This is a genomic window from Rhizobium sp. Root274 (assembly GCF_001429245.1).
Classification (GTDB): Bacteria; Pseudomonadota; Alphaproteobacteria; order Rhizobiales; family Rhizobiaceae; genus Allorhizobium.
Genome location: NZ_LMJE01000007.1, coordinates 672,418 through 728,892, shown reverse-complemented (window position 1 = coordinate 728,892; position 56,475 = coordinate 672,418). Strand labels below are relative to the sequence as shown.

Below are 56,475 nucleotides of genomic sequence, written 5' to 3'. Positions count from 1 at the left end.
GCCGGCGCTCCAGAGCGGAGCCGGTATCGGCCCGGTCGGCGGCGTCGCGAGCGAGGCTGTCTTCAAGCCTCAGCACCTTGTGCTCTTCTTGTGCCAAGCGGATTTCGGCGTCCTTGGCGCGTTTGACGAGCAGCTTGTTCTCGCGGCGCAGGTCCTCGCGTTCATCGCGCATGAACTGGATACGCGTCTTCAGCGTGTCGATTTCGGTGTCGCGGCTCATGGCTTCGATGCGCATGTGATCGATGTCGCTCACCAGCCGGCCGATCCGATGTGCGCGGTCTTCGAGCTCGACATCCTTGGCGGCGGTCGCGATTTCGACCCGTCGCAGCGTTTCGCGGACGGTCGCGACGTCGAGGTCAGCGCGGCGGAGGCCGGAGCGCAAATCGGCGGCTTCCGTGCTCATTTCGTTGATCTGGGTGTGCAGATCCTGGTTTTCGGCGACCAGGCGACCAGCCTCCGCTGCAAGCGTCTCGTTCTGCAGCCGAAGCGCGATTGCCTTTTCGCGCTCACGGGTGAGCTCGTGCTGGGTCTTGGCGTTTTCAGCGGCGTAGAGCGCGCGCACCATGTCCTTCTGGGCACGGATTTCCTGAGGGCTCAGCGGCATCGTCGCCTTCAGACGGTTCTCCGTATAATGGACGACGCGGCGATGGATCGCGGGCGCCAGCAGCATCGCCAGGAGCGCCGCGGCCATAAATCCCATTCCGAACAGTAGGGTATATTCAATCACGGCAGGGCCACAGCGTTTGCATGAGCGTTAGGACATATTTAATCATGGTGGCCTCCTCCCGGCAAGGTTGCCTGCCGGGGGAGCACCGGAATCTCGCACTATGCCTAACGACAGAGCAGAACCAACTTGCGTGAGCCTGAGTTCCCTGGAGTGCGATATCAGAAGGGGTTCCAGGTGGGGGTGCGTGTCAGCTTCAGATAGCCGACATTGACACCGAGGCGGGCGCCGACGCCGGTGCGGATCGGAACCAGCACGACGTCGCGGCTCTTCAGCACCGTCATGCCGACGCCCGCAACGATATAGGCCGAGCCGCTGACGCCGCCATAGCGGGCATAAAGCGTGTCGACATTCGGCAGGTCGTAGACCAGCATCATGGCACGGGTACCATTGCCGCCGTAGTCGATGCCGAGCGAGGGGCCCTGCCAGAACACGTCGTGCTGGCCGACATTCTTCGTATAGAGCGTGCCTTCGCCATAGGTGAGACCGGCGATCAGGGCGCCGGAGCCTTCCTGGCCGAGGATGTAACCATTGGGCAGGCCATACTGCTCGAAGGCCTGTTCGATGACCTTGGCAAGGGCGCCACTGGTCTCGCCGAAGAAGCCGTGCCCGGCGTCGACCACTTCCTGGATCGTGTATTCGCCTGCCGCCTGAACGGGACGGGGGGCTGCAGCCAGTCCGGACAGGACAAACATGCCGAGGAGGAAGAGCCGCGCGGCGGGGAAAGAGCGGATTGTCAGGTGACGCATGGAGCCTCCTAGATGTGAAGTCGATGGATTCGGCTTCTCCGATGGGGGTAATTAAACCTAGCGAGCATCATCTTAATAATCGGTTTACCAAATATGGTGTCATTATGGCCGACACGGAATCCGGTGATGCTGCAGCCCCATGTTCCTGCTCGACCGCTGCGCAACCGACGACACTCTTCTGGAGACGACCATGGCGAAAAACCCCAATCTCACGCTCGCGGGTCCCGATCTCGCGGCCCTCTTGTGCAGCCGCGTCTGCCATGACGTGATCTCGCCGGTTGGTGCGATCAACAACGGTCTGGAGCTGCTCGACGAGGGCGGCGCCGATGCCGATGCGATGGACCTGATCCGGACCAGCGCGCTCAATGCCTCGGTGCGCCTCAAGTTTGCCCGCCTCGCCTTCGGTGCCTCCGGCTCGGTCGGCGCGTCGATCGATACCGGCGAGGCTGAAAAGGCGGCGAAGGATTTCGCGGCTGCGGAAAAGAAGACGGAGATCACCTGGAACGGTCCGCGCGCGATCATCGCCAAGAACCGCGTTAAGCTGCTGCTCAACCTCTTCCTCGTCGCCTATGGCGCGATCCCGCGCGGCGGCTCGCTCGACATCACTCTGGAAAATCCGGAAACCGATGCGAAGTTCAAGATCGTCGCCAAGGGGCGCATGCTGCGCGTGCCGCCCAAGTACCAGGAAATCCTGTCCGGCCACCTGGAAGAGGCAGTCGATGCCCATACGATCCAGCCATATTACACGGTCCTCCTCGCGGATGAGGCCGGCATGGAGCTGAAATGCCTGCCGAGCGAAGGCGAGATCGCTTTCACCGCGGAGGTCGTCTGATCGATGTCCCGTTTCGGGACCGGTGCCGTCCCCAAGCGGTAACGGTTCCTTAGGCGCTGTGGCATAAGGTGCCTCAGCAAGACTATTTGCCCGTCAACGGGAGAGGAAACGGCCATGAAGCGCCTCATGATTGCAGACGGCTCGGACGTGGTTCGCAAAGTGGGCCGCAAGATTCTTGCGGAACTCGGCTTCCAGGTTGCGGATGTGTCGACCGGTCGGGAGGCGCTTGTGCTTTGCGAGCGCGAATTGCCCCATTTCCTGATCGTCGATGCAGCCATGGACGATGCGCTGGATCTGATCACCAATGTGCGCGCTCTGCCGAACGGCAAGGACGTGCGGATCTATTACTGCGTCATCGAGGCCGAGTTGAAGGTGATGATGGCCGGCAAGCGGGCCGGCGCCAACGATTTCCTGCTGAAGCCCTTCGATCGCCAGATCCTGACGGCGACATTCGGCGACAAGGCCATGGCGGCCTGAGGGGCGGTCTCCCCGAAATTCCAAATAGGTTCATAGGCGGCACCTTCGGGTAGCCGCCTTTTTCATTGTCCGGTGTCAGTTCGGGCAGGGCGGGGTTCTTGCCCCAGATGGAACGCAAAAGGCCCGCATCGATGATGCGGGCCTTTTCGAGGCAACGAATGCGGGGAGACGGATCAGGCCGTTTCCATGTATTCCGCGCCATCCGGCTCGCGCAGCACATAGCCGCGGCCCCAGACGGTTTCGATGTAGTTGGCGCCACCGGCCGCATTTGCGAGCTTCTTGCGCAGCTTGCAGATGAAGACGTCGATGATCTTCAGTTCCGGTTCGTCCATGCCGCCATAGAGGTGGTTGAGGAACATTTCCTTGGTCAGCGTCGTGCCCTTGCGCAGCGAGAGCAGCTCGAGCATCTGGTATTCCTTGCCCGTGAGGTGGACGCGCTGGCCGCCAACTTCGACGGTCTTGGCGTCCAGGTTCACGATCAGCTCACCGGTGATGATGATCGACTGGGCGTGACCCTTGGAGCGACGGACGATCGCGTGAATGCGGGCAACGAGCTCATCCTTGTGGAAGGGCTTCGTCATATAGTCGTCGGCGCCGAAACCGAGACCGCGTACCTTGTCCTCGATGCCGGCCATGCCGGAGAGAATGAGGATCGGGGTCTTTACCTTCGACAGGCGGAGCGTGCGAAGCACCTCGTAGCCGGACATGTCGGGGAGGTTAAGGTCGAGCAGAATGATATCGTAGTCGTAGAGCTTACCGAGATCGACACCTTCTTCGCCGAGGTCGGTTGTATAGACGTTAAAGCTTTCCGATTTGAGCATCAATTCGATGCTCTGAGCGGTCGCGCTGTCGTCTTCGATGAGTAGAACCCGCATATTTATCCCCTTTACCGCCGCCGAAAGGTCGAGATGTCCCCCTACGCGATACGGATCCAGTCGTTGCCTGATTTGCAGGCTGCCACCAAATGGTTAACAAATTCTGATTCCCTCTGGCAAGGTGTATCGGATTTATTAAGCAAAGATTTCAGCCCCATGATTTTGCATGTGTTTCGGTCATCGCCACACTTGAATCTGCGCCTCAGGTTTTACCCGTAACCGATTCATTTGACTCATCATTGTCATGTGCCGTTTTCCGGCGCTGGCATTTACTGACCCTTAAGTGATCCGCCTTATCATTAACGATGCCCGTAAACGAAAGGTTACCAAGGGTAGCTTTTTGTTAACGCCGCAGACTTTTTTTGGACGGTTCGCGGTCGGCGTGTTGAGTAGCAAGTGTGGCGGGGGGTCTCGCATCACGGGAGTATTGCGTATGAAGTCGCGTGAGAGCCTGGTTCGCCTGAAAGGTTTTCAGGTTACCGAAAAGCGTCGGCAATTGCAGCAGTTGCAGTCGATGATGGCGGAGTTCGAACGGATGGCGAAAGAGCTCGAAGCTCAAATCGGCATCGAGGAGAAAAAGTCCGGCATCACGGATCCCAATCATTTCGCCTATCCCACCTTCGCCAAGGCTGCTCGCCAGCGCGCGGACAATCTTCAGGTCTCGATTCGGGAACTGAAGGTCCAGCAGGAAGCTGCAGAATTGGCATTGGAAGAGGCAGAAGCGGAATACCAGAAGGCCTCAGCGCTCGAAGAGCGTGACGGCCAGATGCGTGTTCGGGCCTGAACCGACGACGGTTTAAGCCCATTGAGACTAGGAAAAAGGCGGTCGCAGCTTTGTCTGCGCCCGCCTTCATGCGTTTATGGGGCTGGCTTTTCTGCGGGTTCAGCTCTTGCGCACGTCGTTCCAGTCGGGGTGACGGTCCATCTGCGCCTTCATGAAGGGGCAGAGCGGGATGATCTTCCAGCCGCCCTTGCGTGCTTCTGCGACTGCATGTTCGGCGAGCGCCTGGCCCGCACCCTTTCCGCGCAGCGCATCGGGGACCTGGGTATGGTCGATGATGATGAGGGTCGGGGATGCGCGGGAAAATGTCATTCCCGCCGGCTCTTCGACACCGTCGACATGGCCGAGATACCGGCCGCCGGTGCCTTTGTCCTCGCTGGTGAACTGCATCGCTTGGCCCTCCTGTTGCCGCAAACTCGGCCATCTGTTTAACATCGGGCTTCTGCTGGCGGCAATGTTGCGGCCCGTGACACAGCGTTCAGCATGGAGAGGCTTGTTGTCGATCTGGTCGAAAGCCTTGCTGCTGGTTCTTGCGCCAGCGTTTTTGGCACTTGGAGTGACATTGCCGCTGATGCGGTTCGAGAGCTTCTATGTGCTGAAGAGCGATGCGTCGCTTGCCGACATCGTCGCGGCCTTGTGGACGGGCGGGGACATGGTCCTGGCCGTGCTCGTCGGGCTAGTCTCGATCGTCTTTCCCATCGCCAAGCTGGTGCTGGTCACCGCCGAAAGCCTGCCAGAGGATCGGAAAAGTCAACCCGGCTGGATCGGGCGGGTCGTCCCACACCTGTCGCGCTGGTCGATGATGGATGTGCTGCTGGTCGCGATCGTGATCTTCGCGACCAAGACCAGCGGATTGGCGCAGGCCTTTGCCCAGCCGGGTCTCTGGTTCTATGCGGGATCGAGCCTGATGGTGGCCGTGCTACACGGATGGCCGAAGGGTGCTCGGCGGGATGTATAAAACCGGCAGGCGGGGCCGTGCCGGTTCTGTGATGGGTCTTTTTCTGAAAATCTAAAGCGCGCCGGACAGGCCGGCACAGAAGAGATTAATGGCGATACTGCTGGATGCGGGTGGTGCGCAGGCCCGGGAGACCGTGATCGTTTATGGAAGACTGCCAGGAGAGGAATTCCTCGACCGTCAGCGTGTAACGTTCGCAGGCCTCTTCGAGGCTCAACAGGCCACCGCGGACCGCTGCAACAACCTCAGCCTTGCGGCGGATCACCCAGCGGCGTGTGTTGGCCGGCGGAAGATCGGCAATCGTCAGGGGGCTGCCATCGGGGCCGATGACATATTTAACTCGTGGGCGGATCATTTCGGTCATTGGACTCTCTATACAAACTCAAGACCACACAGCCGCATACTAGGGGCGATGCTTTAAAATTTGCCTAAGCAGGTTGTAAGCATTTGATAATAATTTCTCTGTGTGGTTCTGGCGGAGATTCGCGCCATTTCCGCCTTACGCTGCGTAAACTTGCGGCAGTTGCATGGGTGTTATGCAGACAGACCGGCTACTCGGGTCGGGCCATTCATGCGATCAGAGCGCCCAGGATGCCTCGGGCCATGCACGTTTCGGCGGTCGGCATCGTTTTTCTCCCCTTGCTGACGGTAATTTACCCGCAAGATCGGCGACAGGCCCGACTGATACCTGTTCCGTATCGGAACGATTCTTTGTTCAGACACAGCCAAGTCCCGGCCGGACGTTCATCCGGTCGAAAGGAGTTCGATGTTTAGGCCGACTGAAGTGGCGCGTCGCCACGATCTGGGCGATCACGCCGACCTGATGCGCAGCGATGCCGATAGTTCTGGCGCTTTCGCGCGGGATCTCGTTGCGCTCGGCCGCTCTTACGGCTTCACCCACTGTCTTCTCGCGCGCTTTCCGAAGGCCGACAGCCCCGAATTTTCTGCCAATCTGCTGGTCGTGACCTGGCCGGACGAGTTGCGGCTGGCCTATGAGCAGGCAGAGGTGTTCGCCGGCAGTGCCCTGGTGCAGCGGTTGAAGCAGACGGTACTGCCGATCTTTTCGGTGGAAAACCTGTTCTTGAGTACTGCGGCGTCCGAAGCGCGCAATCCGATCTCGGCCCTTTTCGAGCACCATGCGCCTTCGGGCCATCTCGCCTTTGGTCTGCATGACCGTCATCAGTCGCAGTATATTCTCGTTTATTCCGGTCGCCCGACGAGACCCAACCGTGATGAACTGGCACTGATGCAGCTCTCTGCCATGGAATTGCTCGACAGCGGCGTCGAAAGCGTGGTGCCCCGGCCGGGGCCGAAGGAAAAGCTTTCGGCCCGCGAGATCGAATGTCTGCGCTGGTCGGCTGCCGGCAAGAGCAGCGACGAGATCGCCATCATTCTCGATATCTCGACGCATACCGTTGTCAGCTATCTGAAGAGTGCGATGCGCAAGCTCGAAGCGGTCAACCGCATGCAGGCGGTGGCGCGCGCCTGTCGCTATCGGCTGCTCTGAAGCATATCAGCGATCATCGTTTCCGAAAGGCGCCCCATCCCGGGCGGCTTTTTCCATTTTGACACCCCGGTCTTCACAGCAGGTAGACGCAAAGCTCCGTGCGGCCGTAACCGAACTGGTACTGGGCCGCGTTGGCGTGGCGAAGGGTCAATGTATCGCCGCTATTGAGCCAGGCGAGGGCGGTGGTGCTCGATGTTCCAGCGCTGCCGCTGTGGCTCGCGATGTCGGCACTGCCATTGCGGCTGACATGGAGCGTATGGGCTGCATCGTCTGCGGTCGCGGTGAGTGCCAGCAGGTAATAGCCGGAGGCCGGGACAATCAGGCGGCGCCCATATTCGGAGGAGAGGGCTGCGCCGAGTGCCATGTCGCCGCCGGCCAGATGCAGGGTATCGAAGCCGGTAAAGCTGCCGGCGGCGGGGGTGAAGGTTGCGGATGACAGGGCTGCGCGGGCAAGCGGCCGCTGGTCATGGTGGACATAGCCTTCCGGCGAGATTGCGATTGCCTGCCGCCAGCCCGTGGCATCGCCATACATCTTGAAGGAGAAGCGGTCCTCGCCGGCGAGACCCATTTCGGTGCGGGCCTGCCAGTTGGACTGGAAGATGAGGCTGGCCGTTTCGCCGGTCGCCGCCTTGTTGATGCTCATCCGGTGGCTGCCGCCGGCGTGATTGAACAGGCTGCCGGGCGACTGGACCAGGAGACGGTTATAGGCGTCGGGCGTGCCGGATATGCCGAGCCGGTCGGCAAGAAGGTCGTCCGGCAGGGCAGGGACCTGCCATTCGCTGCCGTCAAAGATGGTGAAGGTGCCGCTGTCGCGGAAGACCGCCTGCCAGCCGGATTGTGGGGCGATAAAGGTCCAGACACCATCCTGACGCGCGGCCAGCATGCCGTCTCGTCCGGCAAAGGCGCCGGTACCCGGGCCGCCGATCCAGTGGATCTCGCCTTCGGCAGGGCTGTCCGGCGGATCGCTGCGCTCGCTGTCGATCACCAGCTGGACGACAGCATCCAGTCTCTGCAGGGCTTCGTTGTGGGTGACGTGCTTTTGCGCCTGAGCGGGCAGGATGTAAGGCAGGTCCAGTCGGGTCGTGGTGTCGGACATCGGTCTCTCCTCTTGGTGGCCCGGCTGCGGATTGCAGCTGCGGGCGATGGAGGAGAAGTATGCGGCCCTGTCACGGGTGGGGGATGAAATGCACTACGCCCCTTTGATTACAAAGGAAAAACCTTGAAACTCATCCCCGCTTTTGCGGGTCTGCCCAGGCAATAAAGTTGGGATTGGCAAAGGGCGCATCGTCCTGTTCGCGCTTGCCATAGGTGAGCGGCGCGCCATTGGTCGTGGCGGTGATGCCGCCTGCTGCCCGCAAAACGGCATCGCCGGCGGCGGTGTCCCATTCCATGGTGCGGCCGAAGCGCGGATAGACATCGGCATTGCCTTCCGCCAGCAGGCAGAATTTCAGCGACGAGCCCACGGCACGCCTTTCGGGGATGCTGGCCTCCTCGATGAAGGCGATGGTCGCTTCGCTGTTGTGCGAGCGGCTGATCAGGGCGCAAGGGGCGGGCGGACGCAGACGCGTGCGGATTGGGCGGCGTTCGGTGACCTCAAAGTCAGCCCCGACAGCCAGGCGTTCCGCCTTACCTTCGGCGCCCAGATAGGCGGTGCCGAGGGCGGGGGCATAGACGACGCCGGCAATCGGCTCGCCGTTTTCGACGAGTGCAATATTTACGGTGAAATCGTCATGGCCGCCGATGAATTCCCGCGTGCCATCGAGCGGATCGACCAGAATGAAACGACCAGCGGAAATGTCGGGGAGCCGTCCCGCCGCCGCTTCTTCCTCGGCGACGACGGGAATCTCGGGCAGATTCCGTTCAAGGGCTGCGAGAATGATGCGCTCCGCCGCCTCGTCTGCCTCCGTCACCGGCGTCCGGTCACCCTTCAGGCGGACATCGGGACCGGCCCTGTAGATATCGAGAATGACGGGTCCGACGGAAAGGGCTGTCTGTTCAAACAGCTTCAAGATTTCCGTCATCGGCGGCATGGGGCTCTCCTGTGGGCATTTTTGCTCAGTTTCAGAAAGCCGATGTAGAGCGAGGGGCTTGGCTTGTGAAGCCTCGATGCATCCTTGTCCTCGTGCTGCGTCCTTCTTGCTGCACTGCGTTCAAACCTGTGTTCCATGTCTCAAACAGCATAGTTTTTGTCCTGATCGCGCTTGCTCTTTGTGACGCCTATGCGAATGTGACGCGACATTTGCAGAGGTTGTTCGATGCGTTATTCCGCCCTTTCGATCTTCCGCCAGGCGCTTTCCGGCAACCGGAACTGGGCGCCGATGTGGCGCGAGCCGCAGCCGAAGCCGCATTATGACGTGGTTATCGTCGGGGGCGGGGGGCATGGCCTTTCCACTGCCTATTACCTCGCCAAGGAATTCGGCATCACCAATGTCGCTGTCATCGAGAAAGGCTATCTCGGCGGTGGGAATGTCGGGCGCAATACCACGATCATCCGCTCCAACTACATGCTCGAGGGCAACGAGCCGTTCTACGAGCTGTCGATGAAGCTGTGGGAAGGGTTGGAGCAGGACTTCAACTACAATGCCATGGTCTCCCAGCGTGGCATCGTCAATCTCTTCCATACCGACGGTCAGCGCGACGCCTATGCGCGGCGCGGCAATGCGATGATGATGCATGGGGTGGCTGCCGAACTGCTCGACCGCGAGCAGGTCAAGGCGATGATGCCTTATCTTAATTTCAATCATGCGCGCTTCCCGATCCTCGGCGGCCTCTTGCAACGGCGCGGCGGCACGGCCCGCCATGACGCGGTGGCCTGGGGCTATGGACGCGGCGCCGACGAGCGCGGCGTGGATCTCATCCAGCATTGCGAAGTGACCGGCATCCGCCGCGACGAGCTTGGCCAGGTGACCGGCGTCGAGACGACCAAAGGCTTCATCGGCTGCAACAAGCTGGCGCTCGCGACCGCCGGGCACACCTCGGTCACCGGCAAGATGGCGGGGCTTGACCTTCCGATCGAGACGCATGTGCTGCAGGCTTTCGTCTCGGAAGGCATCAAGCCCGTGATCGACAATGTCATTACCTATGGCGCCGGGCACTTCTATATTTCGCAGTCCGACAAGGGCGGCTTGGTCTTCGGGGCCGATATCGACTACTATTCTTCATACGCCCAGCGCGGCAATCTGGCGACGGTCGAGCATACGATCGAGGAGGGTGTCTCGCTGATCCCCGGCCTGTCGCGCGTCCGGGTGCTGCGGTCCTGGGGTGGTGCGATGGACATGTCGATGGACGGTTCGCCGATCATCGACCGAACACCGATCGACAATCTCTATCTGAATTGCGGCTGGTGCTATGGCGGCTTCAAGGCGACGCCGGCCTCCGGCTTCTGCTTTGCCCACCTGATCGCCAAGAACGAGGCCCATCCCGTGGCCCGCCTGTTGCGCCTTGATCGTTTCGAACGCGGTTTTGCCGTCGACGAAGGCGGCAAGGGCCCTCAACCAAACCTGCATTGAGACATCGCCATGGCAAGCCTGATCACCTGTCCGCATTGCGGCGTTCGTCCCAAGGAAGAGTTCAGCATTCGCGGCGATGCAAGCCCGATCCGTCCGGCACCGGGCGCGCCTGACGATGACTGGGTTCGTTATGTCTTCATCCGCGACAATCCAAAGGGGCGGATCGTCGAGCACTGGCACCATTCGAGCGGCTGTCGCCGTTGGCTGGTGGTCGAGCGCGACAATGCTGGGAGCCACGAGGTCTACAGTGTGACGGATGCGAGCGATTACGCGAAGGAGGCCGCGCGATGACCGGTTCCCGGCTTTCCTCCGGCGGGCTTGTCAACCGCGCCCGCACGCTCTCCTTTTCGTTCGATGGGCAGACCTATACCGGCTATGAAGGCGACACGCTGGCCTCAGCGCTGCTCGCCAATGACCAGTTGCTGGTCGGACGCTCCTTCAAATATCACCGCCCGCGCGGCATCGTGACGGCAGGTGCGGCAGAGCCGAATGCGCTGGTGACGATCGGCAAGGACGGTCGCACCGAGCCGAATACACGCGCCACTGTCGCCGAGCTTTATCATGGACTCGAAGCCAACAGCCAGAACCGCTGGCCGTCGCTCAAATACGACATCGGCTCGGTCAACAGCCTGTTGTCGCCATTTCTCTCGGCCGGCTTCTACTACAAGACCTTCATGTGGCCTAAGGCCTTCTGGGAAAAGCTCTATGAGCCGATCATCCGGAAAGCGGCTGGCCTTGGCAAGACGCCGTTCATCGCCGATCCCGATCGCTACGAAAAGGCCTGGGCGCATTGCGACCTCCTGGTGATCGGTTCCGGCCCCGCCGGTTTGATGGCGGCGCGGGCTGCGGCGCGCGCCGGGCTTCGCGTCATTCTGGCGGATGAAGGCTTTAGGCTTGGCGGTTCGCTGCTCAACGAACGGGTGACTGTCGGCGGCGTGCCGGCGGCCGAGTACGCCGCCTCCGTCGTCGAGGAGTTGAAGAGCCTTTCCAATGTCACGCTGATGCCGCGCACCACCGTCTTCGGCTGGTATGACGACAATGTCTTTGGTGCCGTCGAAAAGGTGCAGAAGCATGTCGCGCAGCCGTCGAGCGAACTGCCGGTCGAGCGTGTCTGGCGTATCGTTGCCAAGCGGGCGATCCTGGCCTCCGGCGCCGAAGAGCGGCCGCTGGTTTTCGGCGGCAACGACAAGCCGGGTGTGATGACCTCGGGCGCGGTTAGAACCTACCTCAATCGCTATGGCGTGGCCGCAGGCCAGAACGTCGCCATCTTCACCAATGGTGGTGCGGGCTATCGTACGGCTGCCGATCTGGTGGCAGCCGGGGTGGGTGTCGCTGCTATCATCGACGGGCGGGCACAGTCTTCTGATATTGCGCCCTCCGGCGTGCGGGTTATCCGTGGCGGTTCGGTTGTCGATACCAAGGGTCATCTCCGCATCAAAAGCCTGCTCGCCGAACGTGTCGGCCATCAGGAAGAGATAGCCTGCGATGCGCTTGCCATGAGCGGCGGCTATAGCCCGATCGTGCATCTTGCCTGCCAGCGTGGCGCGAAGCCCACCTGGTCGGACGAGCATCAGGCCTTCCTGGCGCCGGATGTGGGGCAGGGGCTGCGGATTGCCGGTTCTGCGGCCGGTCATGCCTCGCTTGCCGCCGTCTTGCGCGACGGTGCGGACAAGGCACACGAGGCGATCGGCGATCTGGGTCGTCTCGTCGGCAATGTGGATGTGCCCGAAGTCGAGGGCGAATACGACGCGAGCTTCGCGCCGCTCTGGTACGTGCCGGGCGCCAAGTCCAAGGCCTTCGTCGACTTCCAGAACGATGTGCATGTGAAGGACCTGAGCCTTGCCCAGCGCGAGGCCATGGGTCACGTCGAGCACACCAAGCGCTATACGACCGGCGGCATGGCGACCGATCAGGGCAAGCTCGGCAATGTCGCAACCATCGGCATCATGGCCGGCATGCGTGGCGTGTCGCCTGCCGAGATCGGCACCACGACCTTCCGGCCCTTCTACACGCCCGTTTCCTTCGGGGCGATGGCGGGCACCTCACGGGGTGAACATTCGCGGCCCGTGCGCACCTCACCGTTGCATGGCTGGGCAAAGAGAAACGGCGCCGTCTTCGTCGAATCCGGCCTCTGGTATCGCTCTTCTTGGTTCCCGCGCGATGGCGAGAAGACCTGGCGCGAAGCCGTTGACCGCGAAGTCTTGAACATCCGCGCCAATGCCGGCATCTGCGATGTCTCGACGCTCGGCAAGATCGAGATCTTCGGCAAGGACGCGGCGGAATTCTTGAACCGCGTCTATTCCAACGCCTTCCTCAAGCTGCCGGTCGGCAAGGCGCGCTACGGGCTGATGCTGCGCGAAGACGGGATGATCTTCGATGACGGCACGACGAGCCGGCTGTCGGACGAGCATTTCTTCATGACCACCACGACGGCCTATGCCGGCGAGGTCATGACGCATCTCGAATTCTGCGCCCAGGTTCTCTGGCCGGATCTCGACGTCCGTTTCGTCTCCTCCAGCGATCAGTGGGCGCAGATGTCGGTCGCGGGTCCCAAGGCTCGGATTATCCTCGAACAGATCGTGGAAGATGATATCTCCGACGAGGCCTTCCCGTTCCTGTCTGCCCGCGAGGTGCTGCTCAAGGGCGGCTTGAAGGCGCGGCTCTTCCGCATTTCCTTTTCCGGCGAACTCGCCTTCGAAGTGGCAGTGCCCGCCAATTACGGCGAGGCGGTTGCCGATGCGATCATGGCGGCCGGTAGGCCGCATGGAATCTGCGCCTACGGCGTCGAGGCACTCAACGTGCTGCGCATCGAAAAGGGTTTCATCACCCATAGCGAAATCGACGGGCGCACGACGCCGGACGATGTCGGCCTCGGCAAGATGTTCTCGACGCAGAAGCCCGACTTCATCGGCAAACGGCTGTCGAGCCGCTTTGGGCTGACCGCGGCCGATCGTCCGCAACTCGTCGGCTTGAAGCCGGTGGAGCGTGACAAGACATTCGCCGCCGGCGCGCATCTCCTGAAGGAGAACGTCAAACCGTCGACACTGAACGATCAGGGCTGGGTGTCCTCCGTCTGCCATTCGCCAACGTTCGGCCACACGATCGGCCTCGCCTTCCTCAAATCCGGCCGCGAGCGGCTGGGCGAGAAGATCGTCGTCTGGGACGGCTTGCGCGGTTCGGAAGTGCTGGCCGAGGTCGTCAGCCCCGTCTTCTACGACCCCGACAACAAGAAACTGAACCTGTGAGGATCCGACCATGCCGGTGACCTATGCCGCCCGTCACGTGCTCGAGGACCACATTTCCGGTTTCGAAGCGACGCCCAATCCGCATCATCTGGCGATCCTGCGGGCCGTTTCCGTCTTCTCCGTGCTCGCCCATCCGGGGCATGAGGCCGATATCGAGGAGGCGCTGACAAATCTCGAAGACATGGCAGTGCGCGTCTGCGGACCGGGCGAATGGCTCGTCGTCAGTGAGCTCGTTGCCGCGGACACGATCGCGCGGCAGCTGGCAGACTTCGGGGCGACCCGCGCGTCTTCCGTCGACCAGAGCGACGGACGTGTGGTTCTCAGCATCGCTGGCCCGCGTGTCAGGGCGATTCTTGCCAAATGCACGGCGCTCGATCTTCACCCCGATCTGTTCGAGATCGGCCAGTCGACCAATTGCCAGATCTGCCATGTGACTGCCAATCTTGCCCGGACAGGCGAGGACACGTTCGAGATCATCGTCATGCGCAGCTTTGCCGGCTTCCTGTTTGATGAGGTCTGCGAAATGGGGCGGGAATTTGCGCTGACGGCGGGGTTTGCGGCTTAAAGACCCGCGAGCGGCGCGATCGCGACCCTTTTGATTGTTGCTGTGAAGGCTGGCTTCGCCACAATTTGGAAGACATGCTCTGCTTGGTTGCTCTTCTGAGTAGTCATTCTCTGGAGCCGTGATGTTATTTGCCCCTGCACCGCCGCCTGATGCGCGGGTCTGACCATCGCAGTCGGAACGGAAGGAACGTCGACGCGGTGCCTCTAGCCGCGTCTTTGCTGCTCCATCTTGGTGTGCTCGCCATCCTTCCTCTGAGGTCTATTCCGCCTCGACTGGCTGTCGACCCGGAGCAGCCCATAGACGTACACATCGTCACGCAGCCTGTGGCTCAACACGTTCCAATCGGCTTGTCGACGGCGGAGGATGCGATGTCACAGGACCCGCCCGGGCACCAAACGGCGGCGCCTGACGAACTTCAACCTGTCGGGGAAGAGCCAGCCATGGTGAAGCCCCGGAAGATGTTGTCCGAGAGCGTCCTGGATGATCGCCGAAGCGTCGGCGTTCGTAAGGCGCTTTCGGAGCTGGCTCCCGCCGAACGGGTGGAACAGCTTTGCAATCTCGAAGCCATGGCGCAGGTCGCGGAATGGAACGGTGATCTCAGACCCGATCGAATCATTGCGTATGCCATGGCCGTCACCCACTTCAATGGGACCTCGTTCACTGCGGAGGGGGCGGCGCTGCACAGCCGTGAAGACTGGTACAAGTTGCAATTCAAATGCGATTTGACCCCCAACCGACAGAAGGTGGTTGCTTTTGAGTTCCAGGTCGGCGAGGCAATCCCCAGGGAAGACTGGCAGGAGTTCAGTCTTCCAGACGAGGGCGAGCCGTCAGACTGATCAGGGTGTATGTGCTGCCTGTCTTGGTTCGGATGCAGAAAATGGCCTTTTGGTGGGACGCGGTGTGAACCATTGGCAGTCCGTTTTCGTTGCCGCTTCAGAGTAACCGGGGCCTGCCGCATGTTTCACCTGATGTTTTCGCTGCCATGGCTGATCGTGGCGACCCGCTTCATCGGCCCCTTGCCGTGGCCCTGGTGGGTCAAGGTTCTGCTCGCCGTCTTCCTGCTGTTTGCCTCGCAGTATCATCTGTTCAGCCGCTTCACCTCCGGGTCGGTCTTCGCACCGGAATTCCCGCGGCCACTGGTGATCGCCTTCAATCTGTTTTTCGGGGCGATCGTGCTGCTCGCGGCAATGCAGGTGGTGCTGGATCTTGTCAGCCTCCTGATCTTCGCGGTCACCTGGAGTTTTCCGGCGGTACCACCCGGTGTGCGCTATGCCATGGGTGCGTCCGCCCTGATTCTCGCCGTCTTCGGGATCAGTCAGGCGATCCGCGTGCCGCCGATCAAGCGGATCGAGGTCTCGATCCCGGGGCTATCGCCCGCGCTTGATGGCTATCGCATGGTGCAACTGACCGACATGCATATCAGCCGCCTCTTCACGGCAGGCTGGGCAAGCGCCGTCGTTGAGAAGACCAATGCGCTTGATGCCGATCTGATCGTCATCACTGGCGATCTGATTGACGGAAGTCTCGACATTCGACGCGAGGATATCGCGCCGCTTTCCGACCTCAAGGCGCGTGACGGCGTGCTAACCGTGCCGGGCAATCATGAGTATTTCTTCGATGTCGATCGATGGCTTGGGCATTTTCCAGCGCTCAACATGCGCATCCTCGCCAATGAGCATCACGTCATCGAACGCGGCGATGGCCGGCTGGTGATTGCCGGCGTGACGGATCTTTCGGCGCGGTTCACCGGGGCGGTGGAGCCGGATCTGGCGCGGGCGCTGCACGGTGCGCCGGCAGATGCCCCCGTCATCCTGCTCGACCACCAGCCGCGCATGGCGGAACGGGCCGCAGGGCACGGCATTGCCCTGCAGCTCTCCGGCCATACCCATGGCGGCATGGTGCGCGGCCTCGACCGAATCGTCGCCCGGGCGAACAATGGTTACGTCTCCGGCTTTTATCAGGTCGGGGATATGAAGCTCTACGTCAACAATGGCACGGGTCTGTGGCCGGGCTTTGCCATACGCATCGGCGTGCCGGCGGAGCTGACCGAGTTCACGCTGCGGTCTTCGGCACAGCGCGCGGGCGTGCGGTGAGTTGGTACTGTCAGCCAACGTTCATCGATCACGGCTGCCATGGCGTCACATAGTGGCGATTTGGTTCTATGCTGGTGCCGCACCCGAAGTTGGTAGTCGTCCTCGGCTGTGCTAAGCTTCTCGCGAAAGGGTAAGCTTCATGTCGAAATCAGCCTCTCTGACAATCACATTGCCTGATGACATGGCCGAGTTGGTGCGTGCCAAGGTCGCGTCCGGTGCATTCGCAAGTGAGGTTGACGTCGTGGAGGAGGGCCTGCGGACACTTGTAGAGAGGGATAAGGGAATCGAGCGCTGGCTGCGAGATGATGTTGCACCGGTCTATGATGCCTACAAGGCTGATCCATCAGTCGCTCGTTCCGTCGATGATGCTTTCGATGACCTCGACGTGTTCATGGCCAGAACCGAAGGTCAGGCTCGGTGAAGCGCTATGCCGTTCGGCTGATGCCTGCGGCTGAAAACGATCTTCGTGCCATTTATCGTTATGTCCTGAAGGCCAGCAGATCCCAGCAAGTCGCCCGCGCACATGTCACCCGTATCCGTCGGTTCCTGGACGGTTTTCAGTCCTTTCCGATGCGTGGAAGCTTGCGGAACGAAGTCCGCGATGGCCTGCGTATCTTGGGTTTCGAGCGTAGCGTCAGTATCGCCTTTCTCGTCGAGACGGATGAAGTCATCATTTTGCGGATTGCCTCACGGCCAGCAGGTGGAACCCTGAGGGCTTGCCCACGCCGCCCAGAGAACACTGCCTATCATTGATGCGACATGTTTCGTCGCAGCATGGTCTTCTGGCTTTCACGCGCGCAATCTAGCTTTACCGGATCAATCTTTGCTGCCAAGGGGAGCGTTTTCCATGAAGAGCCATACACGTGTCGTCGTCATCGGCGGGGGTGTCGTCGGGTGTTCTGTGCTTTACCACCTGACCAAGTTCGGCTGGACAGACGTTGTGCTGCTTGAGCGCTCGGAACTCACCTCCGGCTCCACGTGGCATGCAGCGGGCGGCATGCACACGATCAATGGCGATCCGAACGTCGCCAAGCTGCAGAAATACACGGTCGAGCTCTACAAGGAGATTGAGGAGTATTCTGGCCAGGACATCGGCCTGCACATGACCTCGGGCCTGATGCTGGCCGCTACCAAGGAGCGCTTCGACTGGATGAAGTCGTTGCTTGCCAAGGGCAAATATGCCGGCGGCGAGGCGACGCTGATTTCGGCGCAGGAAGCCCATGAGATGATGCCGCTGCTCGATCCCAAGCAGTTCGTCGGCGCTGTCTTCGATCCGCATGAAGGTCATCTCGATCCTTACGGCACCACGCATGCCTATGCGAAATCGGCGAAGAAGAACGGTGCCGAGATTTACCTGCACACCAAGGTCGAGGATCTGGTGCAGTTGGAAGACGGCACCTGGCGGGTGATCACCGACAAGGGCGAGATTCGCGCCGAGCATGTCGTCAATGCCGCCGGTCTCTGGGCGCGCGAAGTGGGCCGCATGGTCGGGCTGGAACTGCCCGTGCTTGCCATGGAGCACATGTATCTGATCACCGAGGACATGCCGGAGGTCATCGACTTCAACAAGACGACGGGCAAGGAGCTGATGCATTGCGTCGACTTCGATGGCGAGATCTATATCCGCCAGGAGCGCAACGGCATGTTGATGGGCACCTATGAAAAGGACTGCCGCCCCTGGTCGCCGATCGAGACGCCCTGGACCTTCGGCCATGAACTGCTGGCGGAAGACCTGGAGCGCATCACCAATGAGCTCGAGGTCGGCTTCCGGCATTTCCCAGCCTTCAACAATGCCGGCATCAAAAAGATCATCAACGGCCCCTTCACCTTCTCGCCAGATGGCAATCCGCTGGTCGGTCCGGTGCGGGGCATGACCAATTTCTGGTCGGCCTGTGCCGTCATGGCCGGCTTCTCACAGGGCGGTGGCGTGGGTCTGGCGCTTGCCAACTGGATCATCGAGGGCGATCCCGGCTTCGATGTCTTTGCCATGGATGTCTGCCGCTATGGCGATTACGCGACGCTTGCCTATACCAATGCCAAGGTGCGGGAAAACTATTCCCGCCGCTTCTCGATCCGTTATCCGAACGAGGAACTGCCCGGCGCGCGGCCGCTGCTGACCACGCCGATCTACGACAAGCTCAAGGCCGCCGGTGCCGTCTTTGGTGCGTCTTATGGACTGGAAACGCCGCTCTGGTTCGCGCCCGACGGCGTCGAGGACAAGTTCTCCTGGCGCCGTTCGACCGATTTTGAGGCCGTCGGCCGCGAAGCGAAGGCCGTGCGCGACAGCGTGGGCCTGATGGAGACCTCGGGCTTTGCCAAATACATGGTGAGCGGGGAGGGGGCTAAAGATTGGCTCGACCATATGCTTGCCGGCAAGATCCCGGAAGTCGGCCGCATGGCGCTGGCACCGATGCTCAACGAAGCGGGCAAACTGATCGGTGACTTTACCGTCGCCAATATGGATGACGAGGATTTCCTGGTGATCGGCTCGGGCATCGCCGAGGATTATCACATGCGCTGGTTCGAGGAGCATCTGCCGGATGATGGCTCGGTGGATGTCGAGCCGCTCAATCTCGGTCTGCTCGGCCTGTCGATCGCCGGACCGAAGGCGCGCGACGTTCTGGCCAAGCTCACCCATCTCGACGTTTCCGACGAGGCCATTCCCTTCATGTCGATCCGCGAGATGGATCTTGGCATGGCGCCGGCGATCGTTGGGCGTGTCAGCTATACCGGCGATCTCGGCTACGAGATCTGGATGCGGCCGGAATACCAGCGCTACCTCTTCGAGGCGATCATGGAAGCCGGTGCCGAGTTCGGGATCTCCCTCTTCGGGCTTCGGGCGCTCAATTCCTTGCGTCTGGAAAAGGCTTTCGGCAGCTGGTCGCGTGAATATAGGCCGCTTTACGGTCCCTATGAAGCCGGTCTCGGCCGCTTCGTGGCGCTGAAGAAGCCGGCAGACTTCATCGGCAAGAAGGCGGCGATGGAAGAGAAACTGTCGGGCGGAACGCTCCGGCTGAAGACCTTCATCATCGAGGCAAAGGATGCCGACGTGATCGGCGACGAGCCGATTTCCTTCAACGGCGAAGTGTGCGGCTGGGTCACATCGGGTGGTTTTGCCCATACCAGCGGCGTGTCGGTGGCGCTCGGCTATGTTCCCAAGGAAATTGCCGAGGAGACAGAGGGCTGGGCTGTGGAAATTCTTGGGGACATCCTGCCGGCCCGCCTGCAGCCACAGCCGCTTTTTGACGCAAATGGGTCGCGAATGAGAAACTGAACCAATTCCGGCAAAAATGGGCTTGCATTAGTGCACGTTCACGTTCAGCAGGTCGCCTCCGGTGACCTGCTGATTTCATAGCCTTTTTCTGCCGCTTTTTTGTGTTCCCTGATCGGAGCGCCGCCAAACTGTTGGCAAACGGTAACAATTTGTCCACCTTTTGCCTTTTTGGCTTCACATTTTCCGACAAAACGATATGGAATCCCCCTCATACCCATGGCTGCATGGGACAACAAAATGAGACGCAACATTCAGGCGCGTCCGGGGGATAATATATGGAGTACTTCATCCAGCAGCTCATCAACGGGCTGACTCTTGGATCCATCTATGGCCTCGTGGCTATCGGCTATACGATGGTTTACGGCATCATCGGCATGATCAACTTCGCCCATGGCGACATCTTCATGCTTGGCGGCTTTGCCGCTCTGATCGTCTTCCTCGTCCTGACAACCTTCTTCGCCGGCATTCCGGTGGCGCTTGCGCTGCTGATCATGCTGGTGGTGTCCATGCTGATGACGGGGTTGTGGAACTGGACGATCGAGCGAGTGGCCTATCGTCCGCTGCGCGGCTCGTTCCGCCTGGCGCCGCTGATCACCGCGATCGGCATGTCGATCGTGCTTTCGAACTTCATCCAGATTTCGCAGGGTCCGCGCAACAAGCCGATCCCGCCGCTGGTCAGCGACGTCGTGCACATCGGTAACGTCACCATCGCCTTGAAGCAGGTGATCATCGTCGTCATTACGGCGGTGCTGCTTGCAGCTTTCTGGTACATCGTCAACAAGACCCCTCTTGGCCGTGCCCAGCGCGCGACCGAACAGGACCGCAAGATGGCCGCACTGCTCGGCGTCGACGTCGACCGCACGATTTCCGTCACCTTCGTGATGGGGGCTGCACTCGCGGCCGTCGCCGGTACGATGTATCTGATGTATTACGGCGTGGCCTCGTTCAACGACGGCTTCATTCCCGGCGTCAAGGCTTTCACCGCCGCGGTTCTGGGCGGTATCGGCTCGCTGCCGGGTGCCGTTCTGGGTGGTTTGCTGATCGGCCTGATCGAGTCGCTGTGGTCCGCTTACTTCAGCATCGCCTACAAGGACGTCGCAACCTTTGGCATCCTTGCATTCGTGCTGATCTTCAAGCCGACCGGCATCCTCGGTCGACCGGAAGTCGAGAAGGTTTGATCCGATGACAACATCCGCACATGCAAACGGTGCCGCTTCGTCCGGCACGATGGCGCGCGCGCTGAAGGAAGGCCTGTTCGCCGGCATTCTGTCGCTCGGCCTCTTCATCCTGTATATCGGGATCAAGACCGACCAGAACATGGCCAACGAGCTGATCTGGTACACGCGCCCCGGCCTCCTGGCCGTCTTCGTCGGCATTGCCGCCGTCGGTCGCTTCGCGCTCGTCGCCTTTGTCTATCCCTGGCTCGCCGAGCGCAAGGAAAAGAAATCGGCTGCGATGCCGGTGCACGACATCGACGCCCAGCCCAGCTTCTTCAAGACGCATTTCCTGAAGATCGCACTCGTAGCGCTCATTCTCTACCCGCCGGTCATCGTCTACCTCTCCGGCACGCAGGGCGCACTGAAATATGTCGATAACTTCGGCATCCAGATCCTGATCTACGTCATGTTGGCCTGGGGTCTGAACATCGTCGTCGGTCTCGCCGGCCTGCTCGACCTCGGTTACGTCGCCTTCTACGCAGTCGGTGCCTATTCCTACGCGCTGCTTGCTCAGAACTTCGGCCTGTCGTTCTGGCTGCTGTTGCCGCTCGCCGGCATTCTGGCCGCCTTCTGGGGCATCATCCTCGGCTTCCCCGTGCTGCGGCTCAAGGGCGACTACCTTGCCATCGTGACGCTTGCTTTCGGTGAAATCATCCGACTGGTGCTGATCAACTGGCAGGAGGTCACCAAGGGTACCTTCGGTATCTCCAGCATTCCGAAGGCGACGCTGTTCGGCATTCCCTTCGATGCCTCGGCCGGCGGCTTTGCCAAGACCTTCGGTCTTCCTATGTCGTCTGCCTATTACAAGATCTACCTCTTCTACGTGATCCTGGCGCTCTGCTGCCTGACCGCCTATGTGACGATCAGACTTCGGCGCATGCCGATCGGCCGCGCCTGGGAAGCTCTGCGTGAAGACGAGATCGCCTGCCGTTCGCTCGGCATCAACACGGTCACCACCAAGCTCACCGCCTTTGCGATCGGTGCGATGTTCGGCGGTTTTGCCGGCTCCTTCTTCGCTGCTCGCCAGGGCTTCGTCTCGCCGGAAAGCTTCGTCTTCCTCGAATCCGCTGTCATCCTGGCCATCGTCGTTCTCGGCGGCATGGGCTCGCTGACCGGGATCGCGGTCGCTGCGATCGTCATGGTCGGCGGCACGGAAGCGCTGCGCGAAATGGAGTTCCTCAAGCACATCTTCGGTGAAGACTTCACGCCGGAACTCTACCGCATGCTGCTCTTCGGTCTGGCCATGGTTGTGGTCATGCTGTTCAAGCCGCGCGGCTTCGTCGGCAGCAGAGAGCCGACGGCCTTCCTCAAGGAGCGCAAGGCCGTCTCGGGCAGCTTCACCAAGGAGGGTCACGGCTGATGACCTCCGGGAACACGACAATGAGCAATGACACCATCCTGAAAGTCGAGCATCTGTCGATGCGCTTCGGTGGTCTGATGGCCATCAACGACTTCTCGTTCGAAGCCAAGCGCGGTGAGATCACCGCGTTGATCGGCCCGAACGGCGCTGGCAAGACGACCGTGTTCAACTGCATCACCGGCTTCTATCGGCCGACGATGGGCATGATCACGCTGACCCAGAAATCCGGCGAGCAGTTTCAGCTGGAACGCCTGCCCGATTTCGAAATCCCGAAAAAGGCGAAGGTCGCGCGTACCTTCCAGAACATCCGGCTGTTTTCGGGCCTGACGGTTCTCGAAAACCTGCTGGTTGCCCAGCACAATGCGCTGATGAAGGCATCCGGCTATACGGTGCTCGGCCTGCTCGGACTGCCGGCCTACAAGAAGGCTGCAGGCGAGGCGATCGAGAAGGCCCGCTACTGGCTGGAGAAGGCCGATCTCATCGACCGCGCCGACGACCCCGCCGGTGACCTGCCTTACGGCGCTCAGCGTCGTCTGGAAATCTGCCGGGCCATGTGCACCGGTCCGGAACTGCTCTGCCTGGACGAGCCGGCCGCCGGTCTCAATCCGAAAGAGTCGCTTGCGCTCAACACGCTGTTGCGCAGCATCCGGGACGAAGGCACCTCGCTGCTCCTGATCGAGCACGACATGTCCGTCGTCATGCAGATTTCCGACCACGTCGTGGTTCTGGAATACGGTCAGAAGATCTCTGACGGTACGCCTGACCATGTGAAGAACGACCCGAAGGTCATCGCGGCCTATCTGGGTGTCGAGGATGAAGAATTGGACGAAGTGATCCACGAAGTCGAAGCGATTGCCGGAGGAGAAGCCTGATGTCCTCTGAACCGCTTCTCCAGGTCTCCGCCGTCGAGACCTACTACGGCAACATCCGTGCTCTGGCCGGGGTCAATGTGGAAGTGCACAAGGGCGAGATCGTCTCGCTGATCGGTGCCAATGGCGCCGGCAAATCCACCCTGATGATGACGATCTGCGGCAGTCCGCAGGCTCGCTCCGGCCAGGTGATCTTCGACGGCGAGGACATTACCAAGCTGCCGACGCATCTGATCGCCCGCCGCCGCATTGCCCAGTCTCCGGAAGGGCGCCGCATCTTCCCGCGCATGACCGTCATGGAAAACCTCCAGATGGGTGCGGGGCTCGACAATATGAAGTTCTTTGCCGAGGACGTGGAGAAAGTCTTCACGATGTTCCCGCGCCTCAAGGAACGTCAGGCCCAGCGTGGCGGCACCCTGTCGGGTGGTGAACAGCAGATGCTGTCCATCGGCCGCGCGCTGATGTCGCGTCCGAAGCTGCTGCTTCTCGACGAGCCTTCGCTCGGTCTCGCACCGCTGATCGTCAAGGGCATCTTCGAGCAGATCAAGCGGCTCAACAAGGAAGAGGGGCTGACCGTCTTCCTCGTCGAGCAGAACGCATTTGCGGCACTCAAGCTCTCCGACCGCGCTTATGTCATGGTGAACGGCAATGTCACCATGAGCGGAACGGGCAAGGAACTGCTCGCCGATCCGTCGGTCCGGGCGGCCTATCTCGAAGGCGGCCATCATTGAGCGCGCGGAGGATTTGACATGCAAGGACTGTTTTTCGAAAGCGATACCACCGTACGCATGGTGCTGAGGTTCCTGGTTCTGCTCCTGGGTTTCTGGACCGCATGGCGGTCTGGCCGGGCGGCAGCCGAGAACTGGCAGGGCTACGGCACCGTCGTCGTCTATGCGCTCGGCCTGGGCTTTGCGATGCGATTTCTGCACTTCTCGCTGTTCGGCGGGCCGTTCATCAGCCCGTTCTTCTACATCATCGACGTGATGCTTCTTCTTGTCTGGGCTCTCATCGGATTCCAGGCCCGCAGGGCCACTCAGATGGTCGACAACTACTACTGGCTCTATGAGAGAACATCGTATCTTTCGTGGAAGAAGAAAGATTGACAAGGTGTTGTTTTCTGTCACAGATTGGCGACAGAGAGCCTCGGCTTGAAATAATGAGTGGAACAGTTTTCCGGCGCAGTGAGAGCGGGTATTGCGCACGGTTTCTAAACCCAAACCCGCATAAAAAACTGGGAGTAACAGTATGAAGAAGTCTCTCCTCTCGGCGGTTGCGCTGTCGGCCATGGTTGCCTTCAGCGGCAACGCCTGGGCTGACATCCTCGTCGGCGTTGCCGGTCCGCTGACCGGCCCGAACGCTGCCTTCGGTGCACAGCTCCAGAAGGGCGCCGAACAGGCTGCCGCCGACATCAATGCCGCTGGCGGCATCAATGGCGAAATGATCAAGGTCGTGCTCGGCGATGACGTTTCGGACGCCAAGCAGGGCGTTTCGGTTGCCAACAAGTTCGTTGCTGACGGCGTGAAGTTCGTTGTCGGTCACTTCAACTCGGGCGTTTCGATCCCGGCTTCTGAAGTCTATGCCGAAAACGGCATCCTGCAGATCACGCCTGCTTCGACCAACCCCCAGTTCACCGAGCGCGGCCTGTGGAACACCTTCCGCACCTGCGGCCGTGACGACCAGCAGGGCGCTGTTGCCGGCAAGTACATCGCCGACAACTTCAAGGACGCCAAGGTTGCTGTCGTTCACGACAAGACTCCTTACGGCCAGGGCCTCGCTGACGAGACCAAGAAGGCGATGAACGAGCTCGGCATCACCGAAGTGATCTACGAAGGCATCACTCCCGGTGAAAAGGACTACTCGGCTCTGATCGCCAAGATGAAGGAAGCCGGCGTTTCCGTCGTCTACTTCGGCGGTCTGCACACCGAAGCTGGTCTCATCCTGCGCCAGATGGCTTCGCAGGGCCTGACCGCAACCATGATGTCCGGCGACGGCATCACTTCGAACGAGCTTGCCTCGATCGCCGGTGACGCAGTCAACGGCACGCTGATGACCTTCCCGCCGGATCCGCGCCAGAACCCGAACGCTGCTGACGCCGTCAAGAAGTTCCGCGACGCCGGCTTCGAACCGGAAGCCTACACGCTGTACTCCTATGCTGCTCTGCAGGTTATCGCAGAAGCCGCCAAGGCTGCCGCTACCAACGACTCGGAAGCTGTTGCGACCGCGCTCAAGGAAAAGGGCCCGTACACGACCGTTATCGGCGAACTCGGCTTCGACGCGAAGGGCGACATCACCCGTCCGGACTACGTCATGTACACCTGGAAGAAGGGCGAGGACGGCAAGTACTCGTACTTCCAAAACAAGTAATCGATCCGCATTGCGGTTTGACGGAAACCCGGCCTCGTGCCGGGTTTTCTGCGTTTGGGGGGCTGGGGAGTAGCGAGTAGGGAGTAGGGAGTAGGGGAGCAGGGTGTAGGGAGTAGGGAGTGGGAGGCAGGTAAACGGATAAGGGGCTTCGGAACGAGCGTAGGCGCGGTTCACGTCGAGGCGACGAACGTGCCTTCACCATTGGTCGCGGCACTGGAATTCGCTACTCGCTACTCGCTACTCGCTACTCGCTACTCGTCATCCGCTCATCCCTCGCGCAACACATGCGCCGCTTTGACAGCCGCCGAGGCCCGGTTCTCCACCCCGAGTTTCGCGTAGATCTGTTCAAGGTGCTTGTTCACCGTGCGCGAGGATAGGCCGAGGATCTCGCCGATATCTCGGTTGGCCTTGCCCTTGGCGATCCAGAGCAGGACTTCGCTTTCGCGGTGGGTGAGGCCAAAGTTTGCCCGCAGGATCTCGTCCTCGCTCTGGCGATTGGCCGAGGTGAGGCGGAAGAGATATTCGTCGGTGCCGATGGTGCCGAGGAGCGAAAGGGTGAGCGGCAGGCCCGATGTGCCGGGGAAGGGAAAGCTGGTCTCGCCGGAGGGCTGGGCGCTTTTGCGCTTCTGCACAAGCCAGGCGGCGGCGGCTTTTGCAACGGCGTTGATGCCATCGGCAAGGCCGGTCGTGGTCTCGATCAGCCGGTTGGCCTGGGGCGTCGTCCAGTGCACCTGACCGTCGCCCCGGATCGCCAGCAGGTGGCGGCCGGCGGCGTCGAGTGCGACGCGGGCGCTTTGGGCGGAGCGGGCATTGGAAAGGTGCACCCTGATGCGGGCGCGCAATTCGTCGATATTGATCGGCTTGGTCAGATAATCGACGCCGCCGCTTTCGAGAGCCTTCACCACATGTTCGGTCTCGGTCAGCCCCGTCATGAAGATGACCGGCACCTGAGCGACGACGGGGTCGGCTTTCAACGCGCGGCACGCCTCGAAGCCGTCCATGCCGGGCATGACAGCATCGAGCAGGATCAGATCGGGGCTGATGCGGGCGACAATCGACAGCGCTGCATGGCCTGAGGTGGCGATCAGAACCGAATAGCCTGAGGCTTCCAGCGCTTCGGTCAGAAAGCCGAGCGCGTCGGGGCTGTCGTCGACGAGGAGGACAATATCGCGCCTGACGGCCTCAGCCATGGATGACCTCCCTGTCGGTTTCAAAGGAGGTGAGGAAACTGCGCAAGCCCGCGAGGTCAAACGCCTGCACATGGGCGCGGGCGGTGTCGACAAAGGCTGCGTGGCCCCCCAGTCCTGCCAGTTCGGCAAGCTTGGCCTCGATGCCGCGGATATAGCCGATGTCGCAGAGGCTCAGCAACTCTTCGAGATGCGCTGCTCCTGGCGATACAGGCTTTTGCGGGTGGAGAGCTGGCTGCAGCAGCCGGGGATCGTCGGCATAGATCCAGTCGAGGCCGAGAAAGCGTGCGAGCTTGTCGCGCAGGCGGGAAATGTCAACTGGCTTGGTGATCGCGTCATCATGGCCTTCGCCGCCGGGGGCAGGGGCGTCGCCAATATTCGCCGAAAGCATCAGGATCGGCGCCTTCTGTCCCACGTCTCGGAGCTTTTCCACCAGTTGCCAGCCGTTCATGCCGGGCATGGAGATGTCGACCAGGAAGAGGTCCGGTTTGACGCCCTGGATCAGCGTCAGGCATTCCGGACCGCCGGCTGCTGTGAGGACGACGAAGTCGAGCGGGGCGAGCACCTCGCGCATCAGTTCGCGATGGTCCTCGTTGTCATCGACCACGACGATGGTGCGGCGCGGACCGGTATAGGAGACGATTTTGCGTTCCGGGGCGGGTGCCGTGTTCGGCCGGTCGATGGCCGACAGCATCAGGCGGATCTTGAAGGTCGAACCCTTGTCGCGCTCGCTGATGACCGAGATTTCGCCGCCCAAGGTCTGGGTGAGCAGCTTGGTGATGGTGAGACCGAGGCCCAGCCCCGGCTGCGGGCGGATATTGTCGGCCTCGCCGCGCTGGAAGGGTTCGTAGATGCGCGTCAGGTCCTTTTCCGCAATCCCCCGGCCGGTGTCGCTCACTGTGAAGGTCGCGACCTGGCTGCGGTAATCGACGGTAAAGCGGATTGTGCCCTCGTCGGTGAACTTGATGGCATTGGACAAGAGGTTGACGAGGATCTGGCGAATGCGGCGCTCGTCGGTGCGCACATAGAGTGGCAGGTTGCGCGAGCGCTGGTGCTCGAAGAGGATGCCCTTGGCAGCGGCCTGGGGCGCGAACATGTCGATCAGCTGGTCGAGGAAGTCCTGGATGTTCACTTCGTTCGAGAAAACCTGCAGGCGGCCAGCCTCAATCTTCGAGATGTCCAGGAGGCCGTCGATCAGGCCGGACAGGTGATCTGCCGAGCGGCGGATAACCTTGATTGCCGACTGGCGTGGCACCGGGATTGTCTCGTCTCGCTCCAGAATCTGGGCGTAGCCGAGCACGGCATTGAGCGGCGTGCGCAACTCGTGGGAGAGGCCAACGACATAGCGGCTCTTGGCGCGGTTGGCGGCCTCTGCCGTTTCCTTGGCGTTTTGCAGAGCGGCATCCGTCTTGCGGTGCGCGGCGATTTCCTTGAGCAGCAGCGTGTTCTGGCGCGAGGATTCCTCCTCGGCCACCAGCCGGCTGTCATGGGCAAGCACGTAGAACCAGGAGACGATGCCGGCGATGATGGCGAAGATGAAGAAGACGACCAGGACCGTGCGGTTGACGACGTCCGTCATCTCAGGGGTCGCGACATTCACCTGATGGGCGATCAGGGCCAGGATCGAGCCGATTAGCGAGATCGAGGCGAGAGCGGTCAGGGCGTAACGGCCGAGGCGGGTCGAGAATTTCTCCAGCAGGACCGCCGGCAGAAAGGTACGGGCGACCGCTCCCGCCTGCGCGTTGATCTTTGCATGCGGCTTGCACATGTCGTGGCAGCGGCTGTCGAGGGTGCAGCAGAGCGAGCAGATCGGCGCGGCATAGGCCGGGCACCAGGCCATATCTTCAGGCTCGAAAGGATGTTCGCAGATCGAGCAGGTGATGCTTGTGACGTTCCTCCAGCTGTGGCGGGTTTTGCGGGCGAGGTAAAACTTGCCTTCCGTGCCCCAGGCGATCAACGGGGAGATGACGAAGGCGACGAGCGTCACATAGGTCGATAGCGACGCCATCAGGTCGCCGAAGGCACCGAAATGGGCAGCCAGCGCCAGGCTTGCCGACAGGAGCATAGTGCCGCAGCCGACCGGGTTGATGTCGTAGAGATGGGCGCGCTTGAATTCGATGCCAGGCGGCGACAGGCCGAGGTTCTTGTTGATGAAGAGATCGGCGGAAATGGCGCAGAGCCAGCTCATGGCGATGATCGAGAAGATACCGAGGGTTTGCTCCAGCAGTCCATAGATGCCGAGTTCCATCAGGAGGAGCGCAATCGCTACGTTGAAGACCAGCCAGACGACCCGGCCCGGGTGGCTGTGGGTGAGCCGGGAGAAGAAGTTCGACCAGGCCAGCGACCCGGCATAGGCATTCATCACGTTGATCTTCAGCTGCGAGATCACCACGAAGGCCGCCATCATCATCAGGGCCGCCGTGTCGTTCGGGATCATGTAGCCGAAGGCTGCCACATACATATGGGCCGGGTCGGCGGTTTCGCCGATCGGCACGGCAGTCGAGAGCGTCAGCACGGCGAGGAAGGAGCCTGCCAGCAGTTTCGGTACGCCGAGCACGACCCAGCCGGCACCGGCCAGAAAGATCGCGATACGGTGGTGCAGCTTGCGAGCGCCTTCCGGCGGCAGGAAGCGGAGGAAGTCGACCTGTTCGCCGATCTGCGGCATCAGCGCCAGGATGACGGCCGATGCTGCGCCGAATTCCAGGAGATCGAAGGGGGCGGCGTGGCCGAGGCCGGCATTGGAATGGTTGATGCCGGCGAAGGCGCGCCAGAGGTCGATCTTTTCCCAATCGAGAAAAGCGATGAAGGCAAAGGGCAGGACGTTCAGCACGATCCAGAAGGGCTGGGTGATCAACTGGAATTTCGAGATCAGCCGGATGCCATAAGTCACCAGCGGCAGGACGACGACCGCCGAGATGATGTAACCCAGCCACAGCGGAATGCCGAAGGCGAGTTCCAGCGCCTTGGTCATGATCGAGGCCTCGATGGCGAAGAGCATGAAGGTGAAGCTGGCATAGATCAGGGAGGTGATTGTCGAGCCGATGTAACCGAAGCCGGCGCCGCGGGTCAGGAGGTCGATATCGACGCCGTGGCGGATGGCGTAGCGGCTGATCGGCACCCCCACCAAGAGCATGAGGATGGCGGCAACGACGATGGCAAAAAACGCGTTTGTGGTGCCATAGGCGATGGTGATCGTGCCGCCGATCGCCTCCAGTGCCAGAAAGGAAATCGCGCCAATTGCCGTCTGCGAGATGCGGCTCGAGGAGAATTTGCGCGCGCTCTTTGCGGTGAAGCGCAGCGCATAGTCTTCCAGCGTCTGGTCGGCAACCCAGCGATTGTATTCGCGGCGGACGGGGATGATGCGTTGGCGTGCCGGCATGCCTAAATTCTAGCGCCTGTTTGAAAATGACATAGGTTTAGGCATTTTCACGCGATTGGCCGGAATAGCAAGGGCAGAGACTGGGCTGCCGCTTTTGCCTCAGGCTTTTATCAGCCCGCCGTGGTAGTCGAGGCGATAGGCAAGGCGACCATCGACGTAGATGCGTTCAACACCCTGGAAACTTGCCACATCGCCGACGGATTCGTCGATGTATTCGCCAAACTGGTGCCTGATAGGTGAAGCCGCCAAGAAAGCGGCCTTCCTGATAGAGGGCCACCAAAGCTTTCTTGATGATGTTTCCCGCGCGCTCTCCGTCGATCCGTTCCGGATCGAGTATGCGGCCGTAGTAGTTGAGAGCCCAGATTGGCTCCTCGTTCTTCCAGACCACTTCCTGGCCAAGAAAATCGGTGCCGCCGAAATAGCTGTCGAGATACCGGAAAGCGCCGCGCACATAACTGAGATCATGCGCTCCGGTCCTTGAGGCTTTCGGTTCTGCAGCCTTTCCGCCCACGTAACAGGCTGCTTTGGCCTCTACGATAAATTGCTCTAGCATGCGCATGGAAGCCCTCACCGACGGAACAAAGTGAGAACGTATGGCGTGCGAACGTGCGTGACAACCCTCTATCGTCAGGGGTTCTTGTCGCTCGCCTTGCGTCTTTGGTCTCAGGGCGTTCCGGCACTCGCTTGAAGGCGGTCGGACAATGCCTTGAGCAGGGCGCCTGAGTCATAGGGCTTGCGAACGACGGGCACATCGGCAAATCCATCGGGCACGATCGAGCGATCATCGTAACCTGTTGCGAAGACAAAGGGGATGCCGAGTTTCGTCAGTTCCTCTGCGACCGGGACGGAGGTGTCGCGGCCGAGATTGATGTCGAGGATGGCGATCGCCGGTGTGAATGTCTTCAGCCTGCTCAATGCATCCGCGCTGGAGCTCGCTGTCACGACGTTCTCGATTCCGGCATCAGCCAGCATCATTTCGGCATCCATGGCGATCAGGACCTGATCTTCGACGAGCAGAACGGGCAGACCCGCCTGAAGGGGCTGACTTTCGGTGACAGGCTTCGGACTGTCGACGGCGTGCTCTTCGGTGATCTCGGCTGTCTCCCAGGTGAGGAAGCGACCCGGAATGCGAAATTCCGCCGCCAGTCCCTCCGGTTTATAGTCCAGATGGCTCGATCCGCCAAGGTCGTAGGGAATGCTGCGCTCGATGAGCGCGGTGCCAAAGCCCTTGCGGCCGATCGGGCCGATGGTCGGCCCGCCCGTTTCCTCCCAACGGATGACGCAGTCATCCTCTTCTGCCCGCTGCCATTCAACGGTGAGTGAGCCACCCAGGCGCGACAGCGCGCCGTATTTGGCGGCATTGGTACAGAGTTCATGGATGACGAGGGCTGCGACCGCATGAGCGCGCGCATCGAGGGTCACGGATCCGCCCGACAATGACAGGCTCTTGAGGCCTGCGCGATAGGGCAGGAGTTCGGCCTGCAGCAGGTCTAGCAATGAGCCGCCGCCGCCGCCGCGGGTGAGCTGGTCATGCGCATGGGAGAGCGCATGGATGCGCCCACGCAACGAGCCGATGTAATGCTCGATCGGCACTTCTTCCTGGCCGGGAGCAGCGACCAGCGATTTGATGACCGCGAGGATGTTTTTCACCCGGTGATTGAGCTCTTCATTGAGCATGCGCTGGCGGACATCCGCCTTGCTGCGCTCTTCCTGCATGAGCTCGTTGTGATGGAGGACGATCTCGACCGTAGCCGAGCGAATGGCCTCGGCAATCTCCATGTCGGCGTCCTGCCAGGGTTCGGCCTGATGGCGCACCGTTTCTTTCCAGATGGCGAAGCTCTTGCGCGGTGTCAGACGATCGCCGAGCGGGCCGGTCTCATAGGTCTTTTCCGGATTGCCGGCCCAGTTCAGCGTCTGCAGGCGTTCCTTGCGGAAGAAGAAGAGATAGTCGCGCGGGATCTGCGACAGCGGAACGGCAAGCACGCCGGAGACTGTTTCGGGATAATCCGCTTCGGGGAAAACGGTCGAGAGGGACTTCGTGCCCCAGATGCGGCCTTCCGAGGTTTCACTAACGAAGGTCGCCAGAGCCGCTTCCTCACCCGCCGGCGGAACGGCACCAATGGCGGTCCACCGGCCGTTCATCCACAGACCGACGCCATCGCAGGCTAGCAGTTTCTGGAACTCGGGAAGCGCGCCGGACAGGATCTGGTCGACATCCGTCTGGTGCGACGCCGATTGGAGGAAGCGGTCGAGGGCCCGACGGGCCTCGTTTGCGGTATCGAGCTTGCGCTTTTGGCGCAGGGCCAGCAGATGCAGCGAGAAGAACTCGCCGAACATTTCGGCCGCGATACGCTCCGACATGGTCAGCGTCTTCGGCGCGTAATGATGGCAGGCGATCAGGCCCCAAAGCTGGTTGTCGAGGATGATCGAGATCGACATGGAGGCCGCGACCCCCATGTTGCGCAGATATTCGCAGTGGATCGGCGAGACGCTGCGCAGGTGGGCGAAAGAGAGATCGAGGGGCTGACGGACTTCATCCTCTTGCGGAAGTAGATCCACCCTTGTACCCCGCGCGTCGGAGATGACGCGGATCGGGTTCTGCATGTAGAGGGTGCGGGCCTGGCGGGGGATGTCTGTGGCCGGGAAATACTGGCCAAGGAAGCTCTCAAGATCGACCCGTTTGGCTTCGCTTGCGACCTTGCCCGAACCGTCCTCCTCAAAGCGATAGATCATCACTCGGTCGTAACCGAGAACAGAGCGCACGAGCTTGGCGGAGGATGCGACCAAGAGGTCGATATCAGTGATATCCTTGACCCGGCCGATCATCTCGCGGGCGAGCTGAAGCGGTTGCGTGCGCCGCAGCGACGGCTCGAACTCAAGAATGGCGCCATCCTGCTGACGATGCACGGCAATGTCAAAGTGATCGCCGTTCGGCAGTCGCAGATGGGCAATGACGGCGGGACGGCTTGCATCCGGCGCCTGGGCAATGGCATTGCGCAGGTCGTGAGTTGCTTCCTCGCCCAGGAGATCGGCGACTTGCCGGTTCTTCAGGTCCCCCTCCAGGCGCAGCATGCCGCCTGCATTGGCGGAATAGCGACGGACCGTGGTTATGCCCGGATCGCAGGCGAGCAGACAGCCATGGGGTTGAATGCTTCCAGGAATATGAATCGGTTCACGGTCGCAGTTCGACAGGTCGACGGTAGGCACGGTTGGCATTCAGAACACTTTCGAAGGCGTTGCGAGCATAGTCGAAAGCGGTGTCGGCCCATGCTGCAGCGGCCCGGTCATCATACACACACACGTTCTCCATACGATCCGAGAACGCGCGCCAGTTCGAAAAGTTCCGCGCCTGGGCAAAAAGATGGCGCGCGCCCTTCGTCTCGGTAAACCCGATGGCTTCAGCGCGTTTGGCGAGAAGCCGGGCGCCCAGAGCCGAGCCTTCGAGCACGTAGAGAAGTCCCAACAGTCCGTCGCCGGGTGGTGGCGTGAACGCTGCAAGCTCGTCGGGAGGCGTAAGGCCGAGGACATGGAGGTCGTCGATCAGTTCTTCACCATAGAGGCCAGGCTGCCACTCTTCAAAGCCGGTTGGCAGCGGTTGGGTAGCCAGCCAGGCTTCCACAGGCAACCGGAAGCGGGCCATGCCCTCCAGATAACGGGCATAGTCTTCGGCCGTGACGAAGGCCCCGATCAGATCGTCGAGAGCCTGATGCGCCTGGCTGGTCGCCTGTTTCAGATCGCTGCGGCGGGGGGATAGGTCCATGTCATGTCCTCTTGTCTGACTGCTGGTATAGAGGGAAACGCGGCAAATTGGCAGCCGTTGCCGTCATGGCGAGCGCAGTTGCTCCCAAGCGCCCATTCCGTCTTCCTTCTTTACCCCCATCTCCTACGTCAAACGACGTATACGGTTTTGCACTGCGGCATCCGATAGTCCCCTCCAGCAACGGTTAAATTTCATTAACCGACCGGTTGCGACCAAGAAGAGGGGATCACAACGATGAATTTCAAGATGCAACTGACCGGCGCGCTTCTCGGCGCCATGCTGTCGACGACCGCCTTCCACGGCGCCTTCGCCGCAGACGACACCATCAAGATCGGCGTTCTGCACTCGCTGTCGGGTACGATGGCGATTTCGGAAACGACGCTGAAAGACGCCATGCTGATGCTCATCGACGAGCAGAACAAGAAGGGCGGCGTTCTCGGCAAGAAGCTCGAAGCCGTCGTGGTCGACCCGGCCTCTGACTGGCCGCTCTTCGCCGAAAAGGCCCGTGAGCTGATTTCCAAGGACAAGGTCGCTGCCGTCTTCGGTTGCTGGACCTCGTCGTCGCGCAAGTCCGTCCTGCCGGTCTTCGAAGAGCTGAACTCGATCCTCTTCTACCCGGTCCAGTACGAGGGTGAAGAATCCTCGCGCAACATCTTCTACACGGGTGCCGCTCCGAACCAGCAGGCCATCCCGGCCGTCGATTACCTGGCTGAAAACGAAGGCGTCGAGCGCTGGGTTCTCGCCGGTACCGACTACGTCTATCCGCAGACGACCAACAAGATTCTCAAAGCCTATCTGATGTCCAAGGGCGTTGCCGAAGAAGACATCATGATCAACTACACGCCGTTCGGCCATTCCGACTGGCAGACCATTGTTTCCGACATCAAGAAGTTCGGCTCGGCCGGCAAGAAGACCGCCGTCGTCTCGACCATCAATGGTGATGCGAACGTTCCGTTCTACAAGGAACTGGGCAACCAGGGCATCAAGGCCGAAGACATCCCTGTCGTCGCCTTTTCTGTCGGTGAAGAAGAACTCGCCGGCCTCGACACGACCCCGCTGGTCGGTCACCTGGCTGCCTGGAACTACTTCCAGTCCGTCGACGCGCCCGTCAATGCCGAGTTCATCAAGACCTGGCATGCCTTCACCAAGAACGACAAGCGCGTGACCAACGACCCGATGGAAGCCGCCTATATCGGTTTCAACGCCTGGGTTAAGGCCGTCGAGGCTGCCGGCACCACCGACACCGACGCCGTTCTCGACTCGATCATCGGCGTGTCCGTCCCGAACCTGTCTGGCGGCACCTCCACCGTCATGCCGAACCACCACATCACCAAGCCGGTGCTGATCGGTGAAATCCAGGCGGACGGCCAGTTCGAAATCGTCCAGCAGACCCCGTCTGTCGTCGGTGACGAATGGTCGGATTACCTGCCTGACTCGAAGGACCTGATCTCCGATTGGCGCAAGCCGATGGAATGCGGCAACTTCAACGTTGCCACCGGCAAGTGCGGCGGCAAGGGTAGCTGATCGGCTTTCCTCCACCTCCCCCTTGAGGGGGGAGGTCATCGCGTAAGCGATGGGTGGGGGTGATCTCGTGCACAGAGTTACCCCACCCCGAACCTTCGGTTCGACCCTCCCCCCTCTAGGGGAGGGTGTTCGCGGAACGCCCACAGCGGAATACTTCTTCTCCCCGTTCACGGGGAGAAGGTGCCGGCAGGCGGATGAGGGGCTGTTCGAGCTCCGCCGCCCCGCCAACCGGGGGACAACAACATGCTCATTCGTTTCATTACACTCGTTTTCCTGCTTCTTTCCTTCGCCGCGCCCTCCTTTGCGCAGAGCGATCCGTGCGAACTCCTGAACGCGCTTGGAAAAGCCAATTTCAAGCAGGCCGAAGAGCTTCTCGGGCAGATCGCGGCCACCGCCGACGCCCGTGTCGTTCCCGCACTCGAAGCCTTTGCGGAGGGCGATCTCTATGTCCGCAAGTCGGACAACCAGGTGTTCATCACCAAACCTGCCGGCAGCAACCTCGCGGCCATTGATGCCTTGACCGGCGAGACGGTCGGCGAGGAGCCGAAGGGCGCCTTTACCAAGATCAAGGTCAACAACTCCCTGCGTCGAGCGATCCGCTCAGCACTCGGCGGGTTGACGCTCTTGAGCCCTGACCGCAGCGTGCGCCTCGCCGCCGCCCAGGCGGTGTTGCAGTCGCCGAGTGCGGAAAATCTTGCCTTGATCGAGACGGCGCTCGCCACCGAGGCCGACTCGGAGGTCAAGGCGCGCATGGAAGAAGCGCGGGCAGTCTCCGTGCTTGCGTCCGATCGTTCCGCCGATGACAAGCGTGCGGCCATCGCCACCGTCGCGTCGCTCGGCGGGCGTGAGGCGATCGGCATCCTGATGTCGGTGTCGTCGACCATCGACGACAGCCTGAAGCCGGATCTCGATGCGGCAATCAGCAAGATCGAGGGGCAGCTCCTGTTCTGGGACATGGGGCAGAACGTCTGGTACGGCATCTCGCTCGGTTCGGTGCTGTTGCTGGCGGCCATCGGCCTTGCCATCACCTTCGGCGTCATGGGCATCATCAACATGGCGCATGGCGAGATGGTGATGATCGGGGCCTATTCCACCTTCGTGGTGCAGCAGGTGATCCGAACTCACTATCCTGAACTCTTCGACTGGTCGCTGACCATTGCGCTGCCGGTTGCGTTCCTGGTGACGGCTGCCGTCGGCCTCGTCATCGAGCGCGGCGTGATCCGTTTCCTCTATGGCCGGCCGCTCGAAACGCTCCTCGCGACCTGGGGCATTTCGCTGATCCTGCAGCAGACCATCCGCACGATCTTCGGCCCGACCAACCAGGAGGTGGGCAATCCGTCCTGGATGTCGGGTTCGTTTGCGCTCGGCGGTCTCAGCATCACCTGGAACCGGCTGTGGATCGTACTCTTCTCGCTCACCATTTTCTTTGCGCTGCTGACACTGATGAAGCGCTCGTCTTTCGGCCTGCAGATGCGAGCGGTCACGCAGAATCGCCGCATGGCCTCCTCCATGGGCATCCGCACCCCCTGGGTTGACGCCTTCACCTTCGCACTCGGCTCGGGCATTGCCGGGATCGCCGGCGTGGCGCTTTCCCAGATCGACAACGTCTCGCCGAACCTTGGCCAGTCCTACATCATCGACAGTTTCATGGTTGTGGTCTTCGGGGGCGTCGGCAATCTCTGGGGCACTTTCGTCGGGGCCTTGTCGCTCGGCATTCTCAACAAGTTCCTCGAACCTTCGGTCGGGGCCGTGCTGGGCAAGATCCTCGTTCTCGTCCTCATCATTCTCTTCATCCAGAAACGACCGCGCGGGCTCTTCGCGCTCAAGGGAAGGGCGGTGGAAGTATGATCAGCGGCTTCATCCTGCGCGCACTCGACGGCAAGATCGTCATCGCTATCGGTGTTCTCCTCGGCTTTGCCCTCTTGGTGCCAGCCCTCAACCTGCTGACGCCGCCCGACAGCGCACTGCATGTTCCAACCTATGTGGTGTCGCTGCTCGGCAAATATCTCTGCTATGCGCTCCTGGCGCTCGCACTCGACCTGGTCTGGGGCTATTGCGGCATCCTCTCGCTCGGCCACGGCGCCTTCTTTGCGCTCGGCGGTTATGCCATGGGCATGTATCTGATGCGCCAGATCGGCTCTCGTGGCGTCTATGGTGATCCCATTTTGCCCGACTTCATGGTCTTCCTGAACTGGAAGGAACTGCCGTGGTTCTGGCACGGGATGAATTATTTCCCGGTCGCCATGGCCATGGTGCTGCTGGTGCCCGGTCTGCTCGCTTTCGTCTTCGGCTGGTTTGCCTTCCGCTCCCGCGTCAATGGCGTCTATCTCTCGATCATCACCCAGGCGATGACCTATGCGCTGCTGCTCGCCTTCTTCCGCAACGATATGGGCTTCGGCGGCAATAACGGCCTCACTGACTACAAGGAAATCCTCGGCTTCAACGTCCAGGCGGATGGCACACGTGCCGTTCTGTTTGCACTGTCGGCGATTTTCCTGGCGCTCTGCCTGATGCTTGCGTCGGCCATCACCCGCTCGAAATTTGGCAAGGTGCTGGTCGGGGTGCGCGACGCCGAAAGCCGGGTGCGGTTCCTCGGCTACCGGGTCGAGAACATCAAGCTCTTCACCTTCGTCGTCTCGGCGATGATGGCGGGCATTGCGGGTGCGCTCTTCGTGCCGCAGGTCGGCATCATCAATCCGGGTGAATTCGCGCCGGCCAACTCGATCGAAGTGGTCGTCTGGACGGCGGTGGGCGGGCGCGGCACGCTGATCGGCCCGATCATCGGGGCAATCCTCGTCAACGTGGGAAAAAGCTATTTCACCGGCGCTTTCCCCGATCTCTGGCTGTTTGCGCTCGGCGGCCTGTTCATCTGCGTCACGCTGTTCCTGCCCAAGGGCATTGTCGGCACGGTCCAGGCCACTCTCGCCAAGCGCAAGGATTATGCCCGCGAGGCGGACAAGGACGCGGCGAACAACGACGTGAAACCCGAACCGGCCACCGTGGCTGCGGAGTGATGTGATGAGCGACAAGACCACGTCCAGCCTGCTCTATCTGAACGGCGTCTCCGTCTCCTTCGACGGCTTCAAGGCGCTGAATTCGCTTTCCTTCATCGTCGAGCCCGGGGAACTGCGCGCCATCATCGGCCCGAACGGCGCCGGCAAGACGACGATGATGGACATCATCACTGGCAAGACCCGGCCTGACAGCGGCGAAGTCTTCTTCGACGGTGGCAAAATCGACCTGACGAAGAAGGACGAGGCGGAAATCGCGCAGCTCGGCATCGGCCGCAAGTTCCAGAAGCCGACAGTGTTCGAAAGCCATACGGTCTGGGACAATCTGGAACTGGCGCTGAACCGCAAGCGCGGTGTCTTTGCCACGTTGTTCTACACCCTGTCGTTCGAAGACGAGGCGCGCATCGAGGAAATCCTCGAGACGGTGCGTCTGACGCACCGCAAGGACGAACTGGCCGCCAATCTTTCGCACGGCCAGAAGCAGTGGCTGGAGATCGGCATGCTGCTCGCCCAGGAGCCGAAGCTTCTGCTGGTCGACGAGCCGGTCGCCGGCATGACGGATGCGGAGACTGCGGAGACGGCCATTCTGCTCAAGGAAATCGCCAAGACCCGCTCGGTGGTCGTGGTCGAGCACGACATGGGTTTCATCCGCGACCTTGGCGTCAAGGTGACGTGTCTCGCGGAAGGCTCTGTGTTGGCTGAAGGGTCTATCGATTTCGTCTCGAATGACCAGAAGGTCATCGAGAACTATCTGGGGCGGTGATGGCTCACCCTCCCCTTGAGGGGGAGGGTCGGCGCAAAGCGCCGGGGTGGGGTGACTGGTCGCACAGGGATCACCCCCACCCGCAGCTTCGCTGCGACCTCCCCCCTCAAGGGGGAGGGGGAAACAAGACAACAGGGGACAAACCCATGCTGACAGTCGAAAACGTCAATCTCCACTACGGTGCAGCGCAGGCGCTGCGCGGCGTCTCGATCAATGCCGAGATGGGCAAGATCACCTGCGTGCTCGGTCGCAACGGCGTCGGCAAGTCGTCGCTGCTCCGCGCCATTACCGGCCAGCATGCGGTGTCGGCGGGCACGATCACCTTCAACGGTACAAAGCTCAACGGCATGGCGCCGTTCAACCGGGCGCGGACGGGGGTCGGTTATGTGCCGCAGGGGCGCGAGATCTTTCCGCTTTTGACCGTGAAGGAGAACCTGGAAACGGGGTATGCGCCGCTGGAGCGAAAGGACCGGTTCATCCCGGATGACATCTTCAGCCTGTTTCCGGTGCTCGACAGCATGCTGTCGCGGCGCGGCGGTGACCTCTCGGGTGGGCAGCAGCAGCAGTTGGCGATTGGACGGGCCATGGTGACGCGGCCGAAGATCCTGGTGCTGGACGAACCGACCGAAGGCATCCAGCCGTCGATCATCAAGGATATCGGCCGGGCGATCCGCTATCTACGGGATACGACCGGCATGGCGATCCTGCTGGTCGAGCAATATCTCGATTTCTGCCGCGAACTCGCCGATCACGTTTACATCATGGATCGCGGCGAGATCGTGCATCAGGGGGCAGCCGAGACGCTGGATACGCCGGAAGCGCGGCGCCACCTGACCGTATGATTTTGCAAGACAGGGTTGATGATTTATTAGCAATGTCGGGTTGATGCTGGAGACACGCGTGGTATTAAGCGCGCATCTGCAAACAGAAGGCACATCCATGACGACGACCAGCACGGTTCTCCCACTCGTGCGGGCACGCGGCGCATTGCGCGTGGTCGCAGGGCTTTTTCTTTTCGGACTTTCCGGTGCCGCGGCTCAGGCCGCCGGCTGCGGGGCAGCGTTTGAGGCGGGCCAGCACAGTCTCACCTTCCAGTCGGGTGGCGTGACGCGCGAGGCGGTCTACGTCATTCCCTCGAACTATACGGGCAAGAAAAAAGTTCCGCTGGTCTTCGACTTCCACGGTTCGAACAGCAATCCGACGGTGCAGCTGAAGCGCAGCCACTGGGATGAAGTGGCCGAGCGCGAAGGTTTCGTGGTCATGGCGTTGGCCGGCAGCCTCAAGGGCGAGCTGCCGAATACCCATGCCTGGAACGTGCCGGGCGTGACTCAGGGCGAGGGAGCCGATGAATCGCTTGCGATCCGCGACGCGGTGAAGCTTGCCAAGGACACGCTCTGCATCGACAGCACCAAGATCTACGCCTCCGGCTATTCGGGCGGCGGGCGCATGCTGTCGCAATATATCTGCAACGGTTTTGGCGATTTTGCCGCTGCCGGCTTCGTCATGGGTCTTCGGGCCGGCACGCCGGTCGAGGAAAACGGCGTGTGGCGGCCGCGACGCGAAAGCTGCCAGCCGAGCCGGCCCGTCTCGATCATCGCCTTTTCCGGCATGAAAGATCACGTCAATCCGTTCGACGGCGGTGGTAAGGCCTATTGGCGCTATGGCGGCGAAGTGGCGCTCAACCGTTGGGCCGAGCTCAACGGCTGCAACACGCGGCCTCAGACCGAGACCGGGACGTCGGCTGACGTCTCGCGTTATCTCGGCTGCCGGGCCGGCACCAGCGTGATGTCCTATGTGATCGCCAATGCCGACCATGCCTGGCCGGCGCGCTCTGTGCTGTTCCAGCTGGCATCGACCGGCGACAAGACGATCCGCGAGGTTGATGCCACCGACAGAATGTGGGACTTCTTCCGCACATCCGGCGGTGATTTGATGGCCGGAAATACCGTCGGTGCGTCCTGCACGGACGGACAGACAACCGCCTCGATAGAGAATGGCGGGCAGGGGAAAACGTGCAAGCAAGCCAGCACACGAGACAACAGCGTGCCCGTGGTATCGGGCGACTTGTAACCAAGTTGCTCGGCGGTCGTACGCGCATCGCCGAGCTTTACCAGGAGGGTGCGGCGAAGATCCGTCTGCCCGAGAGCTTTACCGATGAGCTGGAGGCGGTGACGATCAATACCGCCGGCGGCATTACCGGTGGCGATGAGTTCGACTGGCATTTCCGCGCGGGTCCCGGCTGTTTTGTCACCGCGACGACACAGGCCTGCGAAAAGATCTACAAGGCCTCTGCCGGTACGGGGCAAATCACCAGCCGCATCGAGGTCGGCGCCGGCGCCAAGTTTCACTGGCTGCCGCAGGAAAGCATTCTCTTCGACAATGCCTCACTCACCCGCAGGCTGGAGGTCGATCTCGCTACGGACGCCGAATTCCTCGCCGTTGAGGCAATCCTGCTCGGTCGCAAGGCCATGGGTGAGGCGATGACGACAGGTCTCGTGCGCGACCGCTGGCGGATCCGCCGCGATGACAAGCTGCTGCATGCCGAAGACCTGAAGCTCGAAGGCGATGTTGCTGCTTTGACCGCCCATCCGGCCGTGCTGTCGGGCCGCGTTGCCTTTGCCACGCTCATCCATGTCAGTCCGCGCGCGGAAGGCCTCGTCAGCCTAATTCGCGGGCTGATTGGTGAAGAAATGGGCGGCGTAAGTTATTGGCAAGGCAAGCTTGTTGCCCGTGTTTCGGCGCCGGATGGCTTTGCCTTGCGAAAAATCCTCATCCCGATCATTTCGGCCTTGCGCGGGGGCGCGTCTGTGCCAAAAGTCTGGACTCTCTGACGATACCTGATTGGAGCACGCATGAACCTGACGCCGCGGGAAAAGGACAAACTGCTGATCGCCATGGCCGCCATTGTCGCACGGCGCCGGCTGGAGCGGGGCGTCAAGCTCAACTATCCGGAAGCGATCGCGCTCATTTCCGATTTTGTCGTCGAAGGCGCGCGCGATGGCCGCAGCGTTGCCGACCTGATGGAGGCGGGCGCCCATGTCATCACCCGCGACCAGGTGATGGAGGGCATCGCCGAGATGATCCACGACGTGCAGGTCGAGGCGACGTTCCCGGATGGGACGAAGCTTGTGACCGTACACGAACCCATTCGCTGAGGACTGAGATCATGGCGCTGGAACTTCGACCCAATTGCGAGTGCTGCGACAAGGACCTGCCGCCGGAGAGCCTGGCGATGATCTGCAGCTTCGAATGCACCTATTGCGCCGATTGTGCCTCGACCACTCTTGCCGGCATCTGCCCGAATTGCGGTGGGGAACTGGTGCGCCGGCCGGTGCGGCCCGCCGCCAAGCTCGCCAACAATCCCGCATCCACCAAACGCATTCTCAAAGCCGAGGGCTGCACGCCTTCGCGCGCCGCTTGAACCCGCTGAAGGAGCGATTCATGATCCCCGGTGAAATCATTGCAGCAGCAGGCGAAATCGAACTCAATGCAGGCCATCCAACGGTGACGCTGGAGGTCTCCAACAGTGGCGATCGGCCGGTGCAGGTCGGCAGCCACTATCATTTTTACGAGACCAATGCCGGGCTGATCTTCGAGCGCGAACAGGCGCGCGGCATGCGGCTCGATATACCCGCGGGTACGGCCGTGCGTTTCGAACCGGGCCAGACCCGGCAGGTGACGCTGATCCCGCTGTCGGGCAGGCGCGAAGTCTATGGTTTCCGCCAGCAGGTCATGGGTGGCCTCTGACATGGCTGGCCGGGGGGAATGGTCATGGTGCGTGCGATGAACTGGGGCGTGATCCTGATGCTGTGCGGCTGCGTATTGTTGCAAGACGCGCCGGCCTCGGGTGAGGACGTGCGGGACGTCGATTGCAACAATGCCCAGACCCAGGCCGACATGAACCAGTGTGCGGCCGAGGACTATCGAAAAGCCGATGCCGCGATGAATGCCCAATGGGCCGAGACGCGCGCCGCCATGCTTGCATGGGACAAGGCGACGCCGCCGTCGGATGCCAATGGCGCAGCCAAGCGGTTGCTGGCTTCGCAGCGCGCCTGGCTCGCCTATCGCGATGCCGCTTGCGATGTCGAGGGTTACTCGGCCGAGGGTGGTTCGATGCAGCCGTTGATGATTTCGTCCTGCCTCGCGGAGCTGACAAAGCGCCGCACGGAAGAGCTGAAATCCCTGGTCGGGCTCTATTGAGGGTGTGAGACCATGGCTCAGGCGCGGCAGGTGATGATCGTCGGCAACGGACCGGTGGACGACGGAGTGGCAGCGCTCATCGATGCTGCCGATCTCGTCATCCGCTTCAATGGTAGTCGCAACTTTGGCGCCGCCGGGCGCAAAACCGATATCATCGCCGTGTGCAATACCGGCCGCCCGGGGGCGGCCATGCTCGCCGATCCGGAGTGGCGCGACAGCGAGGCGGTCCGGACGACCTCTGCGATCTGGTCGGTGCGGGATCCGGAGAAGTTTGCCGCAATGCGGCCGGAGCTTGCGGTGACGCATCCGGAACTCGACGATTTCTGCGATGACTATACGGACGGCTTTGCCGCATTCGCCAGCGCCAATGGCAAGCAGCACCGGATCATCACGCGGGCTGTACACGAAGAGCTCGACCTTGCGCTGCAAGCGCATGATCCCGGCCTTTACGTCGTGCCGTCCAGCGGCATGGTCGTCGTGCATGCCATGCTTTCCGATCCTGCCCATGCCGAGGATACGATCATTCTCGCCGGCTTCGGCCATACCGGCTGGGACGGCCATCCTTTCGAGGCCGAACGTCGGCTGACAGATCATCATATTGCCAGCGGTCGCCTGATGCGGCTTGCCCCCCTCTTTACCCACGCCCTCTCCCAAGGAGCCTGACACCCATGTCCTTCAAGATGTCCCGCGCCGCCTATGCCTCGATGTTCGGTCCGACCACAGGCGACAAGGTCCGTCTTGCAGACACGGAATTGTTCGTCGAGGTGGAGAAGGATTTCACCACTTATGGCGAAGAGGTGAAGTTCGGCGGTGGCAAGGTCATTCGTGACGGCATGGGTCAGAGCCAGGTGACGCGGGCCGATGGTGCTGTCGACACCGTAATCACCAATGCGCTGATCGTCGATCACTGGGGCATCGTCAAGGCTGATATCGGGTTGAAGGACGGCCGCATCGTTGCGATCGGCAAGGCGGGCAATCCGGACACCCAGCCGGGTGTCAACATCATCGTCGGCCCAGGCACGGAAGCGATTGCCGGGGAGGGCAAGATCGTGACGGCCGGCGGCATGGATGCGCATATCCACTTCATCTGCCCGCAGCAGATCGAGGAAGCCCTGATGTCAGGCCTCACCTGCATGCTGGGCGGCGGCACCGGTCCCGCCCATGGCACGCTCGCCACGACCTGCACGCCCGGCCCCTGGCACCTGGCGCGGATGATCGAGGCGGCGGACGCGTTTCCGATGAACCTCGCTTTCGCCGGCAAGGGCAATGCGTCGCTGCCGGGCGCGCTCGAGGAAATGGTGCTGGCGGGCGCGACGTCGCTCAAGCTGCACGAGGACTGGGGCACGACGCCCGGCGCCATCGATTGCTGCCTTTCGGTTGCCGACCAGTATGACGTGCAGGTGATGATCCACACCGATACGCTGAACGAGAGCGGTTTCGTCGAGGATACGATCGGCGCCATCAAGGGCCGCACCATCCATGCCTTCCACACGGAAGGGGCGGGCGGCGGCCATGCACCCGACATCATCAAGATCTGCGGCCAGCTGAACGTCATCCCGTCGTCGACCAACCCGACACGGCCCTACACGGTCAACACGATCGCCGAGCATCTGGACATGCTGATGGTCTGCCATCACCTGTCCTCATCGATCCCCGAGGATATCGCCTTTGCCGAGAGCCGCATCCGCAAGGAAACCATTGCGGCTGAAGACATCCTGCACGATATCGGCGCCTTCTCGATCATCTCGTCCGACAGCCAGGCCATGGGCCGCGTCGGCGAAGTCGCGATCCGCACCTGGCAGACAGCCGACAAGATGAAGCGCCAGCGCGGGCGCCTGCCGAGCGAAACGGGTGACAACGACAATATGCGCGTCAAGCGCTACATCGCCAAATATACGATCAACCCGGCGATTGCTCATGGTCTCAGCCACGAGATCGGCTCGGTCGAGATCGGCAAGCGCGCCGACCTCGTCCTCTGGAACCCGGCCTTCTTCGGCGTGAAGCCGGATATGGTTCTGCTCGGCGGCATGATCGCGGCTGCCCCCATGGGTGACCCGAACGCCTCGATCCCCACGCCGCAGCCGGTGCATTACCGGCCGATGTTCGGCTCCTTTGGCAAGGCGCGCACCAATACGTCCGTTACCTTCGTGTCTCAGGCGGCACTCGATGGCGGGCTTGCCAACCGGCTGGGCACCGCCAAGCAGATGGTTGCGGTCAAGAACACGCGTGGCGGGATCTCGAAGAAGTCGATGATCCACAATGATCTGACGCCGCATATCGAGGTCGATCCTGAGACCTATGAAGTGCGCGCCGACGGCGAACTCTTGACCTGCGAGCCGGCAACCAAGCTGCCGATGGCGCAGCGGTATTTCCTGTTCTGAGCCAGGTTTTGCTTCGCGTCTTCAAGTCTATCAGCGCTGCTTTTGCGTTCATCGCCCTCCTCTTGGTTCTCGGGATTGTTCTCCCGAGAGCAGGCGTGTCAGATCATGGTGCCGCATCGTCAGCGCCCCACCAAATCCTGCTGCTCTCCAATCCGATCCACACCGATATCGCGCTTCCGCTCGACGACGAGGTGCAGGCGGCCTTTGCCGATCTCATTCCGTCCGGCCTGCCGATCGGTATGCCCGGGGCCGACTATCTGGTGATCGGCTGGGGTGGGCGATCCTTTTATATCGAGACACCGACCTGGGGAGACCTGAAACCGCTGCCGGTGCTCAGAGCACTGACGCTCGATCGCTCGGTGCTGCATGTGGAAGTGACTGGAGCCATCGACCGGGATCATCCGGCGGTCAGGGTGCTGACCCTTTCGGAAGAGGGGCGGCGGCGGATGATCGCTGCGATCCGTGACAGTTTTCAGCGTGAGGATGGGGTGCCACTCGTGGTCGAGGGCGCGGCCTATGGCGCCGACGACGTATTTTTCGAGGCGCGTGGTCGGTTCAACGCTTTTGTCGGCTGCAACACCTGGACGGCGGCGATGCTGCGCGAGGCTGGCCTCACCACGGGGTGGTGGACGCCCTTGCCGCAACTGCTTGACTGGTCGCTCGGGCGAATCAGTTCGTCTGTGCCGTCGCATTCCTGAGACATATCAAGGCGCAGAAAGTATCCGCTGCAGCTGCACGCGTAGATCCCGACGAATCACCCTCCTAAACAATGGGTTTTGCGGCCGGCAATTTGTGAATCGGTCCGGGGTGTTGTGGGGATTTTGCGCATTCCCTGGTTGTACTTTCAACCATTTTAGGATGTTGTTCTTCCATTTTCAGGATCCGTCGAATTTTAGTGATTCCATTAGAGGTTGGGGAAGGGTTGCTCCCTAATCCATGGTCATGTTCATGAAGGAGCGTCTGGTGAATATCATCAGGAAATGGCTATGGCGCCATATAGATCTCGGGGCGTTTGACAACCAGAAGGCGATCGCGACCTTCGCGCTTTCGGTCAGTTGCCGAGCGGTGATCCTGGCCAGTCTCTCCAGTCTTGCGACACTCCCTGTGCTCTACGGGCTTGGTTTTCTGACCATGCCGGTGGATCAGGCGGTCAAGTTGACGGTCGCCTTTTCATGGCTCTTTGGCGGCGCGTTTTCGGGCGCACTCGCCTACGTCGCCGGCCTCGTCATTCGTGATCTGACGCTGTCACGCGCCGAGTTCGAGCGGCTCAGCCGCACCGATACGCTGTCGGGGCTCGCCAATCGCCGGGCATTCAACGATGCATTTTCGCGGGTGGATGGCGAGGCGTCTCTGGCGATCATCGACATCGACCGCTTCAAGCTGATCAACGACCATTTCGGACATCATGTGGGGGATCTGGTCATTCAGGAGATCTCGACCGTTCTGCGGCAGGTATTCGGCGAGCGCAATCTGGTGGCGCGGCTTGGCGGCGAGGAATTCGGGGTGATCCTCATAGGCAGTGGACTTGCCCAAAGGCTGGCCTTGGTCGAACGGGCCCGCAGCCTGGTTGCCGGCAGCCGCTTCTTCTGCGACGGGATCGAAATTACGGCCACCATCTTTGCGGGTGTCGCGGAATTCTCAGCTGACCGGCGGCCGGAATGGGTCTATGCACAGGCCGACAAGGCCTTGTACCTGGCCAAGACGGATGGACGTGACCGGGTGCTGCACGAAGCGGCTCTGGTCTCTGCCGAAGAATCCTCTGCTGACGATCGAGACAATTCTGCTCTGGTTTTCGATGGACTGCGCGCCGAGGGATAAAGTTCAATCTTGCTCGCTCCCTCCCGTTTGTGCATGGTTTAAAAAACAGCCAATCGGAGGCCGCATGCAGCGCGCGACAAGTTTCAAGACCGCCGGAAGCGTGGCAGAGGCGCCCGAGGGCGTCGTCGTTCTGTCGCATGACGCACGGCATTTGCGCCGGAAGTTATTGCATCTCGACAATGGCGACATGGTCATGCTCGACCTGAAGGAGGCCGTGCTCTTTGGTCACGGCGACCGGCTGGTCCTTGACGACGGGACAACCGTAGAAATTCAGGCAGCCGAGGAGCGGCTGTTTGCAATTACGGCCCGCGACGGCCTTCACCTGATCGAACTTGCCTGGCATCTCGGCAATCGCCATCTCGCCGCCCAGATCGAGACTGACCGCATCCTCATTCTGCGCGACCACGTGATCCGTGACATGCTGATCGGTCTCGGGGCCGAGGTGACGGAAGTGATCGAGCCCTTCCAGCCGGTGCGCGGCGCCTATCACGCCCATAGCAGTCACGGACATGGCGCTGCTGGCCATGGCTGATACTGCCTCTTCTTCACGTTTTGGCGACCAGCGTGCGCTGCTCAGGTTGATGGCCTGGTTGTCGCCTGCCTTTCCCGTCGGCGGCTTTGCCTATTCGGGCGGGCTGGAAAGCGCGGTCGCCGAGCGGCATGTGCGTGATGTAACAAGCCTCAATTCCTGGCTCGCTCTGCTGCTTGAGCAGGGTGGCCTGCGCAACGATGCGATCCTTTTTATTGAGGCGCACCGACGGCAGAGCGAAGGTGGCGATCTCGGCGAACTCGTCGAACTCGCAGCGGCGCTGGCAGGCTCCGCAGAGCGTCATGCGGAAATCACCCGCCAGGGGGAAGCCTTCGTCACGGCCGCTGCCGGCTGGCCGCATCCGGTGTTGGGAAGACTGTCAGGCCCCGTTGCCTATGGCGTTGCCGTCGGTGCGATCGCGGCGGCCCATGGCGTGGCCGCAGGCGATGCGCTGGCGGCATTCCTGCATGCGCAGGTGTCGATGCTGGTGTCGGTCGCCATCCGTCTCGGCGTGATCGGGCAGAGCCACGGCGTTGCCCTGATCGCCGAGTTCGAGGGGCGCATTCTTGCCGCCGTGCCGGCTTTGGAGCAGGCCGGGCTCGAAGATCTCGGCTCGGCGGCGATTGCGGCGGAAACCCTCAGCATGCGTCATGAGACGCAATATTCCAGGCTCTTCCAATCCTAGCTCCCAGGAACGCAGGCATGAACATGATCAAGTCGAAAAACGGTCCCTTACGCGTCGGCATCGGCGGGCCGGTCGGTTCCGGCAAGACGGCGCTGACGGAGAAGCTGTGCAAGGCGATGCGCGACCACTATTCCGTCGCCGTCGTCACCAATGATATCTACACGCGGGAGGATGCGGACGCGCTGATCCGCATGCAGGCGCTGAGCTCGGATCGCGTCGTCGGTGTCGAGACAGGCGGCTGTCCGCATACGGCGATCCGCGAGGACGCGTCGATCAATCTCAAGGCCATCGCGGACCTCAATGCCCGCATCCCGGATCTCGACGTGGTCTTCATCGAATCGGGCGGCGACAACCTGGCGGCGACCTTCTCACCTGACCTCGCCGACATCACGCTCTATGTGATCTCCGTCTGCCAGGGCGAGGAAATCCCGCGCAAGGGCGGGCCGGGCATCACGCGCTCGGATCTGCTCGTCATCAACAAGACGGATCTGGCACCGCATGTGGGTGTCGATCTCGATGTGATGGAGCGGGATGCCGGGCGGATGCGGGCGGGCGGCCCCTTTGTCTTCACCGATCTTAAACGGGGTGCCGGCGTCGAGCGGATCGTCAGCTTTCTGCAGGAGAGCGGCGGGCTTTAGAGCCGCGCCGCATGCTCTCTTCGACCGTCAGATCTGCTTGAGGGCCGAGACGTCGGTGATCTGGATCGTGCGGCCCCGCACGGTCACACCGGCGCGGCGCAGGCTCGAGAACGCGCGCGACAGCGCTTCCGGTGCCAGGCCCAGCTTTCCGGCCAGCAGGCTCTTCTGGAAGGGCAGGCGGATCGAGGCCGGGCCGCCTTCGGTGTTGCAGGCCGTCAGGAGATAATGCGCGACACGCTGCGGCGCGGTCTGGAGGCGGTCGTTGGCAATGCAGTCCATGGTCGCCAGAAGATGGGCGGAAAGGCAGCGCATGATTGTCTTTGCGACGTCCTTCTCCTGCTCCGCCAGGGCGCGTACCTTCTGCAGGTCGAAACGCGCGAGCGTCACGGTCTCGGCGGCCTGGGCGTTGTAGAGATAGTTGTCGCCCATGGTGAGCAGGCATTCGGCGAAGGTGTCGCCCGGGCCGCAAACGCGGATATCGGCTTCACGGCCATCCTTATTCAGCCGGTAGAGCCGGACATAGCCGCCGAGCACGCAGTAGAAATACTCCGCATGATCGCCCTCGCGAAACAGCACGTCGCGGGATTCGTAATTGGCGACGGTCGCGATTTCCAGCATAGCCGCCATCGCCGTCGGGCCGAGTTGCGACAGGAAGGATGTCCGCAGAAGCGTGTTCTTGTCTCGCGTGTTCAGTCTCAAGATCTTGTTCACGGCTTTCCCGGCTCCCCGTTCCTCGTCATGCGGTGGGGCCGACGATTCCTCTCGTGGATCACATGACCGCACGTCCGGTGACCGAGCTCCGCGACAGAACTGCCACCGGAGGTGGCACTGCAATGTCCGCGGGAATCGGCTCATCGCCCTTTCCAGCACCTGCAGCATAGAGGCCGTTTTGCAATCAGGGTTTGATTTCGATCAACCGAGGGCGCCGCATGTATCAGAATATTTGCAGAGACGGTGGGGGTGATAAAAAGGGCGCTCCGTTTTCCGGAACGCCCTGCGATTGCATGCGATGGGTTGATGCGGATCAGAACTTGACGCCGACGCCCAGGCGGACGGTGTGCTGGGTGAGATCGGATTCGACCTTGGTCCCAGCGAAGTCGAGATCCTTGCTGCCGAAGTCGGTGTAGCGATAATCGAGGCGGCCGAAGATCCGATCGGTGACGGCATAATCGACGCCGGCGCCGACCGTGTAACCGTTGTAAGTTTCGCTGGTGCTGGCGACCCCGACGAGTTCTGCATCCACATGCGCTGCGGCCCAGCCGGCGCTGGCATAGACCAGGGCACGGCCGAAGCTGTAGCCGAGGCGGCCCCGGACTGAGCCCTGCCAGTCGGCTGTGCCGGTAAAGGTGCCGAACAGCGTCGTCAGATCCTGTTCATTCCAGTTGTGATCGAAATCGCCTTCGATACCGAGAACGACGTTGTTGCTGAACTGCTTGTTGAAGCCGGCAAAGGCGCCGAGCGAGCCGCCGTCGAAATTGCCGTCGAGCGGGTTGAGGCCAGCCGTCTCGAAATGGCCGTCCAGCCAGCCATAGCCGCCCTGGATACCGGCATAGCCGCCGGTCCATTCGAAGCCGCGCTGGCCGATATCGGCTGCGACCGGTGCTTCCGGAACAGTGGAGATGGCGTCAGCGGCATAGGCCGCCGTGGCGATCAGCAAGACGGCTGCGGTAGCAACGAAAGTCTTCATTAGAAAATCCTGAATAGGTTGAATCAGTGTGCCAACAAGCAACTTATGCGACACTTATTTCCGATTCAGGACTAATCAGGCAACCGCCATATCTGGGTTCATCGATATGGAGTCGAATTTGGCCGATGGCGGGTGGTGCCTCGCCACTATTCGGCGGCGAGGGGAGGCAGGTTGATGACGTTGCCATTGCTGTCGCCCTTGCGGACGTCGGTCTTGCCGCGCTCGACCGATGCCAGCCGCTTCTCGACCGATTGCAGGGTCTCGAAGTTGCGGCGGGCGAGATGCGAGAGATCCTCGGCGGACAGAACCTTTTCTTCGACTTCCTTCTTTCCGACAAATCGGCCGAAGGCCCATGAGAGCAGGCGAGACAAGTCGTCGAGGATCAGGAAGAAGGCCGGAACGACGATCAGGCTGAGCGCCGTCGATACGATGATGCCACCAATGACGGCGATGGCCATCGGTGCGCGGAAGGAGCCGCCTTCGCCGACACCCATGGCGGAGGGCAGCATGCCGGCTGACATGGCGATCGACGTCATAATGATCGGGCGGGCGCGCTTGCGGCCGGCCTCAACCATGGCTTCCAGACGGTGCATACCCTGATTGCGCATCTCGATGGCGAAATCGACCAGCAGGATCGCGTTCTTCGTCACGATGCCCATCAGCATCAGGATGCCGATCAGAACCGGCATGGAGAGCGCGTTGTTGGTCACTATCAGGCCGACCGCCACACCACCGATGGCGAGCGGCAGCGAGAACAGGATGGTGAAGGGCTGAATGACGTCCTTGAAGAGCAGGATCAGCACCGTCAGCACCAGAAGCAGGCCAAGGATCATTGCATTCAGGAAGCCCTGCTGCATTTCGGCCTGAACCTTGGCATCACCGCTTTCGGCAAGGCGAACGCTTGTCGGGATATCGACCTTCTCGACCGTTTCGCGGAAGGCGGCGGTTGCCGTATCAAGTGCCACACCTTGGGGCAAGCCGGCACCGATGGTGACAACGCGGTTGCGGTCATTGCGCTTGATCGAGGACACGCCTTCAGAATAGTCGATGTCGGCGACGCTCGACAGCGGCACCGTGGCGCCAGACGCCGTGCGGACCTTTAAAGCCCGAAGCGCTGCGAGATCGGTACGGAAATCGAGCGAAGCCTGAACACGGATCGGGATTTGGCGATCATCGAGCGAGATCTTCGGCAGGAGCGCGTCGACATCGCCGATGGTGGCAACGCGGATCGTCTGGGAGATCTGCTGCGCGGTAATGCCGAGGCGAGCTGCCTCGTCGCTACGCGGACGGATCTGCAGTTCCGGACGGGGCAGGGCGCCTTCTGAGCTGACATTGGCCAGTACCGGAACGGCGCGCAGCTTGGCTTCGAGAATGGCCACCGCGTCGTTCAGTTCCTGCTCGTTCTTCGAGAGGAAGTTGAACGAGATATCGCGTTCGCCGCGGTCATTGAGCTTCATCACGCGGATGTCGGCGATCGAGGCGAGCTTTTCGAAGACCTCTTCCTCGATGTCCCACTGCGGACGCACGCGGCCATGTTCGGGGACCTTCGGCAGGTAGGAACCGATCAGCGGCAGGCCGCCGAGGCCCTTGTTGACCAGGGTCTTCACCAGCGAGTGGTCGATGCGCACGAGGTTCATCGTGACGCTGGCGCGGCGCAGTTCGAGATCGCCCTTCGGTGAGGCGCCGCCGAGGATGAAGATGCTTTCGACATCCGGTACGTCCTTGATCGCGGCATAGATTTCGTCCGTCTTGCGCTCGGTCTCGGCCAGAGTGGCATTCGGCGGCAGTTCGACGGACAGCGAAATACGGCCAGCGTCTTCCGGCGGCAGGAAGCTACCGGGGACCTGAGCCAGAAGCGCCAGTGAACCGATTAGGAAAGCGATGGCTGCCGCGAGCGTGCCGAGGCGCGAATACCAGCGGCGCGTGGTGAAGCGCACAACGCGGGTATAGGCCTTGAGGAAGGCGCTGTCATTGTCGTGATGGTCGTCCATCGCGTCTTCGGCGCGCATCAGGTAAGCGGCCATCATCGGGGTGATGAGGCGGGCGACCAGCAGCGAGAAGAAGACCGAGAAGGCGACCGTCAGGCCGAACTGGATGAAGTACTGGCCCGGAATGCCGGGCATGAAGGAGACGGGCACGAAGACCGCAATGATGGTGAAGGTGGTGGCAATAACGGCAAGACCGATTTCGTCGGCCGCCTCGATCGCCGCGCGATAGGGCGTCTTGCCCATCTTGATGTGGCGGGCGATGTTTTCCACCTCGACGATGGCGTCGTCGACGAGAATACCTGTCGCGAGCGTCAGGGCCAGGAACGAGACGAGGTTCAGCGAGAAGCCCATCATGTCCATGACCCAGAAGGTCGGGATGGCCGAGAGCGGCAGGGCGACGGCCGAAATCAGGGTGGCGCGCCAGTTGCGCAGGAAGAGCAGCACGACGATGACGGCGAGGATCGCACCTTCGATCAGCGTGTGCATGGCCGCTTCGTAGTTGCCATAGGTGAAGTAGACGGAATCGTCGATCATCTCGATCTGGACGTCCGGATTTTCAGCCCGCACCTTTGCCAGGCTCTCGGCGACGGTTTCAGCAACGGTGACTTCCGAGGCCCCCTTGGCGCGGAAGACGGCAAAGGAGACCACCGGCTTGCCGTCGTGGCGTGCAAAGGACTTCGGCTCCTCATAGGCGTCCTTGACGGTGCCGAGGTCCGAGAGCTTGACGAAACGACCACCGGAGAGTGCGATCGTGGTGTTCGAAAGGCTCGTCACGTCCCTGTTGTCGCCGAGGGTGCGGATCGCCTGTTCGGCACCGGCCACCTGGCCACGGCCGGAACCGAGGTCGACATTGGTGCCCTTCAACTGGCTCGATACGTCGGCGGCGGTGATGCCGAGGGCGTCGAGGCGGTTGGGGTCGAGTTCGACACGGACTTCCCGATCAGAGCCGCCGTAGCGGTCGACACGGCCGATGCCAGCCTGACCCTGCAGCGCACGCTTGACCGTATCGTCCACAAACCAGGACAGTTCGGCGAGGTTCATGTTGGGTGAGGAGACGGCAAAGCTCTGGATGGCCTGGCCTTCGACGTCGATCTTGGTCACGATCGGCTCGTCGACGGAAGCCGGCAGATCGCCGCGAATGCGGTCAATCGCGTCCTTGACGTCCTGGACGGCCTGTTCGGTTGCCACTTCCATGCGGAACATGACGACGGTCTGAGACTGGCCGTCGGTGACGGTCGAGTTGATCTCGTCGACGCCGGTGATCGAGGCAACCGCGTCCTCGACCTCCTTGGTCACCTGGCTTTCAAGCTCGGCGGGCGAGGCGCCGCTCTGGGTCACTGTGATCGCGACCAGGGGCACGTCGATATTGGGGAAGCGGGTAATCGGCAGCGCGTTGAACGACTGGATGCCGACCACCATCAACAGGAAGAAGGCCAGAATCGGCGCGATCGGATTTCGGATGGCCCATGCAGAGAAGTTCATGGCGACGTCATTCCTCAGTTGGATACGCTGCTGGTGTCTTCCACCGGATTGATCCGGTCGCCATCACGAACGAAGACGCCGGCCTTGGCAACGACCAGGTCTCCCTCCTTCAGGCCTTCTGTGACCTCGATGAAGGCCCCATCCTGAATGCCGGTCTTCACCGGCTGCATCTTGACCACGCCGTCCGTCACGAGCCGCACGGTGGTGACATTCCGCTCGCTGGTAATGGCCGAGAGCGGTAGCGCCACATCGTCAGCCTGACCGATCGTGATCGCGGCATTGCCATACATGCCGGCGCGGGCTGCTGCATCGTCATCAATGGCGATGTGCACCGAGCCAAGGCGGGTCACGGCATCGACCACGGGTGAGATCAGCCTGACCGAGCCCGTGATCGGTGCATTGCTGCCGGCGACCGAGATATCGGCCGGCTGGCCCACTTTCAGTCTGAGTATATCAGCTTCCGTCACATCTGCCACAAGTTCGATCTGCCCGTCGCGGATGACCGTGTAGAGCGGCGAGGCGCTGCCAGAGGCGATTGCGCCGATCCGCGCATTGCGCTCGGATACGGTGCCGGCAACGGGTGACTTGATCTCGGTACGCGCAAGCCTCAGATCGATGTCGGCGATCTGGCTTTCAACGACCTTGATGTCGGCTTCGGCAACGGCAATGGACTGCTTGGCGGTTTCGACCTTGGCCGTGGCGCTTGCCAGAGTCGTTTCGGCCTGTTCGCGCTGCGAAGCCGACACTGAACCGCTGCTCGATAGGCGGGAGGCCCGGTCAAACTGGCGCTGTGCCTCCTTGAGGCTTGCTTCCGCCTCGATCACCTGTGCCCGATACTGGGCGAGTGCCGCCTCGGCCTTGGCCTGGTTTGCCACTTGCTGGCTACGTTCCAGTTTCAGCGTGTCGTCATTCAGGCGGGCCACCACCTGACCTTCCGTCACAGTGTCGCCGACATCGACCTCGATCGACTTGATTTGCAAGCCTTCCACCTGTGGCTGAACATAAACGTCCTCCACTGATTTGATCGTACCAGTCGCCACAATTCGGTCGACCAGAGTGCGGCTCTTTGCCGGTGTGACGATGATGGAGGGCAAAGCCGGTGCCTTGGCGGGTGCTGCGGGTGTTTCCTGCGCAACGGCAACAGAGGCCATAAGCGTCAACATGGAGGCCGCAAATATGGCCTTTCGGGTCGGTTTCAAAAACATGGGTCCCTTTCCCCCAACACGATCGTCAGTCTGCCTACAATACGCGTGTGCGCCTCAATTGGCTCACCCGGCTGTGCGCGACCCAATCAGGGTGCTGGCGCTGTCGTGGGTGGAGACGCTTCAATCCGGTGCAAGAGGTGGGCGATCAGTGAGAGCCTTGCAAGAGGCGTCGGCGAGTATTCAAGATCAGCCTTCGAGATTGTTCAAGATAGAACGGTAGTGTTGCCGAATTGCAAGGCTGTCGCGGAAAAATTATCAGTGAAACTTACAAAAATGGAACGGGCATGGAGATCGCTCCCCATGCCCCTGATCTTGGAGTTGCCTGACGATTTATTTCAGGGCCGCGTCGGTGATCTCGGTGGTGTAGGCGCCGGTCGGCTCCTTCGAGATGACCGGGTCCGAACCGCCACCGAGCAGCGTCTTGACGGTCCGGTCGTAGTCGGCCTTGTCGAGCGCGCCGTTGGAGCCGGCGGTCAGCTTGGCGACTTCGCCCATCATGCGCTTCTGGTGGACTTCCGTCTGAGCGCCGGAAGCATCGTTTTCGAGCACGATTTCGGCTGCTTCATCCGAATTGGCTTCGGCATATTTCCAGCCCTTCATCGAAGCGCGGACGAACTTGACCATCTTTTCCTTGAAAGCCGGGTCTTTCAGCTTGTCTTCGAGCACGTAGAGGCCGTCTTCGAGCGTGGCGACACCTTCGTCTTCATACTTGAACGTGACCAGTTCCTCCGGCTTGATGCCGGCATCGATGACCTGCCAGTATTCGTTATAGGTCATGGTCGAGATGCACGCGGCCTGCTTCTGCAGAAGCGGGTCGACGTTGAAGCCCTGCTTGAGGACCG

General features: G+C 61.4%; 54 protein-coding genes and 3 pseudogenes (2 of these 57 cut by a window edge). 38 read left to right on the top strand and 19 right to left on the bottom strand.

The annotated features are described in order from the left end of the window. Positions 1-691 carry the 5' portion of a hypothetical protein gene (locus tag ASE36_RS12480; protein WP_062279755.1) on the bottom strand. 449 nt of this gene lie to the left of the window's left edge, so 691 of the gene's 1,140 nt are visible here — the first part of the coding sequence; it begins with the start codon at positions 689-691; the stop codon falls past the left edge of the window. Between the two features lie 194 nt (positions 692-885). After that, positions 886-1,419, bottom strand: coding sequence for a DUF1134 domain-containing protein (locus ASE36_RS12475; RefSeq protein ID WP_244474763.1), 534 nt, complete (start codon positions 1,417-1,419; stop codon positions 886-888). Positions 1,420-1,663: 244 nt separating this feature from the next. Between ASE36_RS12475 and chpT the strand changes: the two genes are divergently transcribed. Next, positions 1,664-2,305, top strand: a complete 642-nt coding sequence (gene chpT, locus ASE36_RS12470) for a histidine phosphotransferase ChpT (RefSeq protein WP_062281327.1) — start codon at positions 1,664-1,666, stop codon at positions 2,303-2,305. Between the two features lie 114 nt (positions 2,306-2,419). Beyond that, positions 2,420-2,782 carry a response regulator gene (locus ASE36_RS12465; protein ID WP_062279751.1) on the top strand — a complete coding sequence of 121 codons (363 nt, stop codon included), beginning with the start codon at positions 2,420-2,422 and terminating at the stop codon, positions 2,780-2,782. A gap of 173 nt (positions 2,783-2,955) precedes the next feature. Here ASE36_RS12465 and ctrA read toward each other — a convergent pair whose 3' ends face one another. Further along, the gene (ctrA, locus tag ASE36_RS12460) at positions 2,956-3,657 is read right to left on the bottom strand and encodes a response regulator transcription factor CtrA (RefSeq protein WP_054148338.1); all 702 of its coding nucleotides are present in this window, start codon (positions 3,655-3,657) and stop codon (positions 2,956-2,958) included. 433 nt (positions 3,658-4,090) lie between these two features. Between ctrA and ASE36_RS12455 the strand changes: the two genes are divergently transcribed. After that, entirely contained in the window at positions 4,091-4,441 is a 351-nt protein-coding gene (locus ASE36_RS12455; RefSeq protein ID WP_062279749.1) for a flagellar export protein FliJ, read from the top strand. Positions 4,442-4,540: 99 nt separating this feature from the next. On the opposite strand, the gene ASE36_RS12450 is transcribed toward ASE36_RS12455, so the two are convergent. Continuing rightward, complete coding sequence (locus ASE36_RS12450; RefSeq protein WP_062279747.1) at positions 4,541-4,828, bottom strand: GNAT family N-acetyltransferase; 288 nt, start codon at positions 4,826-4,828, stop codon at positions 4,541-4,543. A 106-nt stretch (positions 4,829-4,934) separates the two neighbouring features. Between ASE36_RS12450 and ASE36_RS12445 the strand changes: the two genes are divergently transcribed. After that, positions 4,935-5,396: a paraquat-inducible protein A gene (locus ASE36_RS12445; protein ID WP_244474731.1), complete on the top strand. Its 462-nt coding sequence runs from the start codon at positions 4,935-4,937 to the stop codon at positions 5,394-5,396. An 85-nt stretch (positions 5,397-5,481) separates the two neighbouring features. Here ASE36_RS12445 and ASE36_RS12440 read toward each other — a convergent pair whose 3' ends face one another. After that, positions 5,482-5,757, bottom strand: a complete 276-nt coding sequence (locus ASE36_RS12440; protein WP_006725852.1) for a DUF1153 domain-containing protein — start codon at positions 5,755-5,757, stop codon at positions 5,482-5,484. A gap of 402 nt (positions 5,758-6,159) precedes the next feature. On the opposite strand from ASE36_RS12440, the gene ASE36_RS12435 reads away from it, so the two are divergent. Further along, positions 6,160-6,900 carry a helix-turn-helix transcriptional regulator gene (locus ASE36_RS12435; RefSeq protein ID WP_062279745.1) on the top strand — a complete coding sequence of 247 codons (741 nt, stop codon included), beginning with the start codon at positions 6,160-6,162 and terminating at the stop codon, positions 6,898-6,900. Between the two features lie 73 nt (positions 6,901-6,973). Here the strand turns inward: ASE36_RS12435 and ASE36_RS12430 are convergent, their stop codons facing one another. Both ASE36_RS12430 and cysQ read right to left on the bottom strand, forming a co-directional pair. Next, positions 6,974-7,996 carry a DUF2793 domain-containing protein gene (locus ASE36_RS12430; protein ID WP_062279743.1) on the bottom strand — a complete coding sequence of 341 codons (1,023 nt, stop codon included), beginning with the start codon at positions 7,994-7,996 and terminating at the stop codon, positions 6,974-6,976. Between the two features lie 130 nt (positions 7,997-8,126). Further along, positions 8,127-8,912: a 3'(2'),5'-bisphosphate nucleotidase CysQ gene (gene cysQ, locus ASE36_RS12425; RefSeq protein WP_200945177.1), complete on the bottom strand. Its 786-nt coding sequence runs from the start codon at positions 8,910-8,912 to the stop codon at positions 8,127-8,129. A gap of 243 nt (positions 8,913-9,155) precedes the next feature. Here cysQ and ASE36_RS12420 point away from each other — a divergent pair, with 243 nt between their 5' ends. The 9 genes from ASE36_RS12420 (at position 9,156) to ASE36_RS12380 (ending at position 19,586) form a co-directional block, all read left to right on the top strand. After that, positions 9,156-10,409 carry a sarcosine oxidase subunit beta family protein gene (locus tag ASE36_RS12420; RefSeq protein ID WP_062279741.1) on the top strand — a complete coding sequence of 418 codons (1,254 nt, stop codon included), beginning with the start codon at positions 9,156-9,158 and terminating at the stop codon, positions 10,407-10,409. 9 nt (positions 10,410-10,418) lie between these two features. Continuing rightward, positions 10,419-10,700 (top strand): sarcosine oxidase subunit delta, encoded by a 282-nt coding sequence (locus ASE36_RS12415; RefSeq protein WP_062279739.1) that lies wholly within the window; start codon positions 10,419-10,421, stop codon positions 10,698-10,700. Continuing rightward, positions 10,697-13,654: a sarcosine oxidase subunit alpha family protein gene (locus ASE36_RS12410; RefSeq protein ID WP_062279736.1), complete on the top strand. Its 2,958-nt coding sequence runs from the start codon at positions 10,697-10,699 to the stop codon at positions 13,652-13,654. The genes ASE36_RS12415 and ASE36_RS12410 overlap by 4 nt, the downstream gene beginning before the upstream one ends. A gap of 10 nt (positions 13,655-13,664) precedes the next feature. Next, positions 13,665-14,219, top strand: a complete 555-nt coding sequence (locus tag ASE36_RS12405) for a sarcosine oxidase subunit gamma (protein ID WP_062279734.1) — start codon at positions 13,665-13,667, stop codon at positions 14,217-14,219. A 440-nt stretch (positions 14,220-14,659) separates the two neighbouring features. Then, positions 14,660-15,055, top strand: coding sequence for a DUF930 domain-containing protein (locus ASE36_RS12400; protein WP_062281319.1), 396 nt, complete (start codon positions 14,660-14,662; stop codon positions 15,053-15,055). 120 nt (positions 15,056-15,175) lie between these two features. Further along, positions 15,176-16,312: a metallophosphoesterase gene (locus tag ASE36_RS12395; protein WP_062279732.1), complete on the top strand. Its 1,137-nt coding sequence runs from the start codon at positions 15,176-15,178 to the stop codon at positions 16,310-16,312. A 139-nt stretch (positions 16,313-16,451) separates the two neighbouring features. Then, positions 16,452-16,733, top strand: coding sequence for a type II toxin-antitoxin system ParD family antitoxin (locus ASE36_RS12390; RefSeq protein WP_062279730.1), 282 nt, complete (start codon positions 16,452-16,454; stop codon positions 16,731-16,733). Next, positions 16,730-17,065, top strand: coding sequence for a type II toxin-antitoxin system RelE/ParE family toxin (locus ASE36_RS12385; RefSeq protein ID WP_082511040.1), 336 nt, complete (start codon positions 16,730-16,732; stop codon positions 17,063-17,065). The genes ASE36_RS12390 and ASE36_RS12385 overlap by 4 nt, the downstream gene beginning before the upstream one ends. A 94-nt stretch (positions 17,066-17,159) precedes the next feature. Further along, on the top strand, positions 17,160-19,586 hold the full coding sequence (locus ASE36_RS12380; protein ID WP_062279728.1) for a GcvT family protein: 2,427 nt from the start codon (positions 17,160-17,162) through the stop codon (positions 19,584-19,586). 44 nt (positions 19,587-19,630) lie between these two features. Here the strand turns inward: ASE36_RS12380 and ASE36_RS22600 are convergent, their stop codons facing one another. Then, entirely contained in the window at positions 19,631-19,837 is a 207-nt protein-coding gene (locus ASE36_RS22600; RefSeq protein ID WP_156378641.1) for a hypothetical protein, read from the bottom strand. 24 nt (positions 19,838-19,861) lie between these two features. Here ASE36_RS22600 and ASE36_RS12375 point away from each other — a divergent pair, with 24 nt between their 5' ends. From ASE36_RS12375 to ASE36_RS12350, 6 genes are all read left to right on the top strand, one after another. Next, the gene (locus tag ASE36_RS12375) at positions 19,862-20,764 is read left to right on the top strand and encodes a branched-chain amino acid ABC transporter permease (protein ID WP_062279726.1); all 903 of its coding nucleotides are present in this window, start codon (positions 19,862-19,864) and stop codon (positions 20,762-20,764) included. Between the two features lie 4 nt (positions 20,765-20,768). Beyond that, on the top strand, positions 20,769-22,163 hold the full coding sequence (livM, locus tag ASE36_RS12370; protein ID WP_062279724.1) for a high-affinity branched-chain amino acid ABC transporter permease LivM: 1,395 nt from the start codon (positions 20,769-20,771) through the stop codon (positions 22,161-22,163). Continuing rightward, entirely contained in the window at positions 22,163-23,035 is an 873-nt protein-coding gene (locus ASE36_RS12365) for an ABC transporter ATP-binding protein (protein ID WP_062279722.1), read from the top strand. The genes livM and ASE36_RS12365 overlap by 1 nt, the downstream gene beginning before the upstream one ends. Then, the gene (locus tag ASE36_RS12360) at positions 23,035-23,763 is read left to right on the top strand and encodes an ABC transporter ATP-binding protein (protein WP_062279720.1); all 729 of its coding nucleotides are present in this window, start codon (positions 23,035-23,037) and stop codon (positions 23,761-23,763) included. Before ASE36_RS12365 ends, ASE36_RS12360 begins: the two co-directional genes overlap by 1 nt. An 18-nt stretch (positions 23,764-23,781) precedes the next feature. Continuing rightward, complete coding sequence (locus ASE36_RS12355) at positions 23,782-24,135, top strand: DUF6867 family protein (protein WP_062279718.1); 354 nt, start codon at positions 23,782-23,784, stop codon at positions 24,133-24,135. 142 nt (positions 24,136-24,277) lie between these two features. Next, positions 24,278-25,396 (top strand): branched-chain amino acid ABC transporter substrate-binding protein, encoded by a 1,119-nt coding sequence (locus ASE36_RS12350; protein ID WP_062279716.1) that lies wholly within the window; start codon positions 24,278-24,280, stop codon positions 25,394-25,396. A gap of 266 nt (positions 25,397-25,662) precedes the next feature. On the opposite strand, the pseudogene ASE36_RS23290 reads toward ASE36_RS12350, so the two are convergent. From ASE36_RS23290 to ASE36_RS12325, 6 genes and pseudogenes are all read right to left on the bottom strand, one after another. Next, a pseudogene (locus tag ASE36_RS23290) lies at positions 25,663-25,950 on the bottom strand (helix-turn-helix domain-containing protein); the annotation flags it as partial. A 143-nt stretch (positions 25,951-26,093) separates the two neighbouring features. After that, positions 26,094-26,586: pseudogene (locus tag ASE36_RS23285) on the bottom strand (response regulator); the annotation flags it as partial. Continuing rightward, the gene (locus ASE36_RS12340) at positions 26,579-29,962 is read right to left on the bottom strand and encodes an ATP-binding protein (protein WP_062279711.1); all 3,384 of its coding nucleotides are present in this window, start codon (positions 29,960-29,962) and stop codon (positions 26,579-26,581) included. The gene ASE36_RS12340 and the pseudogene ASE36_RS23285, both read right to left, overlap by 8 nt. 99 nt (positions 29,963-30,061) lie before the next feature. Continuing rightward, a pseudogene (locus ASE36_RS22215) lies at positions 30,062-30,521 on the bottom strand (DUF5680 domain-containing protein). Positions 30,522-30,625: 104 nt separating this feature from the next. Then, entirely contained in the window at positions 30,626-33,178 is a 2,553-nt protein-coding gene (locus ASE36_RS12330) for an HWE histidine kinase domain-containing protein (RefSeq protein WP_062279707.1), read from the bottom strand. Continuing rightward, positions 33,135-33,722, bottom strand: a complete 588-nt coding sequence (locus tag ASE36_RS12325) for a biliverdin-producing heme oxygenase (protein WP_062279705.1) — start codon at positions 33,720-33,722, stop codon at positions 33,135-33,137. Before ASE36_RS12325 ends, ASE36_RS12330 begins: the two co-directional genes overlap by 44 nt. Positions 33,723-33,956: 234 nt before the next feature. Here ASE36_RS12325 and urtA point away from each other — a divergent pair, with 234 nt between their 5' ends. The 18 genes from urtA to ureG all read left to right on the top strand — a co-directional run bounded on the left by urtA (position 33,957) and on the right by ureG (position 49,271). Further along, complete coding sequence (gene urtA / locus ASE36_RS12320; RefSeq protein WP_062279703.1) at positions 33,957-35,246, top strand: urea ABC transporter substrate-binding protein; 1,290 nt, start codon at positions 33,957-33,959, stop codon at positions 35,244-35,246. Positions 35,247-35,489: 243 nt separating this feature from the next. Beyond that, positions 35,490-37,094, top strand: coding sequence for an urea ABC transporter permease subunit UrtB (gene urtB / locus ASE36_RS12315; protein ID WP_062279701.1), 1,605 nt, complete (start codon positions 35,490-35,492; stop codon positions 37,092-37,094). Then, complete coding sequence (gene urtC, locus ASE36_RS12310; RefSeq protein ID WP_062279699.1) at positions 37,091-38,260, top strand: urea ABC transporter permease subunit UrtC; 1,170 nt, start codon at positions 37,091-37,093, stop codon at positions 38,258-38,260. The genes urtB and urtC overlap by 4 nt, the downstream gene beginning before the upstream one ends. 4 nt (positions 38,261-38,264) lie before the next feature. Then, entirely contained in the window at positions 38,265-39,020 is a 756-nt protein-coding gene (gene urtD / locus ASE36_RS12305) for an urea ABC transporter ATP-binding protein UrtD (protein ID WP_156378640.1), read from the top strand. Between the two features lie 146 nt (positions 39,021-39,166). Beyond that, positions 39,167-39,862 carry an urea ABC transporter ATP-binding subunit UrtE gene (urtE, locus tag ASE36_RS12300; protein ID WP_062279695.1) on the top strand — a complete coding sequence of 232 codons (696 nt, stop codon included), beginning with the start codon at positions 39,167-39,169 and terminating at the stop codon, positions 39,860-39,862. A gap of 97 nt (positions 39,863-39,959) precedes the next feature. After that, a complete protein-coding gene (locus ASE36_RS12295) occupies positions 39,960-41,090 on the top strand; it encodes an alpha/beta hydrolase family esterase (RefSeq protein WP_062279693.1) in 1,131 nt (376 codons plus the stop codon). Continuing rightward, positions 41,033-41,851 (top strand): urease accessory protein UreD, encoded by an 819-nt coding sequence (locus tag ASE36_RS12290; protein WP_062279691.1) that lies wholly within the window; start codon positions 41,033-41,035, stop codon positions 41,849-41,851. Before ASE36_RS12295 ends, ASE36_RS12290 begins: the two co-directional genes overlap by 58 nt. 21 nt (positions 41,852-41,872) lie before the next feature. Further along, a complete protein-coding gene (locus ASE36_RS12285; protein WP_062279689.1) occupies positions 41,873-42,175 on the top strand; it encodes an urease subunit gamma in 303 nt (100 codons plus the stop codon). Positions 42,176-42,186: 11 nt separating this feature from the next. Continuing rightward, positions 42,187-42,441, top strand: coding sequence for a DUF1272 domain-containing protein (locus tag ASE36_RS12280; RefSeq protein ID WP_062279687.1), 255 nt, complete (start codon positions 42,187-42,189; stop codon positions 42,439-42,441). Between the two features lie 20 nt (positions 42,442-42,461). After that, complete coding sequence (locus ASE36_RS12275) at positions 42,462-42,767, top strand: urease subunit beta (protein WP_062279685.1); 306 nt, start codon at positions 42,462-42,464, stop codon at positions 42,765-42,767. A gap of 24 nt (positions 42,768-42,791) precedes the next feature. Continuing rightward, complete coding sequence (locus ASE36_RS12270; protein ID WP_062279683.1) at positions 42,792-43,220, top strand: lysozyme inhibitor LprI family protein; 429 nt, start codon at positions 42,792-42,794, stop codon at positions 43,218-43,220. 12 nt (positions 43,221-43,232) lie between these two features. After that, positions 43,233-43,883, top strand: a complete 651-nt coding sequence (locus ASE36_RS12265) for a Urease operon accessory protein (RefSeq protein WP_156378639.1) — start codon at positions 43,233-43,235, stop codon at positions 43,881-43,883. 5 nt (positions 43,884-43,888) lie between these two features. Further along, positions 43,889-45,601 (top strand): urease subunit alpha, encoded by a 1,713-nt coding sequence (ureC, locus tag ASE36_RS12260; protein WP_062279681.1) that lies wholly within the window; start codon positions 43,889-43,891, stop codon positions 45,599-45,601. Positions 45,602-45,609: 8 nt separating this feature from the next. After that, entirely contained in the window at positions 45,610-46,299 is a 690-nt protein-coding gene (locus tag ASE36_RS12255) for a TIGR02117 family protein (protein ID WP_062279679.1), read from the top strand. A gap of 265 nt (positions 46,300-46,564) precedes the next feature. Continuing rightward, a complete protein-coding gene (locus ASE36_RS12250) occupies positions 46,565-47,419 on the top strand; it encodes a GGDEF domain-containing protein (RefSeq protein WP_062281311.1) in 855 nt (284 codons plus the stop codon). A gap of 64 nt (positions 47,420-47,483) precedes the next feature. Further along, positions 47,484-47,951 (top strand): urease accessory protein UreE, encoded by a 468-nt coding sequence (gene ureE, locus ASE36_RS12245; RefSeq protein ID WP_062279676.1) that lies wholly within the window; start codon positions 47,484-47,486, stop codon positions 47,949-47,951. Continuing rightward, entirely contained in the window at positions 47,944-48,633 is a 690-nt protein-coding gene (locus ASE36_RS12240) for an urease accessory protein UreF (RefSeq protein ID WP_062281308.1), read from the top strand. Before ureE ends, ASE36_RS12240 begins: the two co-directional genes overlap by 8 nt. Before the next feature lie 26 nt (positions 48,634-48,659). Next, entirely contained in the window at positions 48,660-49,271 is a 612-nt protein-coding gene (ureG, locus tag ASE36_RS12235; RefSeq protein WP_062281305.1) for an urease accessory protein UreG, read from the top strand. 27 nt (positions 49,272-49,298) lie between these two features. Here ureG and ASE36_RS12230 read toward each other — a convergent pair whose 3' ends face one another. The 5 genes from ASE36_RS12230 to ASE36_RS12210 all read right to left on the bottom strand — a co-directional run. Continuing rightward, entirely contained in the window at positions 49,299-49,982 is a 684-nt protein-coding gene (locus ASE36_RS12230) for a Crp/Fnr family transcriptional regulator (RefSeq protein ID WP_062279674.1), read from the bottom strand. Between the two features lie 313 nt (positions 49,983-50,295). Continuing rightward, positions 50,296-50,958: an outer membrane protein gene (locus tag ASE36_RS12225; protein WP_062279672.1), complete on the bottom strand. Its 663-nt coding sequence runs from the start codon at positions 50,956-50,958 to the stop codon at positions 50,296-50,298. 146 nt (positions 50,959-51,104) lie between these two features. Beyond that, positions 51,105-54,428, bottom strand: a complete 3,324-nt coding sequence (locus tag ASE36_RS12220; protein WP_062279670.1) for an efflux RND transporter permease subunit — start codon at positions 54,426-54,428, stop codon at positions 51,105-51,107. Positions 54,429-54,442: 14 nt separating this feature from the next. Next, on the bottom strand, positions 54,443-55,633 hold the full coding sequence (locus ASE36_RS12215; protein ID WP_062279668.1) for an efflux RND transporter periplasmic adaptor subunit: 1,191 nt from the start codon (positions 55,631-55,633) through the stop codon (positions 54,443-54,445). A 330-nt stretch (positions 55,634-55,963) separates the two neighbouring features. Further along, positions 55,964-56,475: the 3' portion of an ABC transporter substrate-binding protein gene (locus ASE36_RS12210; RefSeq protein WP_062279666.1), read on the bottom strand. Its footprint extends 481 nt past the window's final position; only the last 512 of its 993 coding nucleotides appear in the window; the start codon falls outside the window, past its right edge; its stop codon occupies positions 55,964-55,966.

Excerpts from the sequence above, each read along its gene's own strand:
- ASE36_RS12330 (WP_062279707.1), bottom strand. The coding sequence starts at position 33,178 with ATGCCAACCGTGCCTACCGTCGACCTGTCGAACTGCGACCGTGAACCG.
- urtD (WP_156378640.1), top strand. The coding sequence starts at position 38,265 with ATGAGCGACAAGACCACGTCCAGCCTGCTCTATCTGAACGGCGTCTCC.
- ASE36_RS12340 (WP_062279711.1), bottom strand. The coding sequence starts at position 29,962 with ATGCCGGCACGCCAACGCATCATCCCCGTCCGCCGCGAATACAATCGC.
- ASE36_RS12365 (WP_062279722.1), top strand. The coding sequence starts at position 22,163 with ATGACCTCCGGGAACACGACAATGAGCAATGACACCATCCTGAAAGTC.
- ASE36_RS12275 (WP_062279685.1), top strand. The coding sequence starts at position 42,462 with ATGATCCCCGGTGAAATCATTGCAGCAGCAGGCGAAATCGAACTCAAT.
- ASE36_RS12355 (WP_062279718.1), top strand. The coding sequence starts at position 23,782 with ATGCAAGGACTGTTTTTCGAAAGCGATACCACCGTACGCATGGTGCTG.
- ASE36_RS12420 (WP_062279741.1), top strand. The coding sequence starts at position 9,156 with ATGCGTTATTCCGCCCTTTCGATCTTCCGCCAGGCGCTTTCCGGCAAC.
- ASE36_RS12215 (WP_062279668.1), bottom strand. The coding sequence starts at position 55,633 with ATGTTTTTGAAACCGACCCGAAAGGCCATATTTGCGGCCTCCATGTTG.
- ASE36_RS12325 (WP_062279705.1), bottom strand. The coding sequence starts at position 33,722 with ATGGACCTATCCCCCCGCCGCAGCGATCTGAAACAGGCGACCAGCCAG.
- ASE36_RS12270 (WP_062279683.1), top strand. The coding sequence starts at position 42,792 with ATGGTGCGTGCGATGAACTGGGGCGTGATCCTGATGCTGTGCGGCTGC.
- ASE36_RS12435 (WP_062279745.1), top strand. The coding sequence starts at position 6,160 with ATGTTTAGGCCGACTGAAGTGGCGCGTCGCCACGATCTGGGCGATCAC.
- ASE36_RS12265 (WP_156378639.1), top strand. The coding sequence starts at position 43,233 with ATGGCTCAGGCGCGGCAGGTGATGATCGTCGGCAACGGACCGGTGGAC.
- ASE36_RS12465 (WP_062279751.1), top strand. The coding sequence starts at position 2,420 with ATGAAGCGCCTCATGATTGCAGACGGCTCGGACGTGGTTCGCAAAGTG.
- ctrA (WP_054148338.1), bottom strand. The coding sequence starts at position 3,657 with ATGCGGGTTCTACTCATCGAAGACGACAGCGCGACCGCTCAGAGCATC.
- urtC (WP_062279699.1), top strand. The coding sequence starts at position 37,091 with ATGATCAGCGGCTTCATCCTGCGCGCACTCGACGGCAAGATCGTCATC.
- ASE36_RS12440 (WP_006725852.1), bottom strand. The coding sequence starts at position 5,757 with ATGACCGAAATGATCCGCCCACGAGTTAAATATGTCATCGGCCCCGAT.
- ASE36_RS12450 (WP_062279747.1), bottom strand. The coding sequence starts at position 4,828 with ATGCAGTTCACCAGCGAGGACAAAGGCACCGGCGGCCGGTATCTCGGC.
- chpT (WP_062281327.1), top strand. The coding sequence starts at position 1,664 with ATGGCGAAAAACCCCAATCTCACGCTCGCGGGTCCCGATCTCGCGGCC.
- ASE36_RS12240 (WP_062281308.1), top strand. The coding sequence starts at position 47,944 with ATGGCTGATACTGCCTCTTCTTCACGTTTTGGCGACCAGCGTGCGCTG.
- ASE36_RS12350 (WP_062279716.1), top strand. The coding sequence starts at position 24,278 with ATGAAGAAGTCTCTCCTCTCGGCGGTTGCGCTGTCGGCCATGGTTGCC.
- urtB (WP_062279701.1), top strand. The coding sequence starts at position 35,490 with ATGCTCATTCGTTTCATTACACTCGTTTTCCTGCTTCTTTCCTTCGCC.
- livM (WP_062279724.1), top strand. The coding sequence starts at position 20,769 with ATGACAACATCCGCACATGCAAACGGTGCCGCTTCGTCCGGCACGATG.
- ureE (WP_062279676.1), top strand. The coding sequence starts at position 47,484 with ATGCAGCGCGCGACAAGTTTCAAGACCGCCGGAAGCGTGGCAGAGGCG.
- ASE36_RS12220 (WP_062279670.1), bottom strand. The coding sequence starts at position 54,428 with ATGAACTTCTCTGCATGGGCCATCCGAAATCCGATCGCGCCGATTCTG.
- ASE36_RS12225 (WP_062279672.1), bottom strand. The coding sequence starts at position 50,958 with ATGAAGACTTTCGTTGCTACCGCAGCCGTCTTGCTGATCGCCACGGCG.
- ASE36_RS12390 (WP_062279730.1), top strand. The coding sequence starts at position 16,452 with ATGTCGAAATCAGCCTCTCTGACAATCACATTGCCTGATGACATGGCC.
- ASE36_RS22600 (WP_156378641.1), bottom strand. The coding sequence starts at position 19,837 with ATGTTGCGTCTCATTTTGTTGTCCCATGCAGCCATGGGTATGAGGGGG.
- ASE36_RS12295 (WP_062279693.1), top strand. The coding sequence starts at position 39,960 with ATGACGACGACCAGCACGGTTCTCCCACTCGTGCGGGCACGCGGCGCA.
- ASE36_RS12405 (WP_062279734.1), top strand. The coding sequence starts at position 13,665 with ATGCCGGTGACCTATGCCGCCCGTCACGTGCTCGAGGACCACATTTCC.
- ASE36_RS12380 (WP_062279728.1), top strand. The coding sequence starts at position 17,160 with ATGAAGAGCCATACACGTGTCGTCGTCATCGGCGGGGGTGTCGTCGGG.
- ASE36_RS12410 (WP_062279736.1), top strand. The coding sequence starts at position 10,697 with ATGACCGGTTCCCGGCTTTCCTCCGGCGGGCTTGTCAACCGCGCCCGC.
- ASE36_RS12400 (WP_062281319.1), top strand. The coding sequence starts at position 14,660 with ATGGTGAAGCCCCGGAAGATGTTGTCCGAGAGCGTCCTGGATGATCGC.
- ASE36_RS12280 (WP_062279687.1), top strand. The coding sequence starts at position 42,187 with ATGGCGCTGGAACTTCGACCCAATTGCGAGTGCTGCGACAAGGACCTG.
- ureC (WP_062279681.1), top strand. The coding sequence starts at position 43,889 with ATGTCCTTCAAGATGTCCCGCGCCGCCTATGCCTCGATGTTCGGTCCG.
- ASE36_RS12360 (WP_062279720.1), top strand. The coding sequence starts at position 23,035 with ATGTCCTCTGAACCGCTTCTCCAGGTCTCCGCCGTCGAGACCTACTAC.
- ASE36_RS12455 (WP_062279749.1), top strand. The coding sequence starts at position 4,091 with ATGAAGTCGCGTGAGAGCCTGGTTCGCCTGAAAGGTTTTCAGGTTACC.
- ASE36_RS12395 (WP_062279732.1), top strand. The coding sequence starts at position 15,176 with ATGTTTCACCTGATGTTTTCGCTGCCATGGCTGATCGTGGCGACCCGC.
- urtA (WP_062279703.1), top strand. The coding sequence starts at position 33,957 with ATGAATTTCAAGATGCAACTGACCGGCGCGCTTCTCGGCGCCATGCTG.
- ASE36_RS12375 (WP_062279726.1), top strand. The coding sequence starts at position 19,862 with ATGGAGTACTTCATCCAGCAGCTCATCAACGGGCTGACTCTTGGATCC.
- ASE36_RS12475 (WP_244474763.1), bottom strand. The coding sequence starts at position 1,419 with ATGTTTGTCCTGTCCGGACTGGCTGCAGCCCCCCGTCCCGTTCAGGCG.
- ASE36_RS12285 (WP_062279689.1), top strand. The coding sequence starts at position 41,873 with ATGAACCTGACGCCGCGGGAAAAGGACAAACTGCTGATCGCCATGGCC.
- urtE (WP_062279695.1), top strand. The coding sequence starts at position 39,167 with ATGCTGACAGTCGAAAACGTCAATCTCCACTACGGTGCAGCGCAGGCG.
- ASE36_RS12430 (WP_062279743.1), bottom strand. The coding sequence starts at position 7,996 with ATGTCCGACACCACGACCCGACTGGACCTGCCTTACATCCTGCCCGCT.
- ASE36_RS12415 (WP_062279739.1), top strand. The coding sequence starts at position 10,419 with ATGGCAAGCCTGATCACCTGTCCGCATTGCGGCGTTCGTCCCAAGGAA.